The 57,671-nt window shown below is 35.9% G+C and carries 53 protein-coding genes (1 of these 53 running past the window's edge); 38 read left to right on the forward strand and 15 right to left on the reverse strand.

Annotated elements, in window-relative coordinates:
* Positions 1-97 precede the first annotated feature (97 nt).
* The gene (locus ACZ2M0_RS02210) at positions 98-1,096 is read right to left on the reverse strand and encodes a CAP domain-containing protein (RefSeq protein WP_490058358.1); all 999 of its coding nucleotides are present in this window, start codon (positions 1,094-1,096) and stop codon (positions 98-100) included.
* Positions 1,097-1,229: 133 nt separating this feature from the next.
* Between ACZ2M0_RS02210 and ACZ2M0_RS02215 the strand changes: the two genes are divergently transcribed.
* The 10 genes from ACZ2M0_RS02215 to ACZ2M0_RS02260 all read left to right on the forward strand — a co-directional run bounded on the left by ACZ2M0_RS02215 (position 1,230) and on the right by ACZ2M0_RS02260 (position 9,942).
* Positions 1,230-2,267: a helveticin J family class III bacteriocin gene (locus tag ACZ2M0_RS02215; RefSeq protein WP_490058359.1), complete on the forward strand. Its 1,038-nt coding sequence runs from the start codon at positions 1,230-1,232 to the stop codon at positions 2,265-2,267.
* 153 nt (positions 2,268-2,420) lie between these two features.
* On the forward strand, positions 2,421-3,506 hold the full coding sequence (locus tag ACZ2M0_RS02220) for a D-alanine--D-alanine ligase family protein (protein ID WP_490058360.1): 1,086 nt from the start codon (positions 2,421-2,423) through the stop codon (positions 3,504-3,506).
* A gap of 26 nt (positions 3,507-3,532) precedes the next feature.
* Complete coding sequence (locus tag ACZ2M0_RS02225) at positions 3,533-4,312, forward strand: transcriptional regulator (RefSeq protein WP_490058361.1); 780 nt, start codon at positions 3,533-3,535, stop codon at positions 4,310-4,312.
* A 124-nt stretch (positions 4,313-4,436) separates the two neighbouring features.
* A complete protein-coding gene (locus ACZ2M0_RS02230) occupies positions 4,437-5,561 on the forward strand; it encodes a YibE/F family protein (RefSeq protein ID WP_490058362.1) in 1,125 nt (374 codons plus the stop codon).
* Entirely contained in the window at positions 5,558-6,328 is a 771-nt protein-coding gene (locus ACZ2M0_RS02235; protein ID WP_490058363.1) for a YibE/F family protein, read from the forward strand. The genes ACZ2M0_RS02230 and ACZ2M0_RS02235 overlap by 4 nt, the downstream gene beginning before the upstream one ends.
* Positions 6,315-7,133, forward strand: a complete 819-nt coding sequence (locus tag ACZ2M0_RS02240) for an alpha/beta hydrolase (RefSeq protein ID WP_490058364.1) — start codon at positions 6,315-6,317, stop codon at positions 7,131-7,133. The genes ACZ2M0_RS02235 and ACZ2M0_RS02240 overlap by 14 nt, the downstream gene beginning before the upstream one ends.
* Before the next feature lie 176 nt (positions 7,134-7,309).
* The gene (locus tag ACZ2M0_RS02245) at positions 7,310-7,573 is read left to right on the forward strand and encodes a hypothetical protein (protein WP_045927426.1); all 264 of its coding nucleotides are present in this window, start codon (positions 7,310-7,312) and stop codon (positions 7,571-7,573) included.
* A gap of 181 nt (positions 7,574-7,754) precedes the next feature.
* On the forward strand, positions 7,755-8,285 hold the full coding sequence (locus ACZ2M0_RS02250) for a hypothetical protein (RefSeq protein WP_490058365.1): 531 nt from the start codon (positions 7,755-7,757) through the stop codon (positions 8,283-8,285).
* A gap of 43 nt (positions 8,286-8,328) precedes the next feature.
* Complete coding sequence (locus ACZ2M0_RS02255) at positions 8,329-8,916, forward strand: TetR-like C-terminal domain-containing protein (protein WP_198213570.1); 588 nt, start codon at positions 8,329-8,331, stop codon at positions 8,914-8,916.
* A gap of 141 nt (positions 8,917-9,057) precedes the next feature.
* Positions 9,058-9,942, forward strand: a complete 885-nt coding sequence (locus ACZ2M0_RS02260; RefSeq protein WP_490058366.1) for an SDR family NAD(P)-dependent oxidoreductase — start codon at positions 9,058-9,060, stop codon at positions 9,940-9,942.
* 97 nt (positions 9,943-10,039) lie between these two features.
* Here the strand turns inward: ACZ2M0_RS02260 and ACZ2M0_RS02265 are convergent, their stop codons facing one another.
* Positions 10,040-10,399: an aggregation-promoting factor C-terminal-like domain-containing protein gene (locus tag ACZ2M0_RS02265; RefSeq protein ID WP_490058466.1), complete on the reverse strand. Its 360-nt coding sequence runs from the start codon at positions 10,397-10,399 to the stop codon at positions 10,040-10,042.
* Between the two features lie 179 nt (positions 10,400-10,578).
* The gene (locus ACZ2M0_RS02270; protein WP_490058367.1) at positions 10,579-11,577 is read right to left on the reverse strand and encodes an SLAP domain-containing protein; all 999 of its coding nucleotides are present in this window, start codon (positions 11,575-11,577) and stop codon (positions 10,579-10,581) included.
* Positions 11,578-11,796: 219 nt separating this feature from the next.
* Here ACZ2M0_RS02270 and ACZ2M0_RS02275 point away from each other — a divergent pair, with 219 nt between their 5' ends.
* A complete protein-coding gene (locus tag ACZ2M0_RS02275) occupies positions 11,797-14,328 on the forward strand; it encodes a M1 family metallopeptidase (protein WP_490058368.1) in 2,532 nt (843 codons plus the stop codon).
* Positions 14,329-14,403: 75 nt separating this feature from the next.
* Here the strand turns inward: ACZ2M0_RS02275 and ACZ2M0_RS02280 are convergent, their stop codons facing one another.
* From ACZ2M0_RS02280 to ACZ2M0_RS02290, 3 genes are all read right to left on the reverse strand, one after another.
* Positions 14,404-15,495, reverse strand: a complete 1,092-nt coding sequence (locus tag ACZ2M0_RS02280; protein WP_490058369.1) for a HigA family addiction module antitoxin — start codon at positions 15,493-15,495, stop codon at positions 14,404-14,406.
* Positions 15,488-15,826: a hypothetical protein gene (locus ACZ2M0_RS02285; RefSeq protein ID WP_490058370.1), complete on the reverse strand. Its 339-nt coding sequence runs from the start codon at positions 15,824-15,826 to the stop codon at positions 15,488-15,490. The genes ACZ2M0_RS02280 and ACZ2M0_RS02285 overlap by 8 nt, the downstream gene beginning before the upstream one ends.
* Positions 15,827-15,983: 157 nt before the next feature.
* The gene (locus ACZ2M0_RS02290; RefSeq protein WP_490058371.1) at positions 15,984-17,195 is read right to left on the reverse strand and encodes a L,D-transpeptidase family protein; all 1,212 of its coding nucleotides are present in this window, start codon (positions 17,193-17,195) and stop codon (positions 15,984-15,986) included.
* Positions 17,196-17,306: 111 nt separating this feature from the next.
* On the opposite strand from ACZ2M0_RS02290, the gene ACZ2M0_RS02295 reads away from it, so the two are divergent.
* From ACZ2M0_RS02295 to ACZ2M0_RS02315, 5 genes are all read left to right on the forward strand, one after another.
* Positions 17,307-18,116, forward strand: coding sequence for a DUF4931 domain-containing protein (locus ACZ2M0_RS02295; protein WP_490058372.1), 810 nt, complete (start codon positions 17,307-17,309; stop codon positions 18,114-18,116).
* Between the two features lie 108 nt (positions 18,117-18,224).
* Complete coding sequence (locus ACZ2M0_RS02300) at positions 18,225-18,839, forward strand: ECF transporter S component (RefSeq protein WP_081945394.1); 615 nt, start codon at positions 18,225-18,227, stop codon at positions 18,837-18,839.
* Between the two features lie 180 nt (positions 18,840-19,019).
* Positions 19,020-19,769: an ABC transporter ATP-binding protein gene (locus tag ACZ2M0_RS02305; RefSeq protein WP_490058373.1), complete on the forward strand. Its 750-nt coding sequence runs from the start codon at positions 19,020-19,022 to the stop codon at positions 19,767-19,769.
* A gap of 11 nt (positions 19,770-19,780) precedes the next feature.
* Positions 19,781-21,586, forward strand: a complete 1,806-nt coding sequence (locus tag ACZ2M0_RS02310; protein ID WP_490058374.1) for an FtsX-like permease family protein — start codon at positions 19,781-19,783, stop codon at positions 21,584-21,586.
* Between the two features lie 50 nt (positions 21,587-21,636).
* A complete protein-coding gene (locus tag ACZ2M0_RS02315) occupies positions 21,637-23,451 on the forward strand; it encodes an FtsX-like permease family protein (protein WP_490058375.1) in 1,815 nt (604 codons plus the stop codon).
* A gap of 250 nt (positions 23,452-23,701) precedes the next feature.
* Here ACZ2M0_RS02315 and ACZ2M0_RS02320 read toward each other — a convergent pair whose 3' ends face one another.
* Positions 23,702-24,952: an MFS transporter gene (locus tag ACZ2M0_RS02320; protein WP_490058376.1), complete on the reverse strand. Its 1,251-nt coding sequence runs from the start codon at positions 24,950-24,952 to the stop codon at positions 23,702-23,704.
* 100 nt (positions 24,953-25,052) lie between these two features.
* On the opposite strand from ACZ2M0_RS02320, the gene ACZ2M0_RS02325 reads away from it, so the two are divergent.
* A complete protein-coding gene (locus tag ACZ2M0_RS02325; RefSeq protein ID WP_223902881.1) occupies positions 25,053-25,901 on the forward strand; it encodes a helix-turn-helix domain-containing protein in 849 nt (282 codons plus the stop codon).
* A gap of 114 nt (positions 25,902-26,015) precedes the next feature.
* Here ACZ2M0_RS02325 and ACZ2M0_RS02330 read toward each other — a convergent pair whose 3' ends face one another.
* Complete coding sequence (locus ACZ2M0_RS02330; RefSeq protein ID WP_223902880.1) at positions 26,016-26,270, reverse strand: hypothetical protein; 255 nt, start codon at positions 26,268-26,270, stop codon at positions 26,016-26,018.
* A 671-nt stretch (positions 26,271-26,941) separates the two neighbouring features.
* Here ACZ2M0_RS02330 and ACZ2M0_RS02335 point away from each other — a divergent pair.
* From ACZ2M0_RS02335 to ACZ2M0_RS02375, 9 genes are all read left to right on the forward strand, one after another.
* Positions 26,942-28,534, forward strand: coding sequence for an ATP-binding cassette domain-containing protein (locus ACZ2M0_RS02335; RefSeq protein ID WP_489958992.1), 1,593 nt, complete (start codon positions 26,942-26,944; stop codon positions 28,532-28,534).
* A 139-nt stretch (positions 28,535-28,673) separates the two neighbouring features.
* Positions 28,674-29,522, forward strand: a complete 849-nt coding sequence (locus ACZ2M0_RS02340; protein ID WP_490058377.1) for a helix-turn-helix domain-containing protein — start codon at positions 28,674-28,676, stop codon at positions 29,520-29,522.
* Between the two features lie 534 nt (positions 29,523-30,056).
* Complete coding sequence (locus tag ACZ2M0_RS02345) at positions 30,057-31,538, forward strand: hypothetical protein (RefSeq protein WP_490058378.1); 1,482 nt, start codon at positions 30,057-30,059, stop codon at positions 31,536-31,538.
* Positions 31,539-31,948: 410 nt separating this feature from the next.
* Positions 31,949-33,154, forward strand: a complete 1,206-nt coding sequence (locus tag ACZ2M0_RS02350; RefSeq protein WP_373868658.1) for an ABC transporter substrate-binding protein — start codon at positions 31,949-31,951, stop codon at positions 33,152-33,154.
* Positions 33,155-33,181: 27 nt separating this feature from the next.
* Positions 33,182-34,060, forward strand: coding sequence for a branched-chain amino acid ABC transporter permease (locus tag ACZ2M0_RS02355; protein ID WP_034979008.1), 879 nt, complete (start codon positions 33,182-33,184; stop codon positions 34,058-34,060).
* A gap of 8 nt (positions 34,061-34,068) precedes the next feature.
* Complete coding sequence (locus ACZ2M0_RS02360; RefSeq protein WP_045927446.1) at positions 34,069-35,025, forward strand: branched-chain amino acid ABC transporter permease; 957 nt, start codon at positions 34,069-34,071, stop codon at positions 35,023-35,025.
* A gap of 3 nt (positions 35,026-35,028) precedes the next feature.
* Positions 35,029-35,811 (forward strand): ABC transporter ATP-binding protein, encoded by a 783-nt coding sequence (locus tag ACZ2M0_RS02365; protein WP_122051838.1) that lies wholly within the window; start codon positions 35,029-35,031, stop codon positions 35,809-35,811.
* Positions 35,812-36,522: an ABC transporter ATP-binding protein gene (locus ACZ2M0_RS02370; RefSeq protein WP_034979002.1), complete on the forward strand. Its 711-nt coding sequence runs from the start codon at positions 35,812-35,814 to the stop codon at positions 36,520-36,522.
* 349 nt (positions 36,523-36,871) lie between these two features.
* Entirely contained in the window at positions 36,872-38,074 is a 1,203-nt protein-coding gene (locus ACZ2M0_RS02375; protein ID WP_370448879.1) for an ABC transporter substrate-binding protein, read from the forward strand.
* A 72-nt stretch (positions 38,075-38,146) separates the two neighbouring features.
* Here ACZ2M0_RS02375 and ACZ2M0_RS02380 read toward each other — a convergent pair whose 3' ends face one another.
* Genes ACZ2M0_RS02380 through ACZ2M0_RS02390 form a run of 3 tightly spaced genes read right to left on the reverse strand, consistent with a single transcriptional unit; the run spans position 38,147 to position 40,366 of the window.
* Complete coding sequence (locus tag ACZ2M0_RS02380; RefSeq protein ID WP_490058379.1) at positions 38,147-39,001, reverse strand: class I SAM-dependent methyltransferase; 855 nt, start codon at positions 38,999-39,001, stop codon at positions 38,147-38,149.
* Between the two features lie 27 nt (positions 39,002-39,028).
* Positions 39,029-39,673 carry a histidine phosphatase family protein gene (locus ACZ2M0_RS02385; RefSeq protein ID WP_490058380.1) on the reverse strand — a complete coding sequence of 215 codons (645 nt, stop codon included), beginning with the start codon at positions 39,671-39,673 and terminating at the stop codon, positions 39,029-39,031.
* A 24-nt stretch (positions 39,674-39,697) separates the two neighbouring features.
* Entirely contained in the window at positions 39,698-40,366 is a 669-nt protein-coding gene (locus ACZ2M0_RS02390; protein ID WP_490058381.1) for a M57 family metalloprotease, read from the reverse strand.
* Between the two features lie 201 nt (positions 40,367-40,567).
* Here ACZ2M0_RS02390 and helD point away from each other — a divergent pair, with 201 nt between their 5' ends.
* A complete protein-coding gene (gene helD, locus ACZ2M0_RS02395; RefSeq protein WP_490058382.1) occupies positions 40,568-42,862 on the forward strand; it encodes an RNA polymerase recycling motor HelD in 2,295 nt (764 codons plus the stop codon).
* A gap of 9 nt (positions 42,863-42,871) precedes the next feature.
* Entirely contained in the window at positions 42,872-43,321 is a 450-nt protein-coding gene (locus ACZ2M0_RS02400) for a GNAT family N-acetyltransferase (protein WP_490058384.1), read from the forward strand.
* A gap of 15 nt (positions 43,322-43,336) precedes the next feature.
* Here ACZ2M0_RS02400 and ACZ2M0_RS02405 read toward each other — a convergent pair whose 3' ends face one another.
* Positions 43,337-43,909 (reverse strand): SGNH/GDSL hydrolase family protein, encoded by a 573-nt coding sequence (locus tag ACZ2M0_RS02405; RefSeq protein ID WP_490058385.1) that lies wholly within the window; start codon positions 43,907-43,909, stop codon positions 43,337-43,339.
* Positions 43,910-44,003: 94 nt separating this feature from the next.
* Here ACZ2M0_RS02405 and coaA point away from each other — a divergent pair, with 94 nt between their 5' ends.
* The 3 genes from coaA (at position 44,004) to efp (ending at position 46,754) form a co-directional block, all read left to right on the forward strand.
* Positions 44,004-44,918: a type I pantothenate kinase gene (coaA, locus tag ACZ2M0_RS02410; RefSeq protein WP_490058386.1), complete on the forward strand. Its 915-nt coding sequence runs from the start codon at positions 44,004-44,006 to the stop codon at positions 44,916-44,918.
* A gap of 74 nt (positions 44,919-44,992) precedes the next feature.
* Entirely contained in the window at positions 44,993-45,982 is a 990-nt protein-coding gene (locus ACZ2M0_RS02415; RefSeq protein ID WP_490058387.1) for an ornithine cyclodeaminase family protein, read from the forward strand.
* 199 nt (positions 45,983-46,181) lie between these two features.
* On the forward strand, positions 46,182-46,754 hold the full coding sequence (gene efp / locus ACZ2M0_RS02420) for an elongation factor P (RefSeq protein ID WP_223902792.1): 573 nt from the start codon (positions 46,182-46,184) through the stop codon (positions 46,752-46,754).
* 82 nt (positions 46,755-46,836) lie between these two features.
* Here efp and ACZ2M0_RS02425 read toward each other — a convergent pair whose 3' ends face one another.
* The 3 genes from ACZ2M0_RS02425 to ACZ2M0_RS02435 all read right to left on the reverse strand — a co-directional run bounded on the left by ACZ2M0_RS02425 (position 46,837) and on the right by ACZ2M0_RS02435 (position 49,168).
* Positions 46,837-47,379 (reverse strand): AraC family transcriptional regulator, encoded by a 543-nt coding sequence (locus ACZ2M0_RS02425; RefSeq protein ID WP_490058388.1) that lies wholly within the window; start codon positions 47,377-47,379, stop codon positions 46,837-46,839.
* Positions 47,380-47,462: 83 nt separating this feature from the next.
* Entirely contained in the window at positions 47,463-47,714 is a 252-nt protein-coding gene (locus ACZ2M0_RS02430) for a hypothetical protein (RefSeq protein WP_490058389.1), read from the reverse strand.
* Between the two features lie 11 nt (positions 47,715-47,725).
* Entirely contained in the window at positions 47,726-49,168 is a 1,443-nt protein-coding gene (locus ACZ2M0_RS02435) for a sugar porter family MFS transporter (RefSeq protein ID WP_490058390.1), read from the reverse strand.
* A gap of 623 nt (positions 49,169-49,791) precedes the next feature.
* Here ACZ2M0_RS02435 and ACZ2M0_RS02440 point away from each other — a divergent pair.
* From ACZ2M0_RS02440 to ACZ2M0_RS02470, 7 genes are all read left to right on the forward strand, one after another.
* Positions 49,792-51,192 carry a sugar porter family MFS transporter gene (locus tag ACZ2M0_RS02440; RefSeq protein ID WP_490058391.1) on the forward strand — a complete coding sequence of 467 codons (1,401 nt, stop codon included), beginning with the start codon at positions 49,792-49,794 and terminating at the stop codon, positions 51,190-51,192.
* A gap of 39 nt (positions 51,193-51,231) precedes the next feature.
* The gene (gene iolE / locus ACZ2M0_RS02445; protein WP_223902788.1) at positions 51,232-52,146 is read left to right on the forward strand and encodes a myo-inosose-2 dehydratase; all 915 of its coding nucleotides are present in this window, start codon (positions 51,232-51,234) and stop codon (positions 52,144-52,146) included.
* A gap of 156 nt (positions 52,147-52,302) precedes the next feature.
* Complete coding sequence (locus ACZ2M0_RS02450) at positions 52,303-54,165, forward strand: FAD-dependent oxidoreductase (protein WP_490058392.1); 1,863 nt, start codon at positions 52,303-52,305, stop codon at positions 54,163-54,165.
* Between the two features lie 115 nt (positions 54,166-54,280).
* Positions 54,281-54,994 (forward strand): hypothetical protein, encoded by a 714-nt coding sequence (locus tag ACZ2M0_RS02455; RefSeq protein WP_490058393.1) that lies wholly within the window; start codon positions 54,281-54,283, stop codon positions 54,992-54,994.
* Positions 54,984-55,859: an isocitrate lyase/PEP mutase family protein gene (locus ACZ2M0_RS02460; protein WP_490058394.1), complete on the forward strand. Its 876-nt coding sequence runs from the start codon at positions 54,984-54,986 to the stop codon at positions 55,857-55,859. The genes ACZ2M0_RS02455 and ACZ2M0_RS02460 overlap by 11 nt, the downstream gene beginning before the upstream one ends.
* Positions 55,860-55,873: 14 nt before the next feature.
* Positions 55,874-57,037, forward strand: coding sequence for an MFS transporter (locus tag ACZ2M0_RS02465; protein WP_122051851.1), 1,164 nt, complete (start codon positions 55,874-55,876; stop codon positions 57,035-57,037).
* A 121-nt stretch (positions 57,038-57,158) separates the two neighbouring features.
* Positions 57,159-57,671 carry the 5' portion of a Gfo/Idh/MocA family protein gene (locus tag ACZ2M0_RS02470; RefSeq protein WP_122051852.1) on the forward strand. The gene runs 510 nt beyond the window's last position, so the window shows 513 of its 1,023 coding nt (coding positions 1-513); the start codon lies at positions 57,159-57,161; its stop codon lies beyond the right edge, outside the window.

A 57,671-nucleotide genomic window follows, 5' to 3' on the forward strand; every position in this document is an offset into this window, starting at 1 on the left:
TCCTTTTTTATGCAATAAAAAACCTATTAACAGCTTACCACATGGATAAGTCATCAACAGGATAAATTATAGAGCCAATAATTCTTCGAGGTTTTTATTATTCTATTGACTTGTTTTGAAGTTGAAACAGCTTAAAGGTGTAACTAGTTAAACCCGTAATTTTTACTTCATATTCGTGACCGATAACTAGTGGAACTGAGCCTGGATAGTAGGTAATAATAGTTTCAAAATTGCCATAGCCTGTATGACTATAATTACGTACATTTTCTGCTTGATAAGTTCTGCCAGTATCTTTATCAGTAATGGTAATTTTTGGTGTGCCTGCATAAATTTTATTAGAGAGATAAATTGACCAGGCGATATTATCACCTTGTAAAAGCTCAATGGGAAAGACGCCACTATTGGGATAAGTTACGGTTTCTCGACTGGGAGTACGAAAGACATCAGCAGGGTTAAAAACTTTTTGCACAGAATAGCGATAACCATTTTTGCCATAAGCTGCACCTGCGCCTGTCGTAGTTAAGCGCGTTGATAGGAGCCATGCACGGTGACCGGTGTCAGCACCGGTCAAGTTGTACCGATCAGTAATTAAGTCAGTGATAACTTCACCTGCAGTCTGGTCACTGGTATTAAAATTAAGATTGGCCTTGCTGGAAATGTTGCGGGCTAATTGCCAAGTAGTTTTATTAATTATTTTCGGTCTTTTTTCATAAGGTAAATTATGTTGATTGATCATCGGGTTAGCATCGAGAGCGGCTAAAACGGCAGCAGTTTTTTGCGCGGCAATATTATCTTGAAAATTTTCTTTAACAGGAGTCAAATTAAATAACTTTCTATAATAGTTTGTATATGCCAATTGACTGTTAAGATAGTCCGGCACAAGTGTGCCCGCCTTAAATTTAGTTTTAAACCGCGGCTTGTTTAAATAAAGGTTATTATGGTTATAAGTAGTGTTATCAAGTTGTGCATATTCCTGCTGCAAACGACTCACTTCCTTGATTTCACTTGGAGTAAGTTCTGCAGCGAAAACTTGCGTATTGCTAAAAGGAAAAATGAAAAGCAAACAGAAGAGGGCAGTGTAAAATTTTTTGATCATTTAAGATGCTCTCCTTTCTTTAGCCTAAATTATAAGGCAAAATAAAACTGAGTAGAATTTAATTTTTAAAATAATAATTATATTTAATAAATTAATTGAGTTTTTGGAAAAATTTAGTGAGGAAATGAAGATCTTGGCTAATAATGAAAAGATGCAGGCAGCACAAAACGTCAAAATTGCTCTGTTAAGCAAGTTGGACGATTGGGATGGGGTAACTGGACCAATAGATCAGGACTTGCGCCAAGTGGTAGTCCAGAAAACCAGCATTATTGACGGTTATACTTATGTTTTGCAACACGTAGCAGGAGACAACTTTGTTTATCGCGGTCAAAATGGTAATAGTGTCTCTTTTAATAAGCAAATTCTTGTTTTGCATTTAACCGGCACTGCTGCAGGTCATACTCAAACACTGGAGACAGCTGGAAGACCAGGGCAGTGGTTCGTTGGCACGAAGCCAAACGACTTAAATCCCACCTGGTCTACTTGGTCTAAACAAATTGCGCGCATCAAAATTCCACATTATTTTAAGATTGCGACTAATACCAAAATGCAACCAAGATTATCAAATTTAAATTATGCGGGGGCTGATTTAGGCATAGGCTGTGCAGGCAATCAATTTTCCCGCGTAGAAGCTGCAGTTTCACCAGATTTGCGTTATTTTCTGCTTGCATATGGTGATAACAACTATACTGGTTATTTTGCACTCTATTATTTAGCACAAATTAATAAGGCGCTTGATGAAGCTGCAACTGCAAGCAAATACGTTGATATCAGAACAATAAAAAGTATAGCCGCTTTTAAAATACCACAATTCTCTGGACGAGTCGGCTTAATTGGTTCGTTGCAAGGCTTTGCCATTGATAATAACCGCACAATCTATGTTTCCAGTCAATTTGCAGACGACAGGCTCGGTCAAAATAGAAAAATTGTTAAAATCCCTTGGGGAGCAGTTGATCCCGCTTTTTGGGAGTTGGTAAATTTAGCCAGTGAAAATAAACTGGAAATTCCGGGCTATTATACTGAGCTTGAGGGCATTCAACTAGTTGCAGCTAATGATCTTTACTTAACCGTAGCCTATCATCAGTCCTTTGATCCCACCGCTTTGGGCAAACATCCAACCAAAATCAATCAACTGTATGAAATAACTTGGGAATCGAATAGCAATTTTTAATATAGTGTAAATTTTTGCTTTATGATTTTGCTTTATACAAGACTTTTTGCTTATAATAAAAAATATTCCTAAAAAATTGTCTAATTTACAGTTCTTCGGGTTTTTCTTGCCGTATAATTAAAAGTTAGAAACAATGACTAAGAGGTAAAAATAATGACTAAGAAAACACAAGTTGGTTTAATTTTTGGTGGTAATTCATCTGAATACGAAGTCTCAATTATGTCTGGCCACAACATTTATAATGCGATCGATCAAAATAAGTTTGACGTCCATCCAATTTGGATTACCAATGATGGTTATTTAGCCAGTGAAGAGGACTCCTTTAAAGTCTTAAAGGATCCAAAATATACTATTGAGAATCCGCATGAAGTGGCCAACATTTCAAATTTAATTCAACTAAAGAATTTACCGGAAATTGATGTTTTCTTTCCGATTGTACACGGCAATTTAGGTGAAGACGGTTGTTTGCAAGGACTGTTCAGAATCTTAAACAAGCCTTTTGTTGGTGACGACGTGCTGGCTTCTGCCGTGACCATGGATAAGGAATTTACTAAAATTTTGGCACAGCGCGTTGGCGTGCCCGTAGCTGATTGGATAGCAATTAAGCGTTTTGAATATGAAGATGCCAATAATGCCAAACGTGATTATGACAAAGTGAGTGCTAAACTGGGCAGTGATCTTTTTGTTAAACCGTCTAATCAAGGCTCTTCAGTTGGGGTGCATCATGTGACTAATAAAGAAGAATTTGCTCAAGCTCTGGCTGATGCTTTTAGATATGATGATAAGGTCTTAATTGAAGAAACCATTCACGGTACAGAAGTTGAAACTGCTGTTTTAGGCAATGACAAACCGATCGTTTCCGGTGTAGGACAAATTATTAATGCGGCGGGTACTTTTTACAGTTATGAAAATAAATACGACGATGATTCCACCACTACTTTGCAAATCCCTGCCAAATTACCTCAAGAAATTGTAGATAAGGTAAGAGCAAACGCCTTAAAAGTTTATCAAGTCACAGAATGTAGTGGCTTAGCTCGGGTTGATTCCACTTTGCGTGAAAGTGATCAGCAGGTAATCTTAACGGAAGTTAATGCCTTGCCTGGGTTTACCAATATTAGTATGTATCCTAAACTTTTTGAAGAAGCAGGAATTTCTTATTCTGAACTAATTACTCGTTTAATTGTCAAGGCGCAGGAGCGTTTTGACCATAAGAAAAATTTGTTACACAAAATTGGTTAATTTGGTTGTGCTGGGGAGTATATCTAATGAACGAAGATAAGCATAATTTTGAAGAATTAACCGCGCCTTCTGCGACGGCTAAAAAATTACACATTAGTGTTGCCACTTTACGTAAATATTCTTTGATTGTAGAAAAGGTTACCGGTAAATCGGATTACTATGCACGGACTAAGCAAAATGCACGTTTATATAGCAAGCAGGATGTGCAAGACCTCCAAGACTTTCACAAATTAGCGCAAGATAATGGCTTGACTTTGCAAGAGGCTGCTCAACAAGTTTTTGCTGTTACTGATAAAAAAGACAGATCGCAGTATATGGATACCGGTAAAAAGCAGGAGGTAATGTCTACTTCTCAGATGGTGAAATTGCTGAATGCTTTGCAACAAACCATTGGTCAGCAGAATACTGCGCTAAGCGACCTGCAGAAACAGTTGAACCGGATTGAAAAGCAAAACGAACAATTGCTGAAAAAACAAAAAGAGATAGAAAAACCGCAAGCTAAAGCAGCTAATGCTGAAGAAGATTTTAGTGTTTTACCAGACATTTCAGGAATTGTTACCGATAACGGTGATGACATAACTGATGTGCAGGAAATGCCAGAAACAAAGCCTCTAACCGCGGCCGAAAAACGGGCTCAGGTAGCGCAGGATGAAGAAAAATCAAGTGAGCAGATGCATGAAGAAATTTTGGCCAAAGCTAAGGAAAATGCTGAAAAAAGTGCAAACGCTAATGCCCACCGCACGTTAGCAGATATGCAGATTGAACCGGAAAAAACACACTGGTGGCAGCGGTTCTTAGATATGTAGACACATAAAAAGCGACTTTTGGTTAAAAGTCGTTTTTATAATATTTAAATTTTACAAATTTAGCTTAAAATTAATGTCTAATAACTGTTTTTAAGTTACAGTAGGTAGGTATAAATCGATTGGAATGATTTGGTTGAAAAAAATTAAAAAGCGCTACTTATTTGCGGTATTAATAGCAGTTGTGGGGTTGATTTTAACCACCTGTACCTATTTTGCGACAGATATTTATTCTAAAAATGATGTAGCTGTGGTCACTGACAGTAAAATCAAGGATACTTTGGAAGAGAAAAGTACAGATGTTTACGGCAACAAGGATGAAACCAGAAAGCAGGTTCTTCATTTAAAAGTCCTGTCTGGTAAGTATAAAGGTCAAACCTACGAAACCACTAACATGTATTATCCATCACAGTTAGTTACCCAAAAGTTTCGTGCAGGTCAACGGCTATTTGTCACGGTCAAACATGGTGAACCGGTTATTCAGGATCCCAAACGAGACTGGGTTTTGGTTTTGGCAATGACAGTAATGTCCACGTTAATGGTTGCAGTTGCCGGTAAAAAGTCGTTTAGTTTAATTGCGTCAATGATACTCAGCTGGGTAATTTTCTACCTTGTGATTATGCTTGATATTAAACTAAATGGCTCTTATATCGTTCTACTCTTTGGCTTAGCTGATATTGTTTTTTCATTCTTTAGTTTATTGGTTGTTCAAGGCTTTAACCGCAAGATGCTGGCAACATGGTTGGCAACAATTCTAGGCACTTTCGTTTCTTTTGCACTGTGTTACTTGATTATGCGTCTGACAGGAGAATCGGAAATTAAATACGAAACAGGAGATTATGCGACGCAGGATCCTCGTGGCATCTTTTTAGCACAAACTTTACTGGGTATTTTAGGAGCAGTAATGGATGAGGCCACCGATATTATTTCTAGTCTTTACGAATTGATTCAAACTAAGGCTGATTTAACAGCCAAGCAGTTAATTCACAGCGGGCGCACAATGGGACAGGAAATCATGGGACCACTGATTAACGTTTTGGTATTAATCTTTATGTCAGAAGAATTGCCTATGACGATTATCTATTTGCGGGATAACAACAGCTTGCGTTCCACTTTCGGCTTCACTCTTTCCCTAGGCGTCACACAAAGCATCATTTCCGCAATTGGCATTGTTTTGACGGTAGTCTTTGCCACGGGGTGCAGTCTGCTGTTTTTAGAAGAAAAAAAGCGGAAAGCGGGGATTAGAAAATGAGTACCTTAACTGCTTTACTAATTGTGCTTGCAATCTTGATGACTGTTGTTGGCGGTGAAACAGGGATTCGCAGCTTCTTTAGTGTTTTAATCAATACTTTCTTATTAATTTTAGTGGCCATTCTGATTTCCTGGGGGATTAATATTCCACTTCTGATTTTAATTTTTGTCCCGTTAAAACTGGTAACCATTATTTTCTTAGGAACGCATGATTATCAAGTTGCTAAAAACTCTTTTTATTCTTCACTAATTGTGTGTCTGGCAACTAGTATAATAATTCTGGGTTTTGAATGGTTGGCGCAAGCTGCAGGCCTTGGACCCGAAGCAGGTGAAATTTTGGTAGGATTGTCACAAATGCCGGGGTTAAGCTATCCTTTAATTGCAGTTGCGGTAGCTATCTTTTCAACGCTGGGTGCTGTAGCCGAATCCGCTGTTGCTATGAGTTCAGGACTTTTAGAAATTAAAAAGCATAATCCAGATATATCATATGAAGAGCTCAAGGCCAGTGGTGCTAAAATCGGCAACGATGTTCTGGGGACAGCTATGAATACCATTTTATTTGGGATGTTCGGCAGCTTTCTTTCGTTATTCTTATGGTACATTCGTTTGAATTATACGTTAGGTGAGGTATTAAACGAAAAAATGTTTGTCAATGAGGCTTTGATTATAATGTACTCTCTAATTGGTGTATTATTAACAGTACCATTAGCAACAACATTTTTAGCAAAAAACATGGTAAAAGTGGGGAAAGAAAATGAAAGTAAATGATTTAACGTTAACTAATTTTAACCAGCGCAAGTTCAACCTGCACACTTACACATTGGGTTCAATTGGTGAATTGGTAACTCCAAAGCACCCTTTGGCAATAGTAGTTCCAGGTGGCAGTTTTGACCATTTGTCTAAAAGAGAGGGAGAGCCGGTTGCCTTGGCTTTCAATAATTGCGGCTTTAACAGCGTGGTCATGGAATACAACCTCGTGCAAGACGAAGGTGACATTTATCCAGATGCCGGGCTTGATGTCTTAAGCACTGTTAAATACTTTCGTGAGCATGCACAAGACTATCAGATTGATCCAGATAAAATAGTCACAATCGGCTTTTCTGCTGGTGGTCACGTTGCCAGTTTTGCCAACAGTATAGCTAACTCTGCAAAATATCAAAAAGAGTTTGGTTTTAAGAGTGCGGAAGTTCTGCCTAATAAGACTATTTTGGGTTATCCCTTAATTAATCTGACTAAAATTGGCTTTGATATTCCAGAAGATGAACAAGATAAAGTACCCCAAGATGAATTTATTAAGGATAGTTCATTAGGTGTAACTGCAAATACTCCAGCAACTTTTATCTTCCATGCCTGGGATGATCCAGTTGTGCTAGTAACCAATACGTTTGAATACGTGGAAGCCTTGCATAATAAGAAGGTCCCCTGTGAAGCCCATATATTCAATCGTGGTGGTCACGGCTTTTCCCTAGCTCGCAAGGACATGGTGGTTAAGGGTAGAGAATGGCAAGAGAATCCACACGCTGCCCACTGGTTCGAACTGGCACAGGAATGGCTGGCAAGTGAATGGCAATAAAAGGGGTACAGATGCTGTACTCCTTTTTGTTCGGGTTTTAGAAGATTTGATTATAAAATTATAATAATATTCATATTAGAAACAAAAAATTTAAATTATTTTAAGCAAAGGCCTTGCATTTATTTTTAAAGGGTATATAATGCTGGTATTTAAATCGAAAGAAAGGACATGATTTTTTGAAGTTAACGAAAATAAAAATTTTAACGGCAGTTAATGGCTTACTAACCCTAAGCAGTCTAATCATGTTATTCTTTGGATTATGCAATCAAGTTAATGAGTCAAAGAATCTGCTAGAAGAGGAACAGACAATTTCGCTGAACGATAATAATATGATTATTTTGGCAGCTGTAGTTGCTTTGATGGTCTTCGGCTATGCATTCTTTGCTACTTGGTTAAAAGGTGAACCCGCAAAGGCTCATTTATTAAGACACAGAGCGTAAGATGATTAGAAAAGCTGGACTGCACTTCAATGGTTGAAGTACAGTCCAGCTTTTTTGTGTTTAGAATAATTCAGTTTTGCTAATCTGATACTTTAAATATTCAGTTGCTTGTTTAATCGAAGATATTTATGATAAACATAAGTATTTGCACAATTAAGAACAAAGAAAAGGAAAATAATTAATGTGTCAGATAGAAGATGAAGTTTACGATCCGTTTTTACCTACTTTACTACTTTCTTTGCATGAGGAGTATGTCAAAGAAATTTTAACGGGTCAAAAAATAATTGAATATCGCAAGAGATTTTTTAAAGATAGTTTTCAAGCCTTTGTTTATACAACAGGCAATAATGGCGGAATTCAGTTATTTATCAAATGCGCACCTTTGATTCGCAACAATGCGAAGGCATTAGCTCAGATAGGCCGGGAAATTCAAAATGACAATTATGACGAAATTTATGACTATTTTATGCCTAAAGATGATGGTTGTATTATTCCAATTTTAAAATCTTGTGCTGTTAAAAAGGTTTCACTTAACCAGTTGCGCACTGTTTTGCCCCAGATTGTTATTCCGCAAAGCTACCTGTTTTTAGACCGGCCTGATAAAAAAGTCTTGCTCGACTTTTTATTAAGGCAAGAATATGATGATTTAATTGTTAACGAGTGGGATGAACGCTTTGCAAAAATTAAGAAAATAGTGGCAAGTAACAAATAAGAGCTGGAAATTTTTATTATTGGGTTACAGTGTGGCAAATAAAATGAAAAATAAAGAGATTTCACTAAATACAAAAAGAGAATTTGCGCGGGCATTAAAGAAGTTGCTCAAAAAAGAGCCTTTAAATAAAATTACTGTTTGTGAATTACTTACTTTAACTAATAAAAGTAGACCTACTTTTTATTATCACTTTAGGGATGTACCTGATTTAATCAAGTGGACTGTCCAAGATGAGATAATTAATTTATTAGAGCAGTCAAAAGGTTATGAAAAATGGTACGACGATTTATATCAAATTTTTCAATATTTTGCTGTTAATCCAACCTTGGGCAGAGCAATTTATGAAAATCTGGATATTAAACAATTTAATGCAATTTTCAGGGAACCACAAAATCGTATACTTCTTGGCTATATTGATGAAGTAATCAGCAAAGAAAAATTACATGTAAGTCAGAAAGACCGTGACTTTATAGCCCATTTCTTTACTGGTGGATTTACAGAAATAATTATTGACTGGCTTAATAATGGACAAAAAGAGACTCCAGAGGAAATGAGAGATATGTTTCGCAGAACGCAAAAAGATGTAATAGTTCATTGTTTAAAGATGGCTGATCAAAGTCATAAAAGCTAATTTGCCTAATAGATATGCGAAATTGTTAAATATCTAACAAACTGTGAATATTATATATTTTTATTTATACCGTAAGCGCTTAATATTGATGATGTAAGTAAGTTAGTTCAGTATTGAACAATTAAATAGAAAGGCTTGCAAATGAAAGAATTTAAAGGCAAAGTTGCATTAATTACTGGTGCAGCGCACGGATTTGGACGAGCACTGTCATTAGAAGCAGCAAAAAGAGGGATGAAACTTGCTATTGCTGATATAGATGATGAAGCACTGAGCAATACAAAAACTGATATTAAAGATTTAGGCGCGGATGTTATTAGTATTCCAACTGATGTAACCGATGAAGATGAAGTTGACGCCATGGTCAAAAAGACAGTAGCTGAATATCATGAAATTGATTTATTGATTAATTCAGCTGGGATTGCGGTACCTGGTGGTATTTGTGAACTTCCTACCCGTGATTGGGAATGGATTTTGCATGCTGACTTAATGAGTCAGGTTTGGGCATTAAAGCGTGTAATACCAATTATGCGTAAACAAAAAGATCATTGTGACATTATAAACGTTGCATCAATTGCTGGACTGGTTGCCAGTCCTTCAATGCCATCATACTTTGCTTCTAAGTTTGCGTCTGTGGGACTGACTGAGGCAGTCGAATATGATATGCAGGTTGCAAAAGCCAACATTAGCATGCACGTCTTTTGTCCTGCGTTTGTCCAGACAGACTTATATCATACGGAAAATCATAGGCCAGCTAAATACACTGATAAGAATGATCCTTACTATTCAAGTGAAGCATTTAAGGAAGGTCAAGAACGTGCTAAACAAGATATTGTGACGGGCATGCCAATAGATAAAATACCTGGAATTGTGTTCAAGGCATTAGAAGAAAATAAATTCTATATCTTGACTCACACAGGACTTAATCCAATTATTGTTTCTCGTGCAGAAAATATTCCCAGCGGTAAAGGTCCAGATTTGAAGACCTTGGCACCATTCTTGTCAAAGACTCATAATGAAGAAAATTAAATCTTTTTATTTTCACATCTAAATTCATACAAAAAACAGCTTAACTAATTGTTAAGCTGTTTTTTTGTAATGGGATATTTGTATTAAAGAGTATTTTCTAATACCAGTGATGTGTTAGCCAAAAGTTCTTGGCGTTAACCCATGAACCATAACGACCGTAAACATATGTGTCAGCGGTTCTTTCTTGGTTCTTTTTAGAGTAATTACCGTTTAGGTAAGCAATGTTAAGTTGGTATTTACCATAACAAACACCGTTGCGTGCGTAGTAATTACCGCCAGATTCACGCATGGCAATCCATCTTTTAGCTGCACGTTCAGCTTTTGACTTCTTACGAGCGGCTTGTACTGTTTGTGTAGATGAGCCGGTGTTAGTTGTTTCTACCGCAGTGACAAAGCTGAATGAAAGCGCCAGTGCTGTAATTAACTTAAGTATTAAACTTTTACTGTTCTTCAATATATTTCAATCCCCACAATTAACTATATTAATTCTATGGATAATCATACACAGTCAATGTGTCATTGTTGTTACAGAAAGAACACGCAACTCTTACAATATTTTTTAAAAATTTAATAATTTTTCCACTATTGAAAAATAAAAGCAGCCTAACTATAGTAGTAGTCTGCTTTATTTAAATTTTACTTTTTTACAACATTGACGGCGCGAATGTATAGGTTCTTGATAATACGGTAGTATTTTTTACCTTTAATGTGGTAAATCTTGCGGTTAATTTGAATGATAATACCTTTAGTGAGTTTTTTATCGGATACACGTTTACCATTGTGGTCATAACAATAAGAGGACTTAAGTAATCTTACTTTACGAGTTTTTACTTTGTGTTTTACAAGATTAGTTATAGTTTTCGATTTTTTCTTATTTTTAGATGACTTATTTGTATTTGTATTTGAATTAGAAATACTATATTTATTGTAACCGACTAAATGGCCAGTTTTTTTGAATTGTGCAATAGCTTTAGTAATATCTTGTGTTAACTTATCTACACTTTCTTGAGTAACTCCCATTGCTGTAGCCGCAAAATAGCGGTTAGTTAATGTAGTACGAATTTTATAATCCTTTTTTGTATTATTTTTTTTAACTGTTGTATCCAAATTGTTATATGCAGCATGTAATTTGTCGGTATTAGCATAAGGTACATCAGGCTTGCTGCTATCTACAGGGTGAAAATCACCAGAAGCCAGATCAGTCATATCAGATGAGCTTTCAACAATATCAATACCAAAGCTGTCTAAATCTGGGTCAGGAAATGTTTGCCAATCTTCATAATTGACATAAGTTTCTGCAATTTCACCACCACCAAATTGTGTAATACCTACTGGGGAAGGAGTGATGCTTAATGATAATAAAAAGGCTCGCCCAGGATAGGAAAGTTTAGTAGGTTTCTTCAGAGTACCCATGTACCGTGCAACTTGTGTACCAGCAGGATAAACTATGCCAGATGGTCCCTTGAGAGCATATTTTAACGTTCCATATTGAATCCAATTATTATAGCCTTTGTGGTTAGTTGTAGCATTAATAATGTGGACAGTGTTATTAATGATAACAGTTACACTAACTGTAGTTATAGTCACACCGCAAAGAGCAATTGCTAATTTGGGGAATAATTTATTCTTTTTCATTCTTTACTCCTTATAACAAAAAATTAATTGTTTCACAGGCAGAAAGGCATCTAACCGAACTGAGAGTAAACTGCTATCTTTTTCTATCAGTCTACTACACGAAAGTACCGTAATGGTAATTATTATGTGAAAAGCAAGTCCTAGCTGCAATTAAATTTTAATGTTATTTCCATATATGTCTGTTAAAATTGATAGTAACTATTATTTTAGGAGGTAAATATGGCTGCTAAACATTTTTATGAAACTTTTCACCCTGAACACTATGACTTGTTCATAGACATTAATCGGGCACAGAAAACTATTAACGGTACTTCAACAATTACAGGTGAGGCACTTGAAAATACTATTTTAATTAATCAGAAGTATATGAAAATTGCTTCTGTCACCAGTGAGGGCAAGGATGTGCCGTTCACTGTCAATGAGGACAAAGAAGCTATTGCTATTGAACTGGGTCAAACCGGTAAAGTTACAGTTGAGATTAAGTATTCGGCACCGCTGACTGATTCTATGATGGGAATTTATCCGTCATACTATCAAGTTGATGGTGTGCAAAAACAGATTATCGGTACTCAATTTGAAACAACAGCTGCGCGTCAGGCTTTTCCATGTGTTGATGAACCAGAAGCCAAAGCTACTTTTTCTTTAGCACTTAAGTATGATGAGCATGAAGGTGAAACTACGATTGCCAACATGCCGGAAGTTAAAGTTGAAGATGGCGTGCACTACTTCGAGCAAACCGTTAGAATGTCCAGCTACTTGATTGCCTTTGCTTTTGGTGAATTACAATCAAAGCTTACCGAAACCAAAGACGGTGTTAAAGTAGGAGTTTTTGCGACTAAAGCACATCAAGCAAAGGAATTAGACTTTGCCTTGGATATCGCAAAACGGGCAATTGAATTTTACGAAGAATTTTACCAAACCAAGTACCCGCTGCCACATTCTTGGCAATTAGCGCTGCCGGACTTTTCTGCTGGAGCAATGGAAAACTGGGGCTTAGTCACATACCGTGAAGTCGCAATTTTGCTTGACCCTGATAATGCTACTCCTTATCAAAAAGCATATGTAGCAACTGTTATCACTCACGAATTAGCGCACCAATGGTTTGGTGATTTGGTTACTATGAAGTGGTGGGACGACTTATGGCTCAATGAAAGTTTTGCCAACATGATGGAATATGTTTCAGTTGATGCTTTGGAGCCAAGCTGGCATGTTTGGGATAATCTTTACCAAATTTCGGAAGTACCAGCAGCTTTAAAACGTGATGCCACTGATGGTGTCCAATCCGTTCACGTTGATGTGGAACATCCAGCTGATATTGATTCGATTTTTGATAGTGCAATTGTTTACGCTAAAGGTTCAAGGATGCTGGTTATGGTACGGGCACTCTTAGGAGACGATGCTTTGCGTAAGGGACTTAAGTATTACTTTGAGCAGCACCAATATGGCAACGCTACGGGTGATGACTTATGGAATGCTCTTTCGACTGCCACTGATTTGGATATTGGCAAGATCATGCATACTTGGCTTGACCAACCCGGTTACCCTGTAGTTTCCGCAAAAGTGAATGAGAATGGTCACTTAATTTTGAGTCAAAAACAATTCTTCGTCGGTGAAGGCAAAGAAGTTGGACGCAAGTGGGCTATTCCTTTGAACGCAAACTTTAAGGCACCGCAGATTATGTCTGAACAAGAACTGGATCTGGGAGATTACCAAGAATTACGCAGTGCAGCTGGTCACGCTTTGCGTGTAAACGTAGGCAATAGTTCACACTTCATTGTCAATTATGATGAAACCTTGATGAACGATATTATGGCTGAATTTGATCAGCTTAAACCGGTAGATCAATTACAATTACTGCAAGATTTGGGACTTTTAGCAGAAGGCAAGCAAATCTTATACGCTGAAATTGTACCGTTGCTGCCGAAATTTGCGGATTCTAAATCATACATTGTCATTAGTGCCTTGTTATCTAGTATCCGTTCATTATTTAAATTTGTTACACCTGATTCAGCTCAAGAAAAAGACTTGAAGGCATTTGTTAATAAATTAGCCCAAAAGCAAGTTGAACGTTTAGGCTGGCAAGCAAAGGATTCTGATACAGATGATGATAAGAGAATTAGACCATTGGAAATTTCTTTAGCCTTATATGCCGAAAATCCTGCTGTGATAAAAGATGGTCACCAAATTTTTGTTGAGCACGATCAAAACTTAAACGAAATTGATGCTTCAGTTCGGCCGTATGTTTTAATGAATGAAGTTAGGAATCATAATAAACCAGGTTTAGTTGATCGTTTGCTGAAAGAATATCAAGCTGCCATCGATCCTAACTATAAGGACGATCTTACTGATGGTATTACCAACACCAAGAATCCATCTGAAATCAAGAAACTGATTGAGAATTTTGAGAATGCTGCAATCGTTAAGCCTCAAGATTTGCGTTCTTGGTTTGCAAATGTCTTAGCCAATCCAAAAGGCGAACAATTTGCTTGGGACTGGTTACGGGATCAATGGTCATGGCTGGAAAAGACAGTCGGTGGTGATATGGAATTTACCACTTATATTACTGTGGCTTCAAACATTTTCCATACTGAAAAGAGACTGGAAGAATTCAAAGAATTCTTTGAGCCAAAGGTTGATCAGCCGGGTCTTGGTCGTGAGATCAGAATGGATACCAAGAATATCGAGTCCAAGGTTGACGTAATTAATGCTGAAAAGGATGCTGTCAATCAGGCTGTTAAGGAAGCTTTATAAGTAAAAATTATTTAATATTTAAAATTGATAATAAAAACGCACACAATGTTTTAAAATACTTTTGTGTGCGTTTTGTTATCCTTTTGACGTATTTAATGAGATCTCATACTTATCTCTAAGTTTGTTGAATTGACTAAAGTTAATTAATCCATCAGATTGCAGGCGACCTACTACTATTCCAGCAGATACCTTTGTTTTTTTAGCAAATGTTTTAATTGTGCGACTGGTGAATATTCCTTCGCTTACATAGTTTTTATATTCTTTTTGGGAGATAAAGAAGTCTGTAGCAAATTGGTCAGCTTTCCTTTCTTTTTCTTGATATTGATTTTTATCCTTGTATCCAGAATAAAAATCTTCGTAATATATGTGTCCCAATTCATGAACCAATGAGAACCAAAAAATATCAGCATACTTATTTTTATCAGTAATTAGAAGCAATACACTACCGTTTTTGAATTTTTTAGTAGCTCCATTTAGTCTTGCTCCTGGAAGGTTTGGCAGAGCTTCTAAAACTATACCGCAAGTTAATAATAATTTTTTTAGTTTAGGGTAGAACAGATCAGGATCCTCTAAAATCATTTTTTTAATAGTCGGTAGTATTTTTAACAACTTTTCCCTATTATATTTATTAGCTGTCTTGTTACGAGCATTGTTAGTCGCAAGCTCGAGCATAACATTCGAACAGATTATAGATTTTCTCTCGTTGGTTGAGGCTGAACGCCGGTAGCTCACTGCAGCATTGAAGTCTTCTAGTCTAGTTAAATTTGAAAGCTTAAGTAATTTATGTAGAACTTCAATTTTTTGCTTTAATTTATATCTTTTCTTAGCAATATAGCCATTACTTTCTAAATAAGAAAAGTTAATGCAATTGCAAACTTTCTTTTCATTTTTATTCTTTTCATTTTCAATTTCTTCAATTTTTGAATCAAAGTTAGCTTGCAAATTCAACCATGTTTTTATTGATATACCAGTCACCTTAGACAGTTTATTGGCAATTGAAGATGTAATATTTTCTTTTCCATTAATTATTTTACTAATAGTTTTAGGCGATACCTCAAGTCTAGCAGCAAATTCAGCTTGTGTAATATTTAAGTCTTCCACGATTTCTTCTACATAAGAACCCGGATGGAAAGCGATTAGATCTTTATATTCAATTTCGTTACTCATAATGCTTACTAACCTCCGTTATCTCAATAATAGTTATAGATTTAGACTCAGTAAAAACTTGCTCCCTTTTATACCCATCAAAAGTAGATATTATCCTATATTCACATTTTTTGCCATCAATATCCATTGCATAAAAACCATTTTTGTCACCTCTTAAGCTATGAAATCTTAAAGGTCTGAAGGATATCACTGATGCTAAATTTTCTGAACTTTTGATAAAATTAATTCTGTTTATTAACTTTTTGGCGACCTTTTCTGGTAAATATTTTTTTGCTTGTTTCAGAGATTCACACTGTTTTTCAACCTTTTTATATTTGTAATTAATAAGCATACTTCCTCCACAAGCCTTTAAATTACCTATTAGGTAATTTAATACTATTGCTATTTAGCGTGAAAGTCAATGGTTGCAATAATATTCGTAACATGCATTCATAGCAAAAAAGGACAAGTTTTTAAATTCTTGTCCTTTAATTTGCTTATTAAATTATTTAATCGTATATAATTACAGGTTCATGTTTGCTTACATTATGCCAAACTTGTTTTATTTCTCTAGGCTTGATATTAACGCAACCATGAGAACCGCCACGTAAATAAGCTTTTTTACTCCAATCGCCACGCCAGCTCGCATCATGGAAACCGCAGCCACTTAAAGTAAATGGCATCCAGTATCTGACTGGTGAAGCATATTTAGAGCCGTCGTTATTGCGTCCGCGCAATACAGCATGACCTTGCTTATAGTGAATATACCAAACACCTTGAGGGGTACTGTTACCCTTAACGCCATCTCTCGTACCAGTGACAATGTCATTCAAATGTACGACTAATTTGCCATTTTTTACAATCCACATTTCCTGCTTTTTAAGTGAAACTACAATATAGTTATTTCCTATACCATGATTGTTTTTGCCATATCCTAAACCATAAGTGCTATAACCCAGGCCATAGATGTAATCTTTACCATCAAGATTTTTAGTCCCATTTAAAAATGCTTGTTCGACAGCGGCTTGAGCCTTTTTGACATGAACACCCCAGCCATAGCTTTGGTTTTTGACGGTAATTTTGCTTCCTGCAACTTTTTTGCCCTTTGGCACAGTGAACTTGTAACTTTGGTGAATAGTTGCAACTTCCTTGTCAATTTTATTGAGTTTTGCTGTTAAATTTTCTGAATTAAGAAATGAATATTTGCCTTTTTTGTAAATTGCCTGATTAATCAGACTTTGAGCTTTAAGCTGATAATCCTTGCCGGCTACATGGTAATTGACCACAGCGTGACTCACAGCCTGCATTTTTTTATTGGCAGCGTCTAAGTCAGTATTGCGGTATTCATAATTTTGCTTATCTGGCATTGTAGTATGCTGCTTTTTGAAGTAGTTAGCAACTTCCTTTTTCTTAATCGTATCAATGCTGGGATCGCGTTCAATTGCAACTTTACCATTTTCCAGGGAGACGATATTGTTGGCTTTCCGATTAATCTTGGCCGTTGCTTTATTAATTGTTAAGTTTCCAACTTCTACTCCATAAATATTAACATTAGGGTTAAAATGATTAATAGCGAATGCTTTAGCCTGCTTTTGCGATTCAACGTGATTATTATATAGAACCACGCCAAATATAACTGCTAAAATCAGAACTATTCCGATAATAATCAGAAACAAGTTATTGCGGTTGTTGTGTTTTTTTAAATTTCTTTTTGATTGCATAGTTCTACCACCGTTGGAATTTTTAAAAAATAATTGCGGTTACAGTTTACCATCTATTGCGGCTCTAGTAAAATGCAATATTTAAGAAAATTTTTTAGGAGGGATTGCCCAATGGAAAATGACCCATTAGTGTTTGATGTTAACATAGCTAAAGAAAAGCCTAATTCTTACCGTAAAGTGAAAAACAATTCTGGTTGTCCCTTTTGTAATGTGGCGGAATTGACTAATATTATAAAAAGGCAAGGCGACATGATTTGGCTAGCTAATAAATATCCGACATTGCTGGATACTGTTCAAACAGTTTTGATTGAATCTAATAAACATGCGGGAGATATCACTACCTATTCACCTGAATATAATCGGGCTTTGATGCGCTTTTCACTGTCATGTTTTAAGCAAATGAATGATTCACCTGAGTTCGGATCGGTATTATGGTACAAGAATTTTGGCAAAAATTCTGGAGGATCACTTGAGCACCCGCACATGCAAATCGTTGGCTTGAAAAAGATGAACGGTTATAAGTATCTTCAGCCCAATAATTTTGAAGGCATTAGTATTTTTAACAAAAGCGGGCTGGAGGTTAACGTTGGCACCCATCCGATTCAAGGCTATATCGAATTAGATTTCAACCTGCTTGATGAAAAAAGTATTGATGACTGGTCCGACTGGATTCAAAGTGGTGCTAAATACATGCTGGAAGTTTTGTCCAACGGTCACTATGACTCCTACAATTTGTTCTTTTATCCGCGTTTTGATCAGGGAATTTGTGCGAAATTGATTTTACGTTACACAGCTTCACCATATTTTGTCGGCTATAAGCTTTCACAGGTAGATAATCGGGAAAAGTTACTAACTGAAGCTAAAAAATTTAAGCGCTTTTTTGAGTCTGGATCAGTTTTAGAGAAAGGATTTAAAATATAGTTTTTATTAAAGTAATTATTATTAAAACTAATACTTAGCAGAGATAATATTTGCGACAAATAATTCTAAGCAATATAATAGCAAGGTGTTTTTTTAAGGAGGACGCAAATGCGCAGAAAAGAAACTAAGAACCTGGCTATTACTGCCATATTTGTCGCAATCTTTTTATTGCAAACTTTCATTCCTAATATCGGTTATATTCGCATATTGCCAACTTTGCCGGCTATAACTACTATTCCTTTGACTGTTTCCATTTATTCTTTGCTTATGGGACCAATTGCCGGCACATTTTTCGGTATTTTTTGGGGTATTGCCCGTATGGTGCAGGCATATACGCAACCAGGCGATATTGTCAGCTTGATGCTCTTTCAGAACTTTGCGATTGCCGTAATTCCTAGTGTTTTGGCGGGTCTTTTTCCAGGACTGATTGGAAAATTAACTGCTAAAAAGAAAAATAGCATTAAAGAAGTAAGCTACACGGTTGCGGGAGCAGTGACTTCTTTAACTAACACTGTTTTTGTAATTCTACTAACCAGTCTGGTTTTCATGGGTAACTCTGCCAAACTGCTAGGCCATTTGGGCAGCTTCGCTCAGGGGACGCCTTTAATTACAGCGTTAATAATTGCCCTAGGTCTGAATGGTCTGGTTGAGGCAGTATTCACTGCAATTGTGACGCCAATTATTGTGACGCCGCTCAACAAGGTATTACGCAGAGTAGGCTAAGAAAATAGCAGTGTTTTTAAGAAAAACTTAATATTCTTAATTGACCGCTAAAAACAAGGAAAAAGTATGCAGATAAGTCTTTCAAAGTCGGAGAGGCTTATTTTTTTATTGACAAAAGTTAATAATAGAATTAGTGTATTAGATGAATAGTACAGAAGTATTGCGAAGAGGATCTTACAAATGACTGAAATTTTACGAGTAGACCAAGTTACTAAGACATACGGAAAGCGTGGCGAAAAGCAGTACCAGGCTCTCAAAGGCATTAATTTCGCGGTTAATTCAGGTGAATTTGTGGCCATTATGGGGGCCTCTGGTTCCGGTAAAACAACTTTGCTTAACATTTTGTCAACTTTGGACAAACCGACAACAGGCAATGTTTTTATTAACCATGAGGATAACAGCACTTTAAATGCCAATCAATTAGCTGACTTTAGAAGTAAGCAAATCGGCTTTATTTTTCAGGACTTTAATTTGCTGGAAAATTTAACTAATCGGGAAAATATTGCCTTGCCTTTAAGTTTAAGGGGTATTTCTCCCAGAAAAATTGATCCGCTGGTTGACAAAATTGCAACTAGACTGGGCATTAAAGAAATTCTGCCCAAGTATCCTGCTGAAGTATCAGGTGGGCAAAAACAGAGAGTGGCAGCTGCCAGGGCATTAGTACATGAACCTGCAATTTTGCTTGCCGATGAGCCGACGGGTGCCTTAGATTCAAAGAGCGCCCGCGAATTGCTCTATACTATGGCTGATTTGAATCAAAACGATGGTATTACCACTCTGATGGTTACGCACGATCCGTTTGCTGCCAGTTTTGCCAGTCGTATTTTATTTATTAAAGACGGCCAGATTGGTGAGCAAATGTTGAAAAACGGTCAGTCCAGACAAGAATTTTATCATCTGTTAATCGACCACTTAGATACTGACGAATAAGGAGAACTAAAATGGTTTGGAAGTTGTCCTTAACGGGAATCAAAAGTCGTTTTAAAGATTATGCGGTTTTATTTTCCGGCTTGGTTGTTGCCAGCATGATCTTTTACATGTTCCTTACAATCACAATTAACCCCACTTTTATCAAAAATGATATTGCAGCACCAAGTAACTATGTTCGGTTCACTTTTGCCTTTGGTATTATCTTGCTGATAATCATTACTATGGTTTACCTGGTTTATGCCAATTCTTTTTTGTTGAGCATGCGCAAACACGATTACGGCATGTACATGATGCTGGGAGCTAAGAGTACCAAAATTGGGTTACTAATTTTTTTGGAAACTTTAATAACTGGCATTTTAGCTACACTAGTGGGTATTGTGCTCGGGTTTGGCCTCACTGCCATAGTGTCACAGCTGTTAATATTTCGTTTAGGGTTGACGGTGAAACATTTTGCAGTTGTTTTACCCAACGCTATCATTTGGACGATTATCTTCTTCATTATCATGTTCTTATTCGGTGCTTTGAAAAATGTCCGTAAATTAACCAAGACACCGATAATTGAATTATTGCGTGATGACCAAAAGCCGGTTGCCTACAAGCGCCAGCCGGTCTTGCACTGGATTCAAGGAATACTAGGGCTGGTGCTCTTAGCTGCAGGCTACTTTATTCTGGGTCTTCCAGGCGGTGCTATTTTATTTATTATTCCAGCAGCGCTAGTGACCATAGTTGCCGGTTCATATTTCACATTTAACGCTTTTTTCAGCGCCTTAATCGGATTTTTGCTTAACCGCAGAAGCTTTTCTTATCATGGCATCCGGGTATTTACTCTAGGCCAGTTGAAATTTCGATTGCATGATTATACGCGAATTTTGACAGTTGTTTCATTGCTTTTTGCCTTGGCACTTGGAGCTATTACTGTAGGGCTTAACTTCAGCACGCTCAGTGAGCAACTTGAAGACAATTTTTATTATGACACTACTATTATCAGTGATTCTCCCAAAGTTGAGCAGGCTAAAAATAAACTGACGATTACTCGTGAGCAAACCTATCATTATAAAGAACAGGGTAAATATTTGTATTTTAACCGCAGTGAATTTAACAATAACCCAGTCAAAAACGTCAAGTTTTACATGAAAAATGGCAAACCGGCATACAAGACGATCAACTTGCCTACAAAAAAATTAGATGTGCCAGCAACATACGCTAATAATGCCTTTGGCGCTATGGTTCCTGATGGTATTGCTAAAATTATTCGCCTGGTTTCACCTAAAAAATGGACCGAGAAAAAAGGACAAGACAAGTTTGTCAGCTTTGTAAAAGTGAAAAACTTTGATCAGGATTTTCCCACCATATTAAAATTGCAGAAACAACAACTGAAGGAAAATTCTGCTTATTCGTATATTTATACTTCCAGCAAGGCGGGCAGTTACCAGTTAATCAAGAATTTCAGCAGCGGTTTTGAATTTATGGGCTTCTTTTTAGGCTTCGCTTTCCTGACCATGCTGGCCTCAACCTTAATGTTCAAGGTCTTAAGTGGCGCAGCTAGTGACAAGGTGCGTTACCAAATGTTATTTGAAATTGGCACAAGGGCAAAAGTTTTGCGGCAATCTATTAAAAATGAAATTGGGGTGCTGTTTCTTCTGCCCGGCGTATTAGGCATAATCGATGTGCTCTTTGGCTTGAGGCTGTTTAAGTTGCTCTTGCCACACCCATACCAGAACTTATGGATTCCTTTTACAATTTTTATCGTGCTATACCTGATTTATTACTTATTAACCGTAAAACTGTATGAAAAAATCGTCCTGGAACGTGAGTAAAATGGGAGCAGTAAATAGATCCTTGTTTTTAATTAAAGAAAGGAGCAGTAATGATTTGGAAACTGTCTGTGACGGGGATTAAAAATAGGCTAAAAGATTATCTGGTATTATTTTCTGGTTTAATTGTTGCCAGCATGATTTTCTACATGTTCTTGTCAATTGCTACTAACCCTGTATTTATTAGTAAAGATGTCTACGGTAGAACGGCATACCTGACATATATTTTTACCTTTGGCATTATTTTGTTAGTAATCATTACATCTGTCTATCTGATTTATGCCAATTCATTTTTGTTAAGTATGCGTAAGCATGACTATGGCATGTATATGATGCTCGGTGCCAAAAGCACGCGAATTGGTTTACTAATTTTTTCTGAAACTCTGTTAACTGGTTTCTTGGCTGTGTTGTTGGGCATAATACTAGGGCTTGGGTTGACCACAATAGTTACCAAGGCGTTGGTAGGTAAGTTAGGGGTAGAAATTACTCACTATAAGGCAATATTGCCGAGTGCCATAATAGGGACTTTGCTTTTCTTTGTTATTATTTTTCTCTTAGGTGCACTGAGCAATGTCCACAAACTTACACATACTCCGGTAATTGACCTATTACACGAAGATCAAACTCCAATTAATCTTAATCATCATCCCGTTTTGCGGGGAATTGAAGCAATTTGCGGTGTGCTTTTGCTGGCAGTCGGTTACTATGTAATGACTTTGTCCACCAGATATATTTACTTTCTTATTCCCACCGCCTTAGTAACAATTATTGCTGGCTCTTTCTTCGTCTTTAATGGCGTCTTTACAGCTATAATTAATTATTTACTTAATAAAAAATCTTTTTCATATCGTGGTATTAATGAATTTACTCTTGGTCAGTTGAAATTTCGTTTGCAAAGCTACACCAAGATATTAACTATGATTTCAATTCTGTTTGCCTTGGCTTTAGGTGCAATTACCGTGGGACTTAATTTTGGCTCCATGAAGGATGAGACGCAAAAAAGCTTTTATTATGATGCTACAATTGTTAGTCAGACGCCAGCAGTTAAAAAAGCAGAAGCAAAATTAGCCATTACTAATAAGCAGACTTATCACTACAAAGAAAAGGGGATGCATCTTTACTTTAACCGCGCGGAATTTGAAAAACAGCCGCTGAAAGAAATAGAAATCTATTTTCATAACAATCAAGACAATTTACCTACATATAAAGTGAAAACACTGGTTACTGCCGAACTGGATAAACCTGAAACAGCTGCCAACAGCATTTTTAGCCAAATGGTGCCTAACGGCATTCCTAAAAAAATTAAGCTAGTTTCACAGCAAAGATGGAATACACTTAATGGTCAGAAAAAATTCGTCAGTTATATTAATGTCAAAGACTTTGCCCATGATTTTCCAGTGATTAAACAAATTCAAAAAGAGCAACTGAAGGAAAATCGCAATTACCAGGATATTTACCTTTCTTCAAAATCATATAACTATAGCAATATGATTGGCTTTACCAGTGCGTTTGAATTTATGGGCTTTTTCTTAGGAATAGCATTTCTGACTATGCTCGCTTCGACGTTAATGTTTAAAGTTTTAAGTGGTGCAGCTAGCGACAAGGTGCGCTACCAGATGCTACATGAAATTGGAGCCAGGCCACAATTATTGCGCAGTTCAATCAGAAAAGAAATTGGTACTTTGTTCACCATGCCTGCTATTTTAGGCATAGTAGATGTCCTTTGTGGCTTAAAACTGTTTAAAACATTGCTGATATCTCCATACCATAATATCTGGATTCCATTTACAATTTTTATTGTGCTTTATCTGGGTTATTACTTGTTAACAGTTACGTTATATGAAAAAATTGTGCTCACAAATAAATAATTATAAAAAGACCGGATTTTGAAATAAATTTTCAAAATAAAAATAGTAACTCTTTAATTGGTGGGAATTCACGCAACATCTCATGAAAAAATAAGCCCAATATTTTGGGCTTTTTCTTGTGGATAAATTTAATTTCACAAAATCTTAATTGGAGAACGCTTTTATCCCTAGTATGCAAAAAATTGGTATAGCTTCCAATAATTTATGTTGGATTGGTCTGGATTTTTTAGGTAAAAACATCAGTAAATTTTTATGCAATTTTAGCTTGTTTTGTTTTGTTGACTTTTATCATTACAATTAAAGTAACAGTGAAGACGATTGCACTAAGTCCCAGGACACCGTACAGGGCATAATTAACGTTGATTGTACCAGCTATGGTGGTAAATAATGTCGTCATTAATGGACCAGCGATTGCCAAGATAGTGTTTAAAAGCCCTGCTGAAGAAGATAATATTTTGCGATCTACGGAGACAACCAACCGTTGCATTAATTTAGGACTGCTCGTACCAGCTAAGAAACCAAGATTGGTCATTAGAATAAGGCAGAACACTATATTCTTATTTAGGATGACAGTAGCCATAATGGCACTACTAATAGTAGATAATAAAGATAGCTGGAAAAGCGATGTGTTTTTAAGGAGTTTGGTGCCGACTACACTGCCAAGAGCTAAACCAATTGCGGCAGCGGCTCCTAGAAGTGCGATGGTGAAACTATAGCTGCCGATAAGCATGCTTTTGTTTCCTGCAATAACAATTGAAATTAATGGTTGGACAGAACTAAGCAAGCCATTAAGCATAGCTACAACTAAAACAATCGTTAAAAGTCCGTGGGCTTGCCTTACTTCCTTGAATGATGAACCAATTGTGGCAAAGAAGTTTTGGTCATTTACCTCTTCCGTCTGTTCAGGCTGTTGCTTATGAACGTTCATCCCAATGTTGGCATAAAGTAAGCCTGCTGCTAAGAAGGTTAGTGCGTTGACAACAGCCAGTTCTGAGTATGACATGAAGAGCAGGAGCCCGGAGCCAACAAATTGTGCAACTAGTGTAATTAGTTGTGATACGCCGCTTGTAAAACCCTGAGCTTCGGCCATTTCGTTTTCACCGACGAGGCCAACGATTAGCGGTGTTTGTAAACCGCCAGAGTACATGCCGGAAAGATCAGATACAAAGTTGAGTCCGATAACCATTAAGACCAGGTTCCAGCCAGCAATATTGGTGGCAAAGAGCAGACCCACCAGCATGTATAACGCAAAGCGAATAACTGCCAGCCAGACAATTACGCGATACTTATTGTGTGTCCGGTCAGCCAGGTAGCCACTGAAGCTTTGAATTAAATCAGGCAGAGACTCGGTAATTGCAATTAAAGATAATGCCAGGGAATAATTTTTTAACTTGCTGGCATAAGTCATGAGGGCCAGGTAGAACAGGATGTTGCCTGCACCGGATAACCAGCTGGCGAGGGTGAATTTTCTGTAATTTTTATTCTTTAAAAAAATGTTCATGTTTTTACCTCTTTTCTTAACTATATATTTAGTATATTTTGGTTATAATGAAAAAGAGAGGAATGTCATATTTGACAGTTTAAAGTTAGAAGGAATAAAAATGACAATTGGGGAGTTGTTAAAAGATTATCGGATAAGTCAAAAAAAGACTCAAAAACAATGGGCAAAAGATGTGATAAGCCCTTCATTCTATGCGAAAGTAGAAAAAAATTTAAGTCGGATTTCTGCCGAAGATTTAATTGAATTACTACATTCTAATCAAATTCCAGTGATTGATTTTTTCAGTAAATTAAATCAAAAAGATAAGTCGATTAATCAACAAGAATTAGAAATAAATCGACTTATTAATGAAGCATATTACCAAAATTCCAAAAAAGAGTTGCAACAAATACGAGATGTAGTTGCTGAAAGTGACTTGCCTAATAAAAATGATGAATTACTTCTTATTGATGCCTATATTGCGGTAATTAGTAAAGACCTTACAATGCTAGATAAAGAAGTTATAGACAGAATGAAAGAAAAAGTTTTTAATATTTCTAATTTTGATGAAGATGGATTAATTATGTATTGTAATTTCATGAGCTTTTATGATTTGAATAGCAACTTATTGCTATCTAAAAGGATAATAAAACAGCTTGTTGGATCAAGCAGTGTCAGAATACAAGACAAAATTTTGGCTATCATTATCAATATGCTGATTTTTTGCATTAGAAATAAGCGATTTGAAGAAACTGAGGTATTTGTTAATTATGCGGATCAAATAAAAACAAAACCGGAGGTTTTCTTTTATAAGCTGCTGATACCGGCATTTTATAATATAGTTAAATATCAAGATAATCATGATCAAAAATATCTGGATGAAACAGAAATAATAATTAAAAGTATCAAATTAGCTGGAATGCCAGATTATGGTAAGGAGTTAGAAGAGCTTTTAGTTGCAAATAAATAAACTTAAAAATGGCATGTTTGATTTTGAAGTGACCCCCCCAAATTTGGGGGTATTTTTATGTCTAAATTATCTAAACAAGATAAAATTGAAATCTATCATCTTTGGCACAGCTAATTAGTTTGCTTTTACGGATTTTTTGGCATTTCTGAAGAATATTATCCACTCATAAATACATGCAATAACCGCTATTAGATAATCATACCAATGAAAAGCTTTTGAAAAGCCTACTAGAGAGAGAACAAACACGGCAATCAACGCTAAACTAAAAAATATAGGTTTAGCAATCGCCATATTATACTTAATAAGCCAAGTATCAATTGGCAGAAGCTCTAAAGCTAAAATAATTATTATTACTAAAGTAGTATCCATGTTATAGTCACACCTTTTAAACTATTTTAAAGATAAATAAATACGATTGTTCGTGCAGTCCAGTAAGCGACTGTCTTGTCAAAGTGTAGATATACAAAAAGGCAATCCACTGGATTGCCTAGACGCCTAGTACGCCTCTTTTGCATGCAAAGATCACACTTTATTTCTTCTACTGAAATTATAGCATAAGAACACATGAGAGAATAGTGAAGTACGCCTTTCGATCCTCTCCGAAAAAAGGTGATAGCATGGGAAGGGTTGTACTTTTATTTCTTCTGAAGTGTTTACTACTAACCAGTCTAACGCCTGCATTGCGCAAGCTAGGACAAGATTTTGATAAATTAGCCAATTTAATCGAAAAGATGCTTCGGTTATTTAAGTAGTAATCAGAAAGAAATGGACTTTTGTCCTACCTCTTTTTGATTACTGCTTTATTTTTTATGTACCTTTTAAAGTTGCTAGCTACTTGGCTTTAGCTCTATTTCAATTAATATACTATGTTAAGCTACTTTGGTATAGGTGAAAGTCGATAGGAAATAAATTCTGTTAGCTTTTGGATTTGTCATATCCACCTTATTTGCGTCAAATATGACAGTTTTATTAATAAAAATAAAAAGGCAATTATATTATTTATATAAATAACGAAGGTCTTTTGAAAGGAAAAGAAAATCATGGTTTATAAATATTATTCGCATTTTAAGTTTTTTTGTTTAAATATTTTCGGATTAATTTCCAGTATGCAGAATATTGTTACAGCATACATTGTTGGTTCGTTAATTAATTTGGCAACGGCTAAAAATTTTGCAGCTATTCCAGTCTTTTTTGGTAAAAACATTTTGTTATTGATCTTGATTTTAGTCGCCACTTTAATTTTTGATTATCTTAAAGCAGATGCTGCTAAGCAGGTCAATACTAAGTTAAGGCTTAAAGTGATGAGAGGTATGCTCTCGGATGAGCAAGAAAATGCTTCTAATTTAGGTTTTTTAACTAATGATTTTAAACTTTTGGAAACAAATCGCTATGATGCTGAAATAGGAATTTTGATTTATTCATACACTGTCGTATTTGCTATGGCATTCGCTTTGTATCTAAATTGGCAGCTTACAATAATATTCTTTATTGGTTCGGTTATACCAACAATTGTTTCCACCTTTTTCCAAAAGCCTATTCAAAATGCTGCAGAGGCTTGGACAAATGCTAATGATAAATATGTTAATCAAACTAAAAATTTGTTATCTGGTACTGCTACCTTTAATTTATATGATAAGCAGGATAATGCAGTTAAACAAAATCAGTATAAAGTTAACCAATTAGAAGAAAAATTAGCCAAGATGAATGTGCTTAATACTAATACCAGTGCTTTTCTTAATGCAATTGCAATTATGGGTACTTATTTATTGCCGTTTGCAATTGGTATTGCATTAGTAATTAAAGGTCAAACTACTTTAGGTGCTCTTTTTGCAATAACGCAATTATCTAATTCATTTGTAAATCCAATTTTACAAATTCTGCAAGAACGAAATAATTTGTCTACTACAAAGCCAATTGTGCGAAAGATAAAGCAATATATACAAAAAGCAGATAATGTGGAGCGTGAGCAAACCAATAATCCTACATTTAATGAATTACAAGTGCAAGACCTAGATTTAATGCGTCAGGATAAGGTATTAGCACAACATATTAATCTTGATATTAAGTCTGGTCAAAAAGTTGCGGTCATCGGACCCTCAGGATCAGGGAAATCTACGATGTTACAGTTTCTAATGTATGGTAAGTATGGTAAATCTAAAAAAATTATACTTGATCATAAAGAAGTAGCGGCAGGATCGTTTACTAAGTTGTTTGCCTATTCCAGCCAGAGTGCAGTTATTTTTTCTGATACGCTTTGGTTTAATCTAACTCTAGGAGCTGATATAGCTAAAGAAAAAGTTCTTGAGGTATGTCAAGGACTACAGTTAGGACAATTAATTAAAGAAAAGGGATTTGATTATCAATTAGGTGACAATGCAGATCAACTATCTGGTGGCCAATTGTCCAGAATTGAGGTGGCACGGGCTATTTTAGCCAATCGACCAATTTTATTACTGGATGAAATTAATGCTTCACTTGATAAAACTTCATCAAAGGCAATTCACCAATATATTTTTGATTCAAACTTTACTTTTGTTGAAGTTATTCATCATTACGATCCAGAAGAACTGCAAAAGTATGATGTAGTTGTTGATTTTAATCAATACCAATTTAACGATAAGAGCCTGTCGTAGTCAGATAGATAATAACCCAATTTACCTCAGCATTATATAATTTTTATTTTTAATTTTATGATACTTTTATATTTTTTGATTATAATAAAATTAAAAAGTTTAATATTTGATAGTTAATCAAATAGTTGAGGAAATTAAAATGACAATTGGTGAATTACTAAAAGACTGTCGCATTCAGCAAAAGAAAACACAAAAACAATGGGTTAATGATGTGGTAAGCCCGTCATTTTATGCAAAAGTTGAAAAAAATTTAAGCAGCATTTCAGCAGATAATTTAATTGAACTATTAAACGTTAACAAAATTTCATTAACTGATTTCTTTGGTAAGTTAAACCACCAGGCGAAGACCGTACATGACGAGAACCTAGAGATTGATAGAATGGTTAATGAAGCGTATTATCAAAATTCTGTGCATGATCTGCAACAAATACGAAATTTTGTTGCGGAAAGTGATTTTCCAAATAAAGAAGATAAATTAGATATAATTGATATCTTTATTGCAATAATCAACAAAAATCTTTCCAGTATTGATAGTGGCGTTATAGATAGATTGAAAGAAAGAACGTTTGATGTTTCTCATTTTAATTCTGATAGTTTAAGACTGTACTGCAACCTTATGAGTTTTTATGATTTAGATAGTAATTTATTGATTTCAAAAAGAGTAATACGTCAGTTTATTGGCTCAAGTAGCATTGATATTCAAAAGCTAGTTTTGTCTATAATTATTAATATGATGATTTTGTGTATTCGTAACAAAAGATTTGAAGAAACAGAATTTTATGTTAGTAGTGAAAAACAAATCAAAACAAAACCAGATATATTTTTTTATAAGACTATTGCTCCAGCTTTTGAAAATATAGTCAAATATCATTATGATCAAAATCCCAAGTATCTTGATGAAGTACAAACAATAACTAAATGTGTAAAAATTGCTGGCATGCCCAGTTATGGTAAAGAACTTGAAGAACTAATGATTGCTAATAAATAAAATTTTTAAATGTCATATTAAAACATTAAGAGTTAAACATGACATTTTTTATATGCTTATATAAAATCGTAATAAACTTGAAGTAAATAGAAAGGAGTAAGAAAATTGAAAATTTATTACATAAATTAATTCTTATTGGGCTCAATTTAGATTAATTAGAAACATGGGAAAAATATTTTGTAAGTTAAGCGAAGATTTAAAAATTAGGTCTAAAGTAGATGATCATATTTATGAAGCATTTGTAGATGGATTATTTATAAAGTTTAGACCAGGAAAAAATTATAAAGATAAGTAAGTTTTCTATAAAGGAGATGGTAGAAAAATGTTTTAAAAGCTGGTATTGCCTTTGGCGATCTAGCTAGACGAGATTGACACCACCAAAAACATTATTTAAAAAAGAATAATGGCTTAAAACTAAATATTAAAATATATTCAAAAAATTGATCAGGGTATTTGAAAAATGATAGCGCTAACTATAATTAAGTTAAAAGGTGGTCTGCTTGAAGGAGCTGAACAGAAAGTTTGGTGATCTTGATGCAAAAATTAAAAAATATGCGCGTTGGACTAATAGAACTTTGTGCGACACTTATTATTGGCGGTTTGATGATAATTGCCGGCACTATTTTAGGCTTGGATTTAGCTTCCTTAATTATTAAGTTATTTAGCGGTTTAATAAAACCAAATGTGCCGAATTTTAACGTCATTAACAGTTTTCTGCGGATAAATTCAGGCATGCAAGTGGTTATGTTACTGGCAGTTCTAATAATTGTTGGCGGCATAGTAGTAACTTATAGGCTAACCAGAACTATTTTAAACAGTTTAGAAAAAGAAGATATTCCTGCTTTTCATAAACAGAAGTGGCTAGAAATAATTGCACTGGCAGCTGGGCTAGCTCTAATAGGTGGCGGCTATTTCGTATTGAATTTGCCCGTCCAAAATCTGTTTAATCCTTTATTACCGGCATTTGTCACAATTGTGTCAGGTACTTATTTACTTTGCCACTCGTTATTAAGCTTGCTGCCTGCAACTTGGTTTAACAAAATTAAGTTAACTAAAGGAAAAACGTTGCTGGGACTCCATCATTATGCTGGCGTTTTTACTATCATTTCACTACTCTTCGCCTTGACTATGAGCGCTCTTGCTTTAAGTCATGACGTTAATGCTTTTCACCAAGATATTAAAAGGGGAACTTATTATGATGGGGTAATTGTCAGCAACACCGCCAATATTAAAAACGATGTTGCTCAACTAAAAATTAAAAAGCAGCAAACTTACCATTATAAAGAAACAAACGGGCACTTTTATTTTGTTCGTAATGAACTGGCAGATAATCCAATTAAGTATGTCAAAAGCACCGGTAGACGCAATTTTCAAGTCAAATCTATCAAGTTAAATCAACTGAATAAAGCTGATTCTATAACAAGTGACAGTTTCCGCGAACTCGTTCCCAACGGTTTTAAAAATAAAACAATTGCACTTCGTTCAACTGCAGAATTAAATAGGGTTAATGGTAAAACTAAATATCTGACTTTGGTGCAGCTAAACAGTTTTGATAGAGATTGGCCATTTTTACTAAAAATTGAACATAAACGGGCTCAAAGTAGTGTCGTCTATAGTCGTCTCTATAGCAGCTCGAAGGCTGCTTCTTATCAGCTGGCACTGGGGATGACCAGAGAAATGAAGATTTTGGGCTTCTCAATGGCATTTGTGTTTGGTGCAACTCTGTTTGCTATTTTGATAATAGAGGTAATAAAATTTGCTAAGAAAAACCGGGATGTTGATCAAAAATTAAAGACCCAAAAAGTATCGCAGGAAAGCAGCACTTATGGAACGGGACTGTTGTTCTTAATTCCAGCGGTTTTTGGTGTCTTTGATGCTTTGTTTGGTCTAAAAATCTTTAATCAGGTTTTGCCAACAGCATATTATGAAGTTTGGCTGCCAATGGTGCTCATGATTATAAGTTATTTCGTTTTATACGTCATTGTTGTATTTTGGCGAAAAAAAGCTGTATTTTAAAAAATCTAATTAGTAAAACGCACGCCGTCAACAGCGTGCGTTTGTTTTCACAGGCAAAGCAACAAAATTAATAAAAAATACTGAGAACTTAGATAAAAAAATTGCAAAATTTTCTTGACATGCTAATGTTCTTTTTTTATAATTCTAAGTATTAAATTAAATTTTGGGAGGCGATTTTAATGAAAGCTAAATATTTAAGTAAACGAACTAACATTAAAAATATTATTGCCCAGAGTTTAATTGCCTTGTTGTTGTCGTCTAGGACTTAGCATGATTAAATTACTTTTAGTGATTTTACATGAAAAGCCCTTGTTTGCGTCTTAATGAATGGGGCTTATCTAATAACTGATCTAAGCCTCATTCATTAAATGAATGAGGTTTTTAGTTACCAGACTATTGAAAAGGAGAAAATGATGGGTAAATTTTCAAAAAGATTGTTGCGTGTTCTGACAGTGGGAATGGCTGGCTTGGCACTAGCTGGCTGCTCAGTTGCAAAAAGTGGGGGCGGCAAGGGTACGCACCAAGATAAAGATGTTGTCAAGGTTGGTATTAACATAGAGCTGTCTGGTACTGCTGCTGGATATGGTAGTGCTGAAAAGCAAGGGATAGTGTTAGCAGCTTCTGAAATTAATAAAGCTGGTGGAATTAACGTCAACGGGCATAAAAAGAAGCTTAAATTACTTATCCGTGATAACAAATCCGCAATTGCTACTTCGGCTTCGGTTGCTGCACAACTGGCAACCAAGGATAAAGTGGCTGCAGTTATAGGGCCGGCTACTACTAATTGTGGTACCGCTGAAATTCCTAATATTACCAAGGCTTCTGTTCCCGGCATTAGTCCATCTGCAACGGATCCAAACTATACCAGACAGAAAAATGGCAAGGTTCAGCCTTATGTCTTTAGAGCTTGCTTCCAGGATACTTTCCAAGGAAAGAGCGCTGCTAAATTTGTCACCGATAAATTAAAAGCCAAACGAGTAGCAGTTTATGCTGATAACTCCAGTGATTATGGAACTGGTTTAGCAAAAGCCTTCAAAGATACTTATAAAGGCAAGATAGTTGATAGCCAAACGTATTCTGCAGGTGATAAAGATTTCAATGCTGTTTTAACTTCATTTAAATCTAAGAAAATCGATGCTATTTATGTACCGGGCTACTACACAGAGTTGGGTTTGATCATTAAACAGGCACGGCAAATGGGTATTAAAGCTCCAATCGTTGGTGGTGACGGTATGTGTGACCCTAAACTTGTTCAAATATCAGGTGCTAAAAATGCAACCAATATTTACTACACCACACCATTTTCAACTAATGTAGCTGCCAAGAATCCAGATTCAAAAGCTGCTAAGTTTATCAAAGCATATAAAGCTCGCTACCATGCAGATGCACCTACATTTTCAGCATTAGCATACGATGCAGTTTACTTAGTAAAAACTGCTATTGAAGAACAAAAATCAGATGATTCGGTTAAAATTACTGAAGGTCTAGCTAAGATTAAAGACTTTGACGGTGTTACTGGCAGAATTACTATGGACAAATTCCACAATCCAGAAATGCCAATTGCTATTGAAAAATTGACTAACGGTAAAGTAAGCGACTCATTCCGTGTTGAGTAAATAAGAAAAAGAAAGGAGTGCTTAAATTTGCAAACAGTTTTACAGCAAATCATTAACGCCTTGTCGCTAGGTTCGATTTATGCCCTGTTGGCTTTAGGTTACAGCATGGTTTATGGCATTATTAATTTAATTAACTTTGCTCACGGCGATATTTATATGCTAGGTGCATTCTTTGCCTACTATGTGATTAATGCTTGGCATTTTAACTTTATTACAGCACTGCTTTCTGCAATGATTATTGGTGCAGTTTCAGGCGTAGTGATTGAGTATTTTGCTTACCGGCCACTACGTAAGTCGCCTCGTATAGCTGTACTGATTACGGCTATCGGCGTATCGTTTTTACTGGAAAATGGTATGTCATACTTTGTAGGATCAAATGCTCGCAGCTTCCCCCAAGTAATTGAGCAGGTTAATTACAATATTGGTGGAGTACAAATTTCAAATGTTCAGATTTTGATTTTGGCTACTGCTTTAATCTTGATGGTTTCATTGCAGGTCATTATTCAAAAGACCAAAATGGGTCGGGCAATGCGTGCAGTATCCGTTGATCCTGCTGCCGCTGAATTAGTTGGTGTTAATGTTAATCATACGATTTCATTTACCTTTGCTTTAGGTTCGGCTTTAGCCGGTGCCGCAGGTATATTAATTGGAATGTATTATAACCAAATTGATCCTTTAATGGGGATGACACCAGGAATTAAAGCCTTTGTTGCTGCTGTACTGGGTGGAATCGGCTCAGTGCCAGGAGCTTCTATTGGTGGCTTCTTAATCGGTATCTTGGAAACATTTTTCCAGTCTATCGGTTTGTCGGCATATAAAGACTCAGTTGTTTATCTAGTATTAATAGTCATTTTGCTTTTCTTACCTGCTGGTATTTTTGGCAAAAATGCTAAAGAGAAGGTGTAGGTGGCAAAATGAAATCTAATTGGAAATACATTTTGTCGTGGCTGTTATTAATGGTAGGCGGCTTTTACTTAATCAATGCGTTGATTATGGTTGGCGTGATAGATGATTTTATTGAAAACATGCTGGTCACGATTGGAATAAATATTATCTTAGCTACCGGGTTAAACCTGATTATCGGTTTTAGTGGTCAATTTTCTCTGGGTCATGCCGGTTTCATGGCAATTGGAGCATACGCTACGGCGATTATTACTCAACGCATGAGTAGCGAAGCTGGCTTTTTAATCTCAATGCTCGTAGGTGTCCTGATAGCAATTGTAATTGCTGCGGTTATTGGTACGGCAACTTTCATTCGCTTAAAGGGTGACTATTTAGCAATCGCAACTCTAGGAGCAGCTGAAATTATCCGCAATGTCATTAATAATTTGAAAATTACTGGTGGAGCGGCAGGGTTATACAATATTCCTCAGTTATGCTCATGGCCAACTGTTTATATCTTGGTTTGTGTGACCACAATCATTTTGACTAACTTCATTCGTTCAAAAAATGGTCGGGCAATTAAAGCAGTTCGTGAAGACGAAATTGCTGCTGAAGCAATGGGAATTAATACTACTAAATGGAAGCTGGCAGCTTTCGTTCTAGGTGGCGCAACTGCTGCAATAGCTGGCAGTCTCCATGCTTCATTCTTGCAAACAATATCTCCTTCAAACTTTGGTATCATGGAATCTATCTCTATCTTAGTTATTGTTGTTTTGGGTGGTGTTGGCAGTATGACTGGCACGTTTGTTGCAGCGATTGTTTTAGGCGTTTTAGATACCGTTTTACAAAGTTTCGGTGCGTTAAGAATGGTGATCTATGCTATAGTCCTGATACTAATCATGATTTTCAAGCCATCAGGACTTTTAGGTAACTGGGAATTCTCACTTAAAAATTTGACACGCCATTTCGGCAAAAAGGAAAGGAGCTAGTATATGCCACACTTATTAGATGTTGACCACGTAGTGCGCAAGTTTGGTGGGTTAACTGCAGTTAATGATGTCTCACTTCATCTGGATAAGCACGAACTAGTTGCCTTGATTGGTCCTAATGGTGCAGGTAAAACCACTTTGTTCAACTTGCTAACTGGAATGGTGCAAGTCACTAGTGGAAAGATCAACTTGCAAGTTGATAATCAAAATTATGATTTAACGCATAAAAGTGCTGTGCAAATTGCAGACTTAGGTTTATCCCGTACATTTCAAAATATTCGCTTATTTAAAGACTTAACTGTTATGGATAATGTCCTGACTGCAATGACAAATGAATATAAAGAAAACTTTTTAACAACAGTTTTTCGTTTACCCAGTTTTTATAAAACGGAAAAGGAAATGAAAGAAGCTGCGCAAAAGCTATTAGCAATCTTTGATTTAACGGATAATGAACAAACCTTGGCTAAGAACTTGCCCTACGGAACACAAAGACGCTTGGAAATAGTACGTGCTTTGGCTACTCACCCGCAGATTCTTTTCCTGGATGAACCTGCTGCTGGTATGAACCCAGAAGAAACAGCGGATTTGACTAATCTTATTAAATATATTCAAAAAGAATTTCAGATCACAGTTTTGTTAATTGAGCATGACATGTCTTTAGTTATGAACCTGGCTGAAAGAATTTATGTACTTGATCAGGGCGAGATATTGGCTACCGGATCTCCTGAAGAAATCAAGGCAAATCCTAAAGTTGTTGAAGCATATCTAGGAGAGGGTGATGACTAGATGGCAATGTTAGAAGTTCGTGACTTGTCTGTAAATTATGGTGTTATTCAAGCTGTTAAGAATGTCAGTTTTGAAATTAACCAAGGTGAAATCGTAACCCTAATCGGAGCTAATGGAGCTGGTAAGTCAACTATTGTCAAGACAATTTCTGGCTTGCTTAAGCCAAAAAGTGGTCAAATTTTCTACCTTGGTGAAGAAATAGATCACAAAAGTGCTCCGCAAATTGTCAGCGCGGGTATCTCCCAAGTAGCAGAAGGTCGGCATATTTTTGCCGGGATGACTGTAATGGAGAATCTGCAGATGGGTGCGTTTTTGCAAAAGAATCATGATGAAGTTTCAAAAACCTACAAAGATATTTTTGAACGCTTTCCAATTTTGCAAAAAAGACGTAATCAAGATGCAGCTACCCTGTCTGGTGGTGAGCAGCAAATGTTGGCCATGGGTCGTGCCTTAATGGCAAAGCCAAAATTATTGCTGCTTGATGAACCCTCAATGGGTTTGTCACCCCTGTATATTCAAGAAATATTTAAAATTATTAAAGAACTAAACGAAAAAGGTACAACTATTTTGTTGATAGAACAAAATGCTAAACAAGCTCTATCTATTGCCGATCGTGGTTATGTATTGGCGACAGGAGTAGTGCAATTAAGTGGTACTGGTCAAGAATTGTTGGCTAACCCGGAAGTACAGAAAGTGTATTTTGGTGGTTAGTGGTAATCAAGTTGTTGTAATGACAATGATGTTAATTCATTGTTAAGTCAGATAGTGAAAACTATAGAGTTTACATAAAATTCTGAGGAGGTAATTGTGATGGAAACGAACTATTTTAAACAAAAAAGTAATATGAATATCTTTCAAACTCAGGATTTAGTTGCCTTGTTGTTGGAGCGCAGGACTTAACATACATGAATTACGTGATGTAATTTAAAGTAGTTAAGCCCTAGTTTGCGTGCCAATGATTGGGGTTTAACTAATTGATAATTTAAGCCTCATTCATTGATTTGAATGAGGCTTTTTTGTTGGCAATTTTAGTTAAAGAATAGTTAGAAGGAACAAGATGATGGATAATATTAGCGGTATTAAAAAGGTAATGAATGTTGTAATCACTGGCATGGCAGCTTTTATGCTGGCAGGCTGTACTGTTGCTAAAAGCAGTAGTGGGGATGGAACTAAGCAAGATAAAGATTCAGTCAAAATTGGCGTCAACATGGAGTTGTCTGGAGCTGCAGCTGGTTATGGCAACGCTCAAAAGCAAGGTATTCAATTAGCAGTTAGTGAAATTAATAAAAAAGGCGGCATTGATGTTAATGGTCGTAAGAAAAAAATCAAACTGATCATGCGTGATAATAAAACTGCTATTTCTACTTCTGCTTCAGTTGCCGCCCAATTAGCTACAAAAGAAAAGGTAGCAGCAATTGTAGGACCAGCAACTACTAATGCCGGCACAGCTGAAATTCCTAATATTACTAAAGCTAAGGTACCAAGTGTCAGCCCTTCAGCGACAGATCCAAATTACACTTTACAAAAGAATGGTAAAGTTCAGCCATTTGTTTTTAGGGCATGTTACCAAAATAATTTTCAAGGTGGTAGTGCAGCCAAGTTCGTAATGAATAACATTAAGGCAAAGAGAGTGGCTGTCTATACTGATAATTCAAGTGACTATGGTAACGGTCTTGCTAAAGCATTTAAGAAAACTTATAAAGGCAAGATAGTTGATAGTCAAACATTTTCAGAGGGTGACAAAGATTTTAACGCTGTATTAACTTCGTTTAAAGCTAAGAAAGTCGATGCTATCTACGTTCCCGGCTACTACACTGAAGTTGGCTTAATAATTAAGCAAGCGCGTCAAATTGGAATTAAGGCACCAATTGTCGGTAGTGATGGCATGGCTGATCCGAAGCTGGTACAGATTGCTGGTGCTAAAAATGCAAGTAAAATCTACTATACTACGCCATTTTCAACACAGGTAGCTGCCAAGGATCCAACTGCTTCTAAATTTATGCGTGATTTCAAAAACCGCTACCATGAAGAAGCACCAACTTTTTCTGCTTTAGCTTATGATGCGGTATATATGATTAAAGAAGCAATTGAAAATGAAAAATCTGATGATTCTGCAAAAATCACGAAGGGTCTGGAACAAATTAAAGATTTTACTGGCGTAACTGGAAAAATCACTGTAGATAAAGATCATAATCCTGAAAAACCAATTGCTGTAGAAGAATTAATTAATGGTAAAGTGGGTAAAACTTTTAAAATTGAATAAGACTTATTTTTAGGTAATAAAAAGGTTAGCTTTGCTAGAAAGCTAACCTTTTTGATTGTATTAATACTGATTTTACAATTTTTGTGCAACTACTGAAAAAGTCAATGGAATCTGTGGTGAATCAGCTGGAAGTACCCAACCTTCTAGGCTTTTATCATAGATTAGTGATGGCAAAGACTTCCAATCACTAATTTTATGCTCTCCTACGTTTTTAATGGTTAAACCAGCAGCAATTAATGAATTAATAATTTCTGCAAAATCATGAGCCCAATTATGGTTTGTCTGATGCTTTATTTTCCCATTAGAATTTGGTGTATATGAAGCATCTGATTGATAAGTAATTTCAGTGCCACTAAAGTAACCCAGCTTAATTTCTAACCCGGCATTATCAAGTGCAAATAACAAAGGGTGATTGTCACGAATCATGAATATTCCACCAGGAGCCAGGAGTTGACCAATAGATTTTGCCCATGATTTTAATTCTGGCAGCCAAGTAATTGTACCTGCGCTAGTCACAATTATGTCAAATTGTCCTAATTTTTCCGGCATAGCTTTTGCGGCATAGCGGGCATCGCCTTCAACGTAGGTAATTGAAGTATTAGCCTCTTGGGATAATTTGCGTGCATACTTTAAGGCAGCAGGTGAAAAGTCCAGGCCGTAAACGTCTTTAGCTCCTAAGCGCGCCCAACTGAGCGTATCATCTCCAATATGGCATTGCAAATGAAGTAGTCGCTTATTTACAACTGAATTATGAGCCAAAAATGGTCTGAGTACGTCTAAATCACGTTTAACAGTTGTAGTTATAGCATTTTGGTCTTTAGCAAACTGAGTAAGATCGCCATAACCACCATTAGCATGTACATCAGCGCGATCATTCCAGTTATTCAAGTTGTCAGCAACGTCAGATATATCATTTTTTGATTGCATAAAATATTCTCCTGTTAATTGAGGGCATCAAAGCTTTAATTTGTCATAAGAAACAATTTTCTTCTCTTGCTCTGTCATATTCATCACTGTAATTGAAGCGTTACGAGGGCGTTCTTTAATATCAAAATCGCTGTAACGATCGGCAATACTATGAATGGTAAAACCGTGAGTTACGAGCAAAATATTTTCAGCCCCATCTAATTGACTGATTAATTTAAATCCCTTGTTTATTCTATCCCAATACTCTTTTGCATTCTCTGCATCATGAAAAGGGTCGGCTTCTTTAATCCAGTCTTTCACCGTGTCTAATGATTCATTTTTGAGCATTTCAGCATGGCTTTTATAACCGTGAGGACCACTAATCATTTGCCAAGCAGCATCTGAATCCATACCTTCAAAATAGCCGTAAAAATGTTCACGGAAAAAAGGGGTTGCGATATGTTGAATTTCATCACGATTAACATTGTGTTTAATGATGATATCACAAGTGTCGCTGGCTCTTTTCATATCACTTGATAATGCAATGTCAAAAGGCACATCTTTTAAAGCTTCACCAACTTGGTCAGCACCTGCTATTCCTTTTTCTGTTAGTGGCGTATCACACCAGCCTTGCATTTTGTTATAGCGGTTAATAAAGGTCTCACCATGACGCACTATATATATTCTTTTCATTTTACTCCTCGCAAATCTAATATTTTATTTCTTGTATAATTTTTGAACATTTTCAACATCGACAGGCTCAATTGGATACAAAGAACCGGTAGGATACATTACAGACACTCCATTATTATGTTTTAGTCCGATTGCATGTCCCAATTCATGTTCTACAGTATTTAAAATACGTTGGTAAGTATAACTATATGGTGAAAAATTCTGTAAGTAATAAATATTTAACCTGGTAACTGCGGAATACATGATTCCGGTTTTCACATAATAATGAAAAGTAGTATACCCCGCATAATTAGTATTTGGGCTGTAAACCTGCTCAATTACGATATTAGCTTTTTTCTTGTTTTTGGTTTCAGTAAAAGTAAAGGCCTTGGTATCATTCCATGCATCAATTGCGTCTTTAGTAGCTGAAATTAATTCTTCATTATCATTAAGATCAATGTAAACAGTGGCTTTAGGCTTTTTCCAGTGCCAAGAAGAAGCTATAGCAGCTGTATTCTTTTTCTTGGTCTTTTTAGTTTTCTTTGTTTTCTTTTTAGCTTTTTTTGCCTTTTTAGCAGTTTTCTTGGCATAAACAGTCTGAGAAGGCCAACTGAATACTGAATTTTCAGCAATCGGAGCAATTGTACTTTCAATTGTAAAAGTTACAACCAGCGCACATGCTAATTTTGATAAAAAATGACCAAATTTTTTCATACCTTAATCAACTCCATTACCTTACATTATATAGGAAAAATAGTAAAAGTTTCATAATTTACTGATTTTAACGCATAAATTATAATTATTATCAAAAAAATTTGGAGATTGTACTGTTTAGCAAAAAACGAATCCAAGGTTTTAATATAAACCGATTTCATGGTAAAATAGAATGCAAGTTTTGGAAAATTAGGTGAGTTTATGACAAAAGCGATGGATGATAAAGAATTTGAGCAAAAGCATCTCAATAAGATTTTAAAAATGATACGGGCTAAAAAAGCCGAGTTGTCCTCGTCAATTAAGTCCGCTGAAGGAGAGGCCCAAGATCTTAATTCACACTTTTTTGATGATGTAAAATTAGATTATGACGGCTATTCAACATCTATGGAGACTGCGTTGTCTATTCACCAGCAACAGCAACTGCTTGATGAACGTCAAAATGCTTGGCAGCATGCAGCAAAGCAACTAAGCACAGTTCAAAAATTAGAGCAAAAGCCATATTTTGCCAGAGTAGATTTTAAAGAGACTAATGAAAAGCCGGAAACTATTTATATTGGTCTAGGTTCTTTTGCAGACAAAAATAATCATTTTTTGATTTATGATTGGCGGGCACCAATTTCATCAATTTATTATGATGGTAAGATTGGTAAGGTTTCTTATATGTCGCCTGAAGGTGAAATTACCGTTGATATGACCAAAAAACGGCAGTTTATGATTGAAAACGGCAAGATTATTAACATGTTTGACACCAATGAGTCTATTGGTGATCAGATGCTGCTGGAAGTTTTGGGTGAAAAATCCAGCACGCAGATGAAATCAATTGTGACGACGATTCAGCGTGAGCAGAATAAAATTATTAGAAATACCAGTGCCGACTTACTGTTTGTTCAAGGAGCGGCCGGTTCAGGTAAAACTTCTGCAATATTACAGAGGATTGCCTATCTGCTGTATCGCTATCGTGGCAACCTTACCAGTAGTGACGTCATCATGTTTAGCCCTAATCAACTATTCAACGATTATATCAAGAATGTTTTGCCCGAGATGGGTGAACAAAACATGGTGCAAATGACTTACTGGCAGTTTGTGGCTAGAAGACTGCCGGGTATGACCGTTGAAAATTTGTTTGATCAATTTGAAGATAGCCAGGCTGATTCCGCAATTAGTCAATTTAAAGATTCTACAAATTTCTTTAATTTACTGCATCATTATGCTAAACACCTCAACAATCATGGTGTAATTTTTAAAAATATTTACTTCCGCAATAAAAAGAAACCATTTTTTACTAAAGAAAAAATTAGTGAACTCTATTATTCATTTAATTCCAATTATAATTTGAGCAATAGAATTGATGCTACGCGAGAAGGATTAATAAAATCACTCAATCGCAAGATTAACAGCGAAACAAAAAAGGCCTGGGTGTCAGACGCCATCCAAAATCTTAGTCAAGAGCAGCTAAATGCTTTATATGATCGTCCAGACCAAGAATTTGAATCAGAGGAAAAAGAGGAAAAGTTCCTCAGCCGTAAAATTGTCGTTAAGGCACTTGATAAGGTTTTCCAGCAAATTAGGCGGAATAATTTTATTAATATGCGTGCACAATATTTAAGCTTTTTACGTGCTGTTCCTAAAATGACTGATCTAAGTAAATGGCAAATTGAAGAAGCAGATTGGCAAAAACACATCGAAGAAGTTAAGCAATGTTTTATGAAGCATTATATTCATATGAATGATGTTTCAGCCTACTTGTATCTTTATGATCTGATCACAGGCCGTCATGTAGATTATGAAATGCGTTATGCTTTTATTGATGAGATTCAGGATTATACGCCGTTTCAGCTGTGCTATCTGAAATATAATTTTCCTCGCGCTAAATTTACGATGTTGGGTGATTTAAACCAGGCTATTTTTACCAAAGATGAAAGTAGAAGTCTACTTAAACAGATCAGTGGCTTATTTGATCCTGAAAAAACTGATGTCGTCCAATTAACCAAATCGTATCGTTCAACAAAACAATTGACTGAATTTACTAAGCAAATCCTGCGGCAAGGTGAAAAAATTGAATCGTTTAACCGTCAGGGTCCCAAACCAGCTCTTTGGCAACGTTCTGATGCTGCTGCTGCAATCAATGTACTGGAACAAATATTAAATGAAAATAGTCAAGCTAACATGACAACCGCAATTATTACCAAGGACTTGGCTAGTGCCAAAATTGTGGCAGAAAAGCTCAAAGAAGACAAAGTGAAAGCAACGTTAATTGCTACTGCCAATCAGCGACTAGTTGATGGCACGTTGGTCATTCCATCTTATTTAGCTAAGGGCTTGGAGTTTGATGCCGTCATTATGTGGGCTGCCTCAAAAGAAAATTATCATCGCATTGATGAAACGCAACTTGTGTATACAATAACTTCGCGGGCGATGTACAAGCTTGATATTGTTTATACTAACGAAAAGAGTCCACTTCTTGAAGTAGACCCAGAAACTTATATAGAAAAGTAGGAAGATTTTATGACTGACAGTGAAAAATTTACCTTCAAACAAGTTGCGCAAATGACAGGCTGCGAAATGTTTTGTGTAGCTCGTTTACGAATAGATACGTTTGTAACCGAACAAGAAATAACAGTACCAGAGCTTGACGATCAAGATTTGGACTCAATTCAGGTTTATTTGCTCAATGCTGAAAAAACAAATGCATTGGCCGTTTGTCGTATTTTTCAAGAAAATGGTAAGTGGATGCTAGGCAGAGTAGCAGTAGCTGCAGCAACGCGTGGGCAAAAATTAGGAACCAAAATGATGACACAGGTTCATGAATACCTGCGTGATCAGGGTGCCGACCGGCTTTATTGTCATGCACAATGGCAAGCAAAACCCTTTTATGATTTTTTAGGCTATCACACTGAAGGCGAGCCATTTGTAGAGGCTGACATTAAGCATGTTATGATGTATAAAGATTTATAAAAATGATAACTTGCACTATATTTGTGCAAGTTTTTCTTTAATTGCCGTCACTACCAGATCAATTAAAATTTTGTTTCCGGCAGAAGTGAGATGCTGCCCATCTTCTTGATAATATGAAGATAAATTTTCTAACTGGCAAAAATTGGCGATCAGGTTAATAAAGGGAATATTATACTTGCGAGCACAATCTGCGGCAATTTGATTGTATGCTTTCATATCTTCAAGATTATAGTATTGCATGATGTCCTTGTTTTTAGGGTCTTCATAAGAGGGACCTGCAATAATCATTCTAGCAGCACCGATATTTTCAACCATGTAATTCAGGTTCTTAGCATAATTAGTGCTGCTAATCCCCCAAGCACTTGACATGTCGTTTGTACCATATTCAAGCACTACTATGTTTGCATCTTGCGGAATTAAATTTAAGCGTTTCTTGCCTTCAGCAGTAGTGGCACCGCTTAAAGATAAGTTTATAATTTGCGCATTTGCGTCTAGTTCTTTTTGCACACCTACAGTTATGACGTTAGTATCATGACCAGCATGGTAGCCATTAAATATAGAATCGCCAAATAAAATTATCTTTTTCATAGTTTTGCCTTTCTTTTTGATTAGAAGAATTAATTAGAAAACATTATACTTTTATTCTACTATATTAATGAACATAAAATTTAAGGACATTAGGATGAAAAATTATTTACAATTTAACAGAGAAAAATGGCAGTCTTTTTCTGCCGCTGAACCGGTTAAAATTACTAAAGAAGAACTGGCAAAGATAAAATCTTTGGGTGATATTATTAATTTAACTGATGTTCAAGAAGTTTACAGCAGTTTAATTAAGTATCTTTATTTAGTTTATCAAGGTAAACGGTCTCTGCAGCAAAAGCAGAGCGAGTTTTTGCATCAAAAAATTGCTAGCGCACCTTTTATTATTGGTATTTCCGGTTCAGTTGCGGTGGGTAAATCTACCACTGCCAGACTTTTACAAGTATTGCTCAGCCGGACATATCCTGGGTTGAAAGTACACTTAATGACCACAGACGGTTTTATTTATTCTAACCAGGAATTGGAAAGACGCAATCTGACTGATCGTAAGGGCTTTCCTGAAAGCTATAATATGAAATTACTTACCGACTTTCTGCAAGATGTATTGAGAGGCAAAAAAGATATTGTTTATCCCCTTTATTCTCAAGAATTGAGTGATATTGTGCCTGGGGAATATGGTCATGTGTGCGAACCCGATATTTTAATTATTGAGGGCATTAATACGTTGCAGCTGCCAACCAATGGCCAAATTGTGACGAGTGACTTTTTTGATTTTTCAATTTATATTGATGCTCCTGAAGACCTGATTGAAAAGTGGTTTATGCAGCGTTTTGTCAGGGTAATGGAACTAAATAAGAATAATCCGCATAATTTTTATTATGAGATGGCTAATGGCCCTAGGGATGAAGCCTTAAAGTTTGCAGAGGAAACTTGGCAAATGGTGAACTTGGTCAACTTGCGTGAATATATTGCTCCAACCAAGCAACGCGCCAATTTAATTTTGCATAAAACTGCAGGTCATGTTATCGATCAGATTTATCTTAAACAAATCTAATGTGTACCTTTTAAAAGAGTAACTTATAATAGGCTTTGAAAGTGTGAAGTTAAGAGTAAATACAGGAGGAACAAATGTTACTGTTAAACAGAAGTGATATTGAAAAATGTTATTCCTTAAAAGACTGCATTGCTGCAGTGGCCGATGCTTTTAAATATTTTTCTGCCGGTAAAGTAGATGTGCCATTGAGAACTCAGATTCTTAAGCAAAATGGTAAAGATACCTTCTTGTGTATGCCGGCTTTTTGTGAAGAGTATGATGCGGCATGTGTGAAAGTGCTGAACATGTTTCCTGAAAATATTAATCAAGGCTTGCCTTCAATTAATGCTCAGGTGTTAAATATTGATACCAAAACAGGAGTAGTTAATGCTATTTTGGATGGTAATTATGTTACCCAATTGCGCACAGGTTCTGCTTCTGGTGTAGCGCTTAAATATTTGGCGAAAAAGAAATGCAAAAAGGGTGCGTTAATTGGTACGGGAGGACAAGCTGCTACACAGCTTGAAGCAATGCTGATCGTACGTGACTTAGATGAAGTAACTGTCAATGACCTTGATTTTGAACGTGCTCAAAAGTTTGCTGGGAAAATGCAAGAGCAACTAGCGCAATACCATACAAAAATTACTGCTGTTAAGACAGGCAATGAAGCCGTGAAGGATGCAGATGTGATTATTACAGTTACGCCGTCGGCTAAACCAGTTTATGATGCTCAGTTTATTAAAAAAGGCGCAACAATCTGTGGTGTTGGTGCTTACCAGCCACAAATGGAAGAGACCCCGGCCGAGCTAGTCGCTAAAGCAAATAAAATTTACTTTGATTCTAAAGATGCTGTTTTAGCAGAATCTGGTGACATAATTATCCCTTTAAATAAGGGCATGGTTGCAAATACTAGTTTTACTGGCGAAATCGGTCAAGTAGTCAGTGGCGACTTAATTGGGCGTGAAAACGATGACGAAATAATTTTCTTTGAAACTGTTGGCATTGCAGCTCAAGACCTGATGGCAACGAAGTCTATTTATGATAAAGCCGCAAGGCACAAAGTAGGTACACAAGTTAATATGTAATTTCATTACAAGTAAATATTTTTGGTTTATATTAAAATCATAAATCACCGATTTAGTGGTGTTGATAAAGTCCAAATTTTGTTATACTAATCATTATGAATGAGATTTATTTACTATTAATTAAAAAATTTGCTTTACCTCCAGCGTGGTTTTCTTGAAATCAGTAATTAATTCAGAAAAAGATTTAGAGGAGTAAAAAATGGTACAAGCAATTAACTTAAAAAAAGGTATGGTCTTTAGTCAAGATGGTAAACTAATTCGTGTTTTAAAGGCTAATCACCATAAACCAGGAAAAGGCAACACTGTTATGCAAATGGATTTGCGTAATGTTGAAAGTGGTGCTGTGGTTCATAAAACTATGCGTCCAACCGAGAAAGTAGATTTAGTCGAAATCACCAAAAAAAGTGCGCAGTATCTTTATAATGAAGGTGATATTTATACTTTCATGGATACTGAAACTTATGAACAATATGAAGTTTCAGCGGAACAACTAGGTGATGATAAACTTTACCTGATGCCTAATATTGAGGTTCAATTGGAATTCGCTAATGACAGCAAGCTGCTTGGTGTGGAATTACCATCAACTGTCACAATGAAAGTAGCTCATACTGAACCGGGCATTAAAGGCGCTACTGTTACCGGTTCTGGCAAACCAGCTACTATGGAAACAGGTTTGGTAGTCCAAGTTCCCGACTTCATTAAGGAAGGTGAAGAACTGGTTATCAATACTGCAGAGGGTGCCTACAAGTCAAGAGCCGAAGGTGGCAAGTAATTTTTAAAATATAATATAAGCTAACAAAGCACTTCACAAAATTAATAGTGGAGTGCTTATTTTTTGATGTTTAAGTTAAAAATTAGTAATACTTTTTTCTGAACTGCCCAGGTGACATTCCTGTTGCTTCCCTTATTTTCTTATATAAATGGGATGCATCTGTAAAGCCACAAGATATAGCTATTTTTTCTAGAGAAATAGTTGTATCTTTCACAAGTAAACTTTCAGCCTGCTTTACACGTATTTTTAGTAAATAACTATGAATACTCAAACCAGTATATTTTTTAAAGTCACGTGCTAATTGCGAGGGACTCATTGAGCACTTTAAAGCAATGTCATTAACAGTAATTTTCTTATAGTAATTCTGATCCATATATTTAATAGCAATTTTAATATAATTAGGAGCAGAATGAAATTCACTGGAATGGTTAGTAAGTTCGTGCTCTTGAGTAGCAAATAGGTCACAAACTAAACTGTAGGTTAGATTAGATAAAAAGGGATCATTTGTACCATCAGAGTTTGTGGAAATTAACCGAAAAATTCGACTAAATAAGTTTTCAGTATTTTTGTAGGGTGTAAAGACCGGAAGAGCGTTTTCAATAACTTCATTGAAAATCTTTTGCATAAAAGGGCTGTTAAAGTGTAGAAAATAAAAATCACTATCCGTTACAGCCTTATAATAATTAAATTCTTTACAATCTAACAAAACTATTTGTTGCTTCGCAATGAACACCTGGTTACGAAAAAAAATTCCATTTCTCCTTTTTTGATATATATTATTAAAAAAGAATCCATAAAATCTCTTTTTACTTTATAGGGGTAAGTCACTAGATATTCTGCCCCAAACATAGGGTAAAAGAATATTTCATGTGCTAAATCGCTGGGATTATTAAAATAAATTCCCTTTTCAATAGTAACGCCACACTCATTTTGGGGAATAAAATCCGAGTATTTATTCATTTTGTTCCCTCTTATTTATCTGAACTTTGATTTACATGACGATTCTGAAAACAAGATTGAAGCTCTTCAAGAGATTTTCCTCTTGTTTCAGGGATAAATTTAATCGCATAAAATAGCGAAAAGATGTTTAGTACAGTAAATACAATAAAGGTATTACTAAAGCCAATATTAGTCAATAATATTGGGAATATATAACCTACTAAAAAATTTGACAGCCATAAGAAGAAAGTCGCAATTCCCATAGCCATTCCGCGAATGCTTTGAGGAAAAATTTCTGACAGAAGTACCCAAACAATGGGTGAAACTCCTCCTTGGAAAAACATTAGAAAAATAGCCATCAGTAAAAGCATAACATAGGGGAAAATCGGACTTTTAATTAATAAAATCGAAAGTATGCTGATTGCCAACATCGTTATAGTAGTTCCACAAATAGCAGTTATTACCATTTTCCGTCTATCTATTTTGCCCATTAAATGAATGCTGGCAATGGTTGCAAGAGTTGAAATGATACCATTGCTAATATTTGCAATTAAAGCAGCAGAATGGCTAAACCCGGCATTGCTTAAAACAGTTGTGCCATAAAACATAATTATGTTTATACCAATAGCCTGTTGCATTACCCCCAATCCGATACCAATCAATATTAGACGGCGAATCCAAGGAATTTTTAAATCCTTAAAGGTTGCCTTTTTCTGTTTGCTGCTCAAAGCTAAAGATTGCTTAATTCTGACAATTTCGGCTTTAGCATCTTCTTTACTGTTACGAATTTTCTCTAAGACTGAAAGTGCCTGATCGTTTTGGTGCTTAGTTACTAACCACCTTGGCGATTCAGGTACTTTATGTATACCAAATAAAAGCAGAATTTCGGGTATGAGACCCACAGCTAGCATGTATCTCCAAATGCCGCGATAACTTCCCAGCATTACTCCGAATAATGCATTGATTACATAAGATAGTAATTGTCCACTTACTATCATCAATTCATGATGATTGACAAATTTTCCTCTTATTTCTGGTGTAGACAATTCAGCTAGAAAAACAGGACTAATAACGGACTCTGCACCAACTGCCAAGCCTAATATAAAACGACATAAAATCATTACTAGAGCATTAGGGGCAAAAGTACAACCTAGGGTACCCAGAATAAAGACCCAGGCAGAATACATTAATACACGTTTTCTGCCAAAATAATCTGAAAGTTTGCCTCCAATGACTGCACCAAAAGCAGCGCCTAGAGTGATGCCACTGGTAACCAAACCTTCATCTGAAGCGTTTAAATTAAGCTGATCAGGTTTACTCATGAAAGAGAGAGACCCATTTGTGGCTCCAGTATCTATACCAAATAGCAAGCCACCTAAAGTAATTATCCAACCATAACGTTGTAATCTTTTTTGCTTATCTTTATTTATGTATACATCTGCTTGATTGGGAGATGTATCTTGTTCATTGTTCATTGAATCACCATATTCCTAATTTTAAAAAATCAAGTTATAAGTGATGCAATAACCAAAAATAGGCTCGTGAGTAATTTTTATCATTTTTTACAGGCTATTTCAAGGGTATTCATTTTTTAAAAGAAAAATAAATATAATGAAAACCGCAACACATAAGAGATAAAAGAAGCTTATATGTTTTTAAAATATTTGTTAATGAAAGAGCAAACTTGATCAAAAAATACTTTTTTTACTTAATAAAAAGATTAAAAGTACATTTTTTAAGCATGAAAATACATCCTTCTAATTTAAAATTGCTTTTTTAGCAGCGTAAAAACTACTTTTTTAAAAATATTTTATATATATTTTATTTATTAATACTAAAAATAAATAATGAATAGAAGCATTTATATGTACTTTTAAAAATATAATTTTTATAAAATATGTTTATTAATAAATAAAAGCGTTTGCAAAAGAAATAACGAACTTTACAGTAGGTTCCAGTGATTGCAATCACTGAAAATAGAAGAATTTTTCTATATTTCTTAGATTTTTATTATTTGCTCGTAATAAGAAATAGTCATATTAAGGTTTTAGTGTGCTTTAGTTGTTAAAGCATATTAGATAAAAAATGGAGATTGTAAATGCAAGAAGATAGTTATGAAAATAATCACCATGGTTATTTAGTTTTAGTTGCATGGATTGCATGTATGGGTGCCTTGTGTTTTGGCTTTGATACAGGAGTTGTAAATGGCTCTTTGGATTTCTTAGCTAAACCAAGCCAATTAAACTTGTCATCTTTTGAGCAAGGAGTCGTTTCCAGTGGTCTTACTTTCGGTGCTGCGTTTGGTGCCGTTTTTGGTAGCCCATTGAGCGACAAAATGGGCCGCAAGAAATTAATGATCTGGCTAGGTGTTTTATTCACGCTTACAGGTTTAGGCTGTGGTTTTGCACCTAATACTGGTGTCTTAATAATACTAAGAATAATCATGGGATTGGCAGTTGGTGCAACTTCTGCTTTGGTTCCTGTTTATCTAGCGGAAATTTCACCGGCAAAAGAGCGTGGTAAATTTGTCAGCATGAATCAGTTACTAATTGTTGGTGGTCAAGGCTTATCATTTCTTATTAATGCCATTTTAGGCAATACGATCGGTGTCCACAATGCAGGTGTTTGGAGATTGATGTTGGGAATTACAGCAATTCCAGGTATTTTACTTTGGTTTGGGATGTACTTAGTGCCTGAAAGTCCGCAATGGTATGCCAATAAGGGAATGTTTGGCAAAGCGCTACAGGCTTTGTATCGTGTTAGAACCAAGGCTCAAGCTGAGGCAGAGATTGATGAACTAAAAGAAAATGCTGCTGAACTAGAGCGGGAAAATGCTGAAAAAGCATCGTTTAAGGATTTTAAAAAACCGTGGATTTTTCAAATTGTTATTACTGGTTCCTTATTGGGAATTTTTCAACAATTCGCCGGTATTAACTCTGTAATGTATTACGGCACAAAGATACTAACCTCTGCAGGTTTTGGTAGTAATACCTCGCTATATATGAATATTGCTAACGGCGTATTTTCAGTCATTGGTGCCATAGTTGGCATGTATACAGTTGATAGGCTGGGCAGAAAGCCATTATTGTTAATTGGTTATATTTTCTGTGCCCTTGCCTTGATAGTTGTAGCGCTGATTGGCAGCTTCGCACTCCATACTTCTTGGGCTCCTTATGCAGTTCTAATTATTTTACTGGTTTATATAGTTATTGACCAGGGTACTCTTGGTCCTGTTACTTGGCTACTTAACTCTGAAATTTTCCCAGCTCGTTATCGCGGATTAGGAACAGGAATTACCATCTTTGTTTTGTGGATGGCTAACTTCGTAGTAGGGCTTTTATTCCCAGTTATTCTATCAGTTTTGGGTATTTCATCATTCTACATTTTTGCTGCATTTTGTTTGCTTGGTGCATGGTTTGTCAAAGTCAGAGTACCTGAAACAAAAGGGGCCTCCTTAGATAGTATAGAGAAGTTCTTCCATAGCAGATATGACAAATAGGAAATTGTGATTAATAAAGAAATATGAAGGAGAAAAATTATGTCTGAATATGATGTAAATAAAAATATAAAGTTAGGCATTTGTCCTATTGGCTGGCGTAATGATGATATTCCATCAATTGGTGCAGAAAATACTTTTCCCCAACTTTTAAGTGATGCCGCTTTGGCTGGCTTTAAAGGAGTAGAGATGGGAGGATTTTTCCCAGGACCAGATGAAATTAATTATGAGCGTAAATTACGCCACATTGAAATTGCTGGTCAATGGTTTAGTAGCTTTATCATTAGAGACGGACTTGAAAAAGCAACAGCGGACTTTGAAGAACATTGTAAAAAACTGCAGGCTCTTGGTGCACATATTGCAACTGTTTCAGAGCAAACTTATTCCATTCAACAAACAAGTAAGAACATTTTTAAAGACAAGCCGTATTTTACGGATGAAGAATGGGAAAAAGTGTGCGCTGGTTTGAATAAGTATGGTGAAATTGCTAAAAAGTATGATGTTAAAGTTGCATACCACCACCATTTAGGTACTGGTATCCAAACTTTGGCTGAAACGAAGAGACTAATGGATAACACCGATCCTGACAAAGTTGGACTTGTTTTTGACACTGGTCATGCCTATGTTTCAGAAGGTGATGTCATGCCTATGCTTAATGAATTTGTCGATCGCGTTGTTCATGTTCACTTTAAAGATGTCCGTAAAAATAAAGAAGATGATTCAAGAAAGAAAGGTTTGTCCTTCCAAGATTCTTTCATGAATGACATGTTTACCATTCCTGGTGATGGCAGCATTGACTTTAGGCCGGTATTTAAAACTTTAGCAGACCATAAGTATACTGGTTGGATTATGGTTGAGGCTGAGCAAGACCCTAAGAAGCATAATCCATTTGAAATGGCGTTAAAAGCTCATAAATATATGGAAGATGAGTTATTTGCACCATACCAAAATAACTAGAGTTAGATTAAAGATAAATTTAAATGAATTAAAAGGCATGCTTATATTACTTGTACACTTAATTAATAACAGAGCACACTTGTTTAATTTGATTTTATTAAGTTAGTTTTCGCCTAAATTGCCTTTTTATAAAAAATAGTGAGGTTTTTAATATATATGATTATTGATAAGTCCATTAAATGGGATAAAGTCTATGACGTAGTAGTTTTAGGATTCGGTGGCGCAGGCGCCAGCGCAGCAAGGTTTGCTGCTGATAATGGGGCTAAAGTACTTCTTGTTGACAAAGCACCTGAAGGCCATGAGGGAGGCAATACTAGGTATTCAGGTCAAAATGTTGGTTATACACCTGACCCACAAAAATTCAGAACCTATTATAAAGCCCTTGCACAAGGTTTTCACATTGATGAAGACGTAGAAGATACTGTCATTAACGGTTTGGCAAACATGAAAGATTACTTTTCTAAATACTTGGAAGTTGAACCTTTTGTATTTGGTGAGCATCCAGATGACAACCCTTTGTCTCATACAGCAGATAACCAAACTACTGCCACACACCCGGAATTTCCTGATTCTTCTGCTTCAGAGCTAATGACTGTTCATAATGGTATGTTTGATTCTGCTTTATGGACTGTACTAAGGGAAAGGGTTTTAGATAGGATTGATAATATTGATGTTTGGTACGATTCACCAGCAGTACATATTCTTCAAACTCCTGATAAAACTGTAGTTGGTGTTCAGATTAAAAGAAAAGGCAAGATCAGAAATATAGGTGCCCGCAATGGTGTGGTTTTGTCAACTGGTGGTTTTTCAAACAGTAAAATTAAGATTCAAGACTTTATTGGTGAACACCATTTAGCTCCTGTTGGTACGCTCTATAATACTGGTGATGGTATTGATCTTGCGCTTGAAGCTGGTGCCAGATTATGGCATATGACGACTTATAACTCTGCCGGCATTGTGGGAGACCTGACTTTGCCTGTCAAAGAAGGAGAACGCAGTGTTTTTCAACCAGCAGATATTGATGCCAAAGAAATGTACACTGGCAGCATCTTTGCAGTTGGTGATGATGGTACAAGATATTGTCGTGAAGATATTTTCAGTATTGAAGGCTGGTTTTACAATCACGGTCAATGGCGTACACCTCAGGCCCCGATCAAGCCATATGTTGTCTTTGACCAAAAACAATACGAAAGATTAGCAAAGATTGATCATGTTCCATATCAGCGTGCGCTAAAGAACTTCTTAATTAGTGCAAATAGTGTTGCGGAACTGGCTGCAAAAATTGATGTCAAACCAGAAACGTTAACTTCAACAATTGATACTTTCAATTCTTATGCAGAATCGGGTAATGACTTAGATTTCCACAGAGCAGCTGCAACTTTGGAAAGATTTGATACATCTGATACCATTTATGCTTTGCCAATGGTTCAATCTGTTGCTCAAACTCATGGTGGTCCTAAGAGAAATGGCAAAGCTGAGATCATGGATCCGTTTAACAATGCCATACCACACTTATATGGTGCAGGGGAACTGGGTAGTAACATTGTCAGAATTTATCAAGGTGGAGAAAACCTGGCTGACTGCTTGATATTCGGTAAAGTCGCTGGTGAAAATGCAGCTAAGGCTAAGCACGATAAAGATGCTCTGTTTGAAAACGGCAACGATGCTGCTACAGGTGCTTCTGTTAAAGCAGATCCTGATTTAGCAAGTGATTTAAAGAAGAAATACACTTTTGAACTTGGCAAGAATCAGTATCTTGGCGTAAGTTCTGCCGGTATGGGTAATGATATTGTGGTGCGCGTTACTGTAGATGACAATCAAAACCTTAAAAACATTGAAGTTTTACAAGAAAGCGAAAGTGAAGACTACGGTAAAAGAGCGATCAAAGCTTTACCAAAAATTATGGTAGAGAAAAATACTTATGATGTTGATGCAATTTCTGGTGCATCTTCATCCAGCAGAGCTATGAAAGAAGCTGTTAAGCAAGCTTTAGATTCAGCCAAAGAAAAAAATAAATAAAGTATAGTGTTTTAGCAAAATGTAATTTATAGAACTCGCAGTTGACTTTTCAGGATGGCACAGTATACATTCAGAAATTAATCTCTGCGAGTTTTTATAATAATTGGAGAAAATAATGTTAAAAGGAATAATACCTGTAACTATCTCTGCTAACTTAATTAAAAACTTGGAAAGTGACCAACCGCTTTTTGTCAGTGGTAGATTACTAGCCATAATGACTTTAGGAAAAGATAATGAAGGTTTAATTACCAGGCGTGAGTATTTGCAATATTTTAATACGCTTAGTATAGAAACAGGAGCAGCTTTAATTGCAGATGGTCAGTCCGGTTTTGGCAATGAACTTAGTGCCTGGACTACCGCAAAGGAATTGGGAAATGCAGGGGCACGTTACCTAGTCCTTAATGATCAAAAGTGGCCATCCACCTCTATTGAAATAGCAGGAACAATATCGGAAAAGGTTTTTATAAATATGGTTAAAGCAGCAGTAGCAGGGGGTAAGGACTACGATTTACAAATTATTCCAAAATTAGAAGGAATAACAAAATATGGTTATGCAGAATTAATAAGCAGAATCGAATTACTTTTAAAGATGGGGATTAAGCAAATTATTATTGCTAGATTAACCCGAAAAGAATTGGTGCAATTAAAAGCTGAAAAATTTTTCTCAAAAATTGGAATTGAATTGGACAATACGGACTTAGATCTAAAAGAGGTCCAAAAATTTAAGCCAACATTTATATTGCCTGTAGAATCTGCTATCGCAAATACTTTAAGCTCAGAACAACAGCTGTACGAATTTTATAGTAAGGAGAAGAATTATGAAGAATAAAGGCAAAACGATGCGCTTAATGTTTAAAAAGCTTGTTCATAACAGAACGAAAATCCTTAAAATGCCTGTAGTTGGGGACGGCTTATCAGCTAAAATAAGTGCAAAAGCAGGCTTTAAAGCAATCAATGTAACCGGATCTGCTACTAATTTCGCATATGGTAAACCTGATATGGGTTTTGCTGATTTTTATATATTATTCGATCAGGCCCGCAAAATTATTGAAAATGTTTCTATTCCTGTCTTATGTGATGTGGGCACTGGACATGGTGCAAAGGAAAATATTGCACGAACGACGCGTAGTTATGAAGCGATTAACGCGGCTGGAATTTACCTTGATGATGGTGTCTGGCCTAAGAGCTGTGGTCAAATGTCTGTGACACAAATAGCGTCAGTTTCCGAAATGGAGAAAAGAATACATGCTGCAGTTGAAGCTCGAAAAGACCCTGACTTTATCATTATGGCTCATTCTTCGGCTAGAGCAGTTTGTGATATTAATGAAACTATTGCTAAACTGCGTTCTTATTGCATTGCAGGCGCTGACATGTTATACGTCGACAGCGTTTCATCAGAAAAGGAATTATTGCAAATAACAAAAGAATTTTCAAAAATACCACTATTAATCAATTCTGCCAATTTAGCAAAAACTTTTAGCTGGAATGATTTGCTTAAAATGGGTTATAGCATGGCAACTTTCAAAGAAGAAGCAATTTATGCGAGAGTAAGTGGTGAGCAAGAAGTTTTAAAACAAGAAAAGAGTAATACCACTGCTGTTTCACCAGAAAAAGAAATTATTAGTGTACAAGCATTCAAAAAATTGGTTGATACTGAGCAGATGAACAGGCTTGAAAAAGAATTAATTTTATAAACTGGGATAGTAATATGAAAAATAAACATCAGATAATCAAGTTTATCATTATTATTATTCTGTTTTGGTTTGCACAATATGTTTATGTACCTTACCAAACACCATTTCTAGCTGCTATTAATGTTGCTTCCAGCTTTATCGGAATTGTGGTTGGGGCCTATGGCTTCTCGCAAATGCTATTGAGAATTCCTTTGGGAATGCTGGCAGATTGGCATTTAAACCATAAGTTGCTAATTACGTTAGGAACGTTATTAGCTGGACTGGCTTCAATTATGAGGGTACTTTTTCCTAGCGGTATTGGTTTTTTATTAGGTAACATCTTTTCAGGAATAGCTAGTTCAACCTGGCTCTCTTTTATGGTTTACTTTTTAAAACTACGTTCAGATGTGAGCAAAGTAGAAAACATGGGTATTCTGGTAATGGCCAATAATTTAGGAATGCTGCTCGGCTTTGTGGTTTCTAGTTTATTTTATGAAAAAATAGCCATGAAAGGCCTATGTATTTTAGGCGTACTAGCCGGTATATTAGCCTGCATTATGACCATAACGTTACCAACTTTTCAGTTCAGCTATAGTTCTGGAAAGAATTCTTTTATTAACTTAATCAATGTCTTTAAAAATAAAACTTTGCTAATCTGTGGCGTATTAGCTTTTATTCAACAAGGAATACAGATGGCTACTACCATGTCCTTTACCAGCCAGGTGATTAAAGAAATCAATGCACCGTCTTATGCTGAAGGATTATCCTCGATCATTTATATGTGTTCGGCTGTTTTATTTGCCCGCATAACGTCTTCAAAGTATATTGCCAAATTTAGTGACCGAAGTATTTTAATAGTTAGTTATATTTTACTGGCGCTTTACTGCTTTGCTATTCCTTTGGCTAGGCAAATCTATTTAATATATTTGTTACAGGTTATACCTGGAGTTGGCACGGGAATATTATTTGCCATTCTTAATGCAGCAGCGATTTCTAACGTGCCACAGAAGGCACTTTCGACAGCAACAGGTGTTTTTCAGTCTATCTATGCTTTGGGAATGACACTCTTTCCCATTTTTGCGGGACAATTACGTGCACAATATTCAATGACTATTTCTTTTATAGTTATGGGTATTTTGGCTTTAATGGGTAACTGCATTGTGATCATTTTTTGGCAAAAAAAAAGTAATAATAATTAGCCGTTTTTTACATTTTATGAATATTTATATACATTGAGGCTCCAACTGAAAGCTCTATAATGAAATTTGTAATAAGTGAGCGAAAGCGCTTACTAATACTAAAATATATAGGAGGAATATTATGACACTTAGAATTGGTATTATTGGCTGTGGTTATAAAGGCTCAGACCATATTGACCGTGTCGCTAATAGAATTAATGGCGCCACTCTAGCAGGTGTTGCTGATATTAAACAAGAACTTGCTGAAAAATATGCTCAAAAATATAACTGCAAGCATTTTGAAACGGGTGAGGAATTAATCGAGTCACCTGATATTGACGCTATCATGGTAGTTACTCGTCCACACGATACTCATGTACCCTTTGTCTTGAAAGCTCTTGAAGAAGGAAAGTATGTCTTTAGTGAAAAGCCGCTTTCAACTTCAGCAGATGATTGTAAACGCGTTGTTGAAGCAGAAACCAAAATTGGTAAAAGATTGGTTCAAGTAGGCTTCATGCGTCGTTATGACAATGGTTATCGTCAAATTAAGAAAGCTATTGACGAAGGCACTTATGGCAAGCCATTACTTTTGCACATGACACACAGAAATGAAACAACTGTTTCTGATTACTACGATAATGATGCCATTGTTGAA

This window comes from Lactobacillus sp. VURO6/B1 (VP7) (assembly GCF_058139575.1).

Excerpts from the sequence above, each read along its gene's own strand:
- ACZ2M0_RS02310 (WP_490058374.1), top strand. The coding sequence starts at position 19,781 with ATGGTTTGGAAGTTGTCCTTAACGGGAATCAAAAGTCGTTTTAAAGAT.
- ACZ2M0_RS02255 (WP_198213570.1), top strand. The coding sequence starts at position 8,329 with ATGAAAAATAAAGAGATTTCACTAAATACAAAAAGAGAATTTGCGCGG.
- ACZ2M0_RS02380 (WP_490058379.1), bottom strand. The coding sequence starts at position 39,001 with ATGCAATCAAAAAATGATATATCTGACGTTGCTGACAACTTGAATAAC.
- ACZ2M0_RS02390 (WP_490058381.1), bottom strand. The coding sequence starts at position 40,366 with ATGAAAAAATTTGGTCATTTTTTATCAAAATTAGCATGTGCGCTGGTT.
- ACZ2M0_RS02275 (WP_490058368.1), top strand. The coding sequence starts at position 11,797 with ATGGCTGCTAAACATTTTTATGAAACTTTTCACCCTGAACACTATGAC.
- ACZ2M0_RS02430 (WP_490058389.1), bottom strand. The coding sequence starts at position 47,714 with ATGAATAAATACTCGGATTTTATTCCCCAAAATGAGTGTGGCGTTACT.
- ACZ2M0_RS02235 (WP_490058363.1), top strand. The coding sequence starts at position 5,558 with ATGAGTACCTTAACTGCTTTACTAATTGTGCTTGCAATCTTGATGACT.
- ACZ2M0_RS02370 (WP_034979002.1), top strand. The coding sequence starts at position 35,812 with ATGGCAATGTTAGAAGTTCGTGACTTGTCTGTAAATTATGGTGTTATT.
- ACZ2M0_RS02385 (WP_490058380.1), bottom strand. The coding sequence starts at position 39,673 with ATGAAAAGAATATATATAGTGCGTCATGGTGAGACCTTTATTAACCGC.
- ACZ2M0_RS02280 (WP_490058369.1), bottom strand. The coding sequence starts at position 15,495 with ATGAGTAACGAAATTGAATATAAAGATCTAATCGCTTTCCATCCGGGT.
- ACZ2M0_RS02220 (WP_490058360.1), top strand. The coding sequence starts at position 2,421 with ATGACTAAGAAAACACAAGTTGGTTTAATTTTTGGTGGTAATTCATCT.
- ACZ2M0_RS02300 (WP_081945394.1), top strand. The coding sequence starts at position 18,225 with ATGCGCAGAAAAGAAACTAAGAACCTGGCTATTACTGCCATATTTGTC.
- ACZ2M0_RS02270 (WP_490058367.1), bottom strand. The coding sequence starts at position 11,577 with ATGAAAAAGAATAAATTATTCCCCAAATTAGCAATTGCTCTTTGCGGT.
- ACZ2M0_RS02290 (WP_490058371.1), bottom strand. The coding sequence starts at position 17,195 with ATGCAATCAAAAAGAAATTTAAAAAAACACAACAACCGCAATAACTTG.
- helD (WP_490058382.1), top strand. The coding sequence starts at position 40,568 with ATGACAAAAGCGATGGATGATAAAGAATTTGAGCAAAAGCATCTCAAT.
- ACZ2M0_RS02350 (WP_373868658.1), top strand. The coding sequence starts at position 31,949 with ATGATGGGTAAATTTTCAAAAAGATTGTTGCGTGTTCTGACAGTGGGA.
- ACZ2M0_RS02330 (WP_223902880.1), bottom strand. The coding sequence starts at position 26,270 with ATGGATACTACTTTAGTAATAATAATTATTTTAGCTTTAGAGCTTCTG.
- ACZ2M0_RS02345 (WP_490058378.1), top strand. The coding sequence starts at position 30,057 with ATGCAAAAATTAAAAAATATGCGCGTTGGACTAATAGAACTTTGTGCG.
- ACZ2M0_RS02375 (WP_370448879.1), top strand. The coding sequence starts at position 36,872 with ATGGATAATATTAGCGGTATTAAAAAGGTAATGAATGTTGTAATCACT.
- ACZ2M0_RS02425 (WP_490058388.1), bottom strand. The coding sequence starts at position 47,379 with ATGCAAAAGATTTTCAATGAAGTTATTGAAAACGCTCTTCCGGTCTTT.
- ACZ2M0_RS02360 (WP_045927446.1), top strand. The coding sequence starts at position 34,069 with ATGAAATCTAATTGGAAATACATTTTGTCGTGGCTGTTATTAATGGTA.
- ACZ2M0_RS02285 (WP_490058370.1), bottom strand. The coding sequence starts at position 15,826 with ATGCTTATTAATTACAAATATAAAAAGGTTGAAAAACAGTGTGAATCT.
- ACZ2M0_RS02210 (WP_490058358.1), bottom strand. The coding sequence starts at position 1,096 with ATGATCAAAAAATTTTACACTGCCCTCTTCTGTTTGCTTTTCATTTTT.
- ACZ2M0_RS02320 (WP_490058376.1), bottom strand. The coding sequence starts at position 24,952 with ATGAACATTTTTTTAAAGAATAAAAATTACAGAAAATTCACCCTCGCC.
- ACZ2M0_RS02325 (WP_223902881.1), top strand. The coding sequence starts at position 25,053 with ATGACAATTGGGGAGTTGTTAAAAGATTATCGGATAAGTCAAAAAAAG.
- ACZ2M0_RS02405 (WP_490058385.1), bottom strand. The coding sequence starts at position 43,909 with ATGAAAAAGATAATTTTATTTGGCGATTCTATATTTAATGGCTACCAT.
- ACZ2M0_RS02260 (WP_490058366.1), top strand. The coding sequence starts at position 9,058 with ATGAAAGAATTTAAAGGCAAAGTTGCATTAATTACTGGTGCAGCGCAC.
- efp (WP_223902792.1), top strand. The coding sequence starts at position 46,182 with ATGGTACAAGCAATTAACTTAAAAAAAGGTATGGTCTTTAGTCAAGAT.
- ACZ2M0_RS02450 (WP_490058392.1), top strand. The coding sequence starts at position 52,303 with ATGATTATTGATAAGTCCATTAAATGGGATAAAGTCTATGACGTAGTA.
- ACZ2M0_RS02305 (WP_490058373.1), top strand. The coding sequence starts at position 19,020 with ATGACTGAAATTTTACGAGTAGACCAAGTTACTAAGACATACGGAAAG.
- ACZ2M0_RS02465 (WP_122051851.1), top strand. The coding sequence starts at position 55,874 with ATGAAAAATAAACATCAGATAATCAAGTTTATCATTATTATTATTCTG.
- ACZ2M0_RS02335 (WP_489958992.1), top strand. The coding sequence starts at position 26,942 with ATGGTTTATAAATATTATTCGCATTTTAAGTTTTTTTGTTTAAATATT.
- ACZ2M0_RS02225 (WP_490058361.1), top strand. The coding sequence starts at position 3,533 with ATGAACGAAGATAAGCATAATTTTGAAGAATTAACCGCGCCTTCTGCG.
- ACZ2M0_RS02315 (WP_490058375.1), top strand. The coding sequence starts at position 21,637 with ATGATTTGGAAACTGTCTGTGACGGGGATTAAAAATAGGCTAAAAGAT.
- coaA (WP_490058386.1), top strand. The coding sequence starts at position 44,004 with ATGAAAAATTATTTACAATTTAACAGAGAAAAATGGCAGTCTTTTTCT.
- ACZ2M0_RS02400 (WP_490058384.1), top strand. The coding sequence starts at position 42,872 with ATGACTGACAGTGAAAAATTTACCTTCAAACAAGTTGCGCAAATGACA.
- ACZ2M0_RS02455 (WP_490058393.1), top strand. The coding sequence starts at position 54,281 with ATGTTAAAAGGAATAATACCTGTAACTATCTCTGCTAACTTAATTAAA.
- ACZ2M0_RS02435 (WP_490058390.1), bottom strand. The coding sequence starts at position 49,168 with ATGAACAATGAACAAGATACATCTCCCAATCAAGCAGATGTATACATA.
- ACZ2M0_RS02340 (WP_490058377.1), top strand. The coding sequence starts at position 28,674 with ATGACAATTGGTGAATTACTAAAAGACTGTCGCATTCAGCAAAAGAAA.
- ACZ2M0_RS02295 (WP_490058372.1), top strand. The coding sequence starts at position 17,307 with ATGGAAAATGACCCATTAGTGTTTGATGTTAACATAGCTAAAGAAAAG.
- ACZ2M0_RS02365 (WP_122051838.1), top strand. The coding sequence starts at position 35,029 with ATGCCACACTTATTAGATGTTGACCACGTAGTGCGCAAGTTTGGTGGG.
- ACZ2M0_RS02250 (WP_490058365.1), top strand. The coding sequence starts at position 7,755 with ATGTGTCAGATAGAAGATGAAGTTTACGATCCGTTTTTACCTACTTTA.
- ACZ2M0_RS02230 (WP_490058362.1), top strand. The coding sequence starts at position 4,437 with ATGATTTGGTTGAAAAAAATTAAAAAGCGCTACTTATTTGCGGTATTA.
- iolE (WP_223902788.1), top strand. The coding sequence starts at position 51,232 with ATGTCTGAATATGATGTAAATAAAAATATAAAGTTAGGCATTTGTCCT.
- ACZ2M0_RS02415 (WP_490058387.1), top strand. The coding sequence starts at position 44,993 with ATGTTACTGTTAAACAGAAGTGATATTGAAAAATGTTATTCCTTAAAA.
- ACZ2M0_RS02440 (WP_490058391.1), top strand. The coding sequence starts at position 49,792 with ATGCAAGAAGATAGTTATGAAAATAATCACCATGGTTATTTAGTTTTA.
- ACZ2M0_RS02460 (WP_490058394.1), top strand. The coding sequence starts at position 54,984 with ATGAAGAATAAAGGCAAAACGATGCGCTTAATGTTTAAAAAGCTTGTT.
- ACZ2M0_RS02240 (WP_490058364.1), top strand. The coding sequence starts at position 6,315 with ATGAAAGTAAATGATTTAACGTTAACTAATTTTAACCAGCGCAAGTTC.